This window comes from Mediterraneibacter sp. 210702-DFI.5.30 (genome assembly GCF_020560115.1).
GTDB classification, from domain to species: Bacteria; Bacillota; Clostridia; order Lachnospirales; family Lachnospiraceae; genus Mediterraneibacter; species Mediterraneibacter faecis.
Genome location: NZ_JAJCME010000016.1, coordinates 1 through 55768, shown reverse-complemented (window position 1 = coordinate 55768; position 55768 = coordinate 1). Strand labels below are relative to the sequence as shown.

General features: G+C 41.4%; 47 protein-coding genes and 1 other RNA gene. 14 read left to right on the top strand and 34 right to left on the bottom strand.

All coding sequences use genetic code 11. From position 1 onward, the window contains the following. Nucleotides 1–130: 130 nt before the first annotated feature. The 3 genes from LI126_RS13385 to tadA form a co-directional block, all read right to left on the bottom strand. Nucleotides 131–616 carry a DUF2798 domain-containing protein gene (locus tag LI126_RS13385; protein ID WP_227165562.1) on the bottom strand — a complete coding sequence of 162 codons (486 nt, stop codon included), beginning with the start codon at nucleotides 614–616 and terminating at the stop codon, nucleotides 131–133. Nucleotides 617–721: 105 nt separating this feature from the next. After that, nucleotides 722–983: signal recognition particle sRNA large type (ffs, locus tag LI126_RS13380), an RNA gene on the bottom strand. An 87-nt stretch (nucleotides 984–1070) separates the two neighbouring features. Next, nucleotides 1071–1562, bottom strand: coding sequence for a tRNA adenosine(34) deaminase TadA (tadA, locus tag LI126_RS13375; protein WP_015527980.1), 492 nt, complete (start codon nucleotides 1560–1562; stop codon nucleotides 1071–1073). Between the two features lie 99 nt (nucleotides 1563–1661). Between tadA and LI126_RS13370 the strand changes: the two genes are divergently transcribed. Continuing rightward, complete coding sequence (locus LI126_RS13370) at nucleotides 1662–2543, top strand: hypothetical protein (RefSeq protein WP_227165561.1); 882 nt, start codon at nucleotides 1662–1664, stop codon at nucleotides 2541–2543. A 78-nt stretch (nucleotides 2544–2621) separates the two neighbouring features. Here the strand turns inward: LI126_RS13370 and LI126_RS13365 are convergent, their stop codons facing one another. The 12 genes from LI126_RS13365 to LI126_RS13310 form a co-directional block, all read right to left on the bottom strand. After that, complete coding sequence (locus LI126_RS13365) at nucleotides 2622–3506, bottom strand: hypothetical protein (RefSeq protein ID WP_227165560.1); 885 nt, start codon at nucleotides 3504–3506, stop codon at nucleotides 2622–2624. Nucleotides 3507–3571: 65 nt separating this feature from the next. Further along, on the bottom strand, nucleotides 3572–4402 hold the full coding sequence (locus tag LI126_RS13360) for a M15 family metallopeptidase (protein WP_172790476.1): 831 nt from the start codon (nucleotides 4400–4402) through the stop codon (nucleotides 3572–3574). Between the two features lie 68 nt (nucleotides 4403–4470). Further along, nucleotides 4471–6090 carry a bifunctional diguanylate cyclase/phosphodiesterase gene (locus LI126_RS13355; RefSeq protein ID WP_055148610.1) on the bottom strand — a complete coding sequence of 540 codons (1620 nt, stop codon included), beginning with the start codon at nucleotides 6088–6090 and terminating at the stop codon, nucleotides 4471–4473. Between the two features lie 217 nt (nucleotides 6091–6307). Continuing rightward, the gene (atpC, locus tag LI126_RS13350) at nucleotides 6308–6724 is read right to left on the bottom strand and encodes an ATP synthase F1 subunit epsilon (protein WP_015527986.1); all 417 of its coding nucleotides are present in this window, start codon (nucleotides 6722–6724) and stop codon (nucleotides 6308–6310) included. A 24-nt stretch (nucleotides 6725–6748) separates the two neighbouring features. Then, nucleotides 6749–8143: a F0F1 ATP synthase subunit beta gene (atpD, locus tag LI126_RS13345; RefSeq protein WP_015527987.1), complete on the bottom strand. Its 1395-nt coding sequence runs from the start codon at nucleotides 8141–8143 to the stop codon at nucleotides 6749–6751. Between the two features lie 73 nt (nucleotides 8144–8216). Continuing rightward, a complete protein-coding gene (atpG, locus tag LI126_RS13340; RefSeq protein ID WP_227165559.1) occupies nucleotides 8217–9107 on the bottom strand; it encodes an ATP synthase F1 subunit gamma in 891 nt (296 codons plus the stop codon). A gap of 1 nt (nucleotide 9108) precedes the next feature. Beyond that, nucleotides 9109–10617, bottom strand: a complete 1509-nt coding sequence (gene atpA / locus LI126_RS13335; protein WP_020436121.1) for a F0F1 ATP synthase subunit alpha — start codon at nucleotides 10615–10617, stop codon at nucleotides 9109–9111. A 5-nt stretch (nucleotides 10618–10622) separates the two neighbouring features. Then, complete coding sequence (gene atpH, locus LI126_RS13330) at nucleotides 10623–11159, bottom strand: ATP synthase F1 subunit delta (protein ID WP_055173085.1); 537 nt, start codon at nucleotides 11157–11159, stop codon at nucleotides 10623–10625. Next, nucleotides 11140–11625 (bottom strand): F0F1 ATP synthase subunit B, encoded by a 486-nt coding sequence (gene atpF / locus LI126_RS13325; RefSeq protein WP_055160493.1) that lies wholly within the window; start codon nucleotides 11623–11625, stop codon nucleotides 11140–11142. The genes atpH and atpF overlap by 20 nt, the downstream gene beginning before the upstream one ends. Before the next feature lie 61 nt (nucleotides 11626–11686). After that, a complete protein-coding gene (gene atpE / locus LI126_RS13320) occupies nucleotides 11687–11911 on the bottom strand; it encodes an ATP synthase F0 subunit C (RefSeq protein WP_015527990.1) in 225 nt (74 codons plus the stop codon). Nucleotides 11912–11953: 42 nt separating this feature from the next. After that, the gene (locus LI126_RS13315) at nucleotides 11954–12613 is read right to left on the bottom strand and encodes a F0F1 ATP synthase subunit A (protein WP_055173144.1); all 660 of its coding nucleotides are present in this window, start codon (nucleotides 12611–12613) and stop codon (nucleotides 11954–11956) included. 888 nt (nucleotides 12614–13501) lie between these two features. Continuing rightward, nucleotides 13502–14092 (bottom strand): Maf family protein, encoded by a 591-nt coding sequence (locus LI126_RS13310; RefSeq protein ID WP_227165558.1) that lies wholly within the window; start codon nucleotides 14090–14092, stop codon nucleotides 13502–13504. A gap of 209 nt (nucleotides 14093–14301) precedes the next feature. Here LI126_RS13310 and LI126_RS13305 point away from each other — a divergent pair, with 209 nt between their 5' ends. Together LI126_RS13305 and LI126_RS13300 are read left to right on the top strand one after the other, a co-directional pair. Beyond that, nucleotides 14302–16407, top strand: a complete 2106-nt coding sequence (locus LI126_RS13305) for a M28 family peptidase (RefSeq protein WP_055148584.1) — start codon at nucleotides 14302–14304, stop codon at nucleotides 16405–16407. After that, the gene (locus LI126_RS13300; RefSeq protein WP_227165557.1) at nucleotides 16404–17039 is read left to right on the top strand and encodes a GNAT family N-acetyltransferase; all 636 of its coding nucleotides are present in this window, start codon (nucleotides 16404–16406) and stop codon (nucleotides 17037–17039) included. Before LI126_RS13305 ends, LI126_RS13300 begins: the two co-directional genes overlap by 4 nt. Here LI126_RS13300 and LI126_RS13295 read toward each other — a convergent pair. Then, entirely contained in the window at nucleotides 17026–18162 is a 1137-nt protein-coding gene (locus LI126_RS13295) for a glycerate kinase family protein (RefSeq protein ID WP_227165556.1), read from the bottom strand. The two genes, LI126_RS13300 and LI126_RS13295, sit on opposite strands and share 14 nt — an antisense overlap. A 312-nt stretch (nucleotides 18163–18474) precedes the next feature. Here LI126_RS13295 and LI126_RS13290 point away from each other — a divergent pair, with 312 nt between their 5' ends. Next, a complete protein-coding gene (locus LI126_RS13290; RefSeq protein ID WP_227165555.1) occupies nucleotides 18475–19557 on the top strand; it encodes a CdaR family transcriptional regulator in 1083 nt (360 codons plus the stop codon). A 90-nt stretch (nucleotides 19558–19647) separates the two neighbouring features. Here LI126_RS13290 and LI126_RS13285 read toward each other — a convergent pair whose 3' ends face one another. Continuing rightward, nucleotides 19648–20067, bottom strand: coding sequence for a hypothetical protein (locus LI126_RS13285; RefSeq protein ID WP_227165554.1), 420 nt, complete (start codon nucleotides 20065–20067; stop codon nucleotides 19648–19650). A gap of 299 nt (nucleotides 20068–20366) precedes the next feature. Between LI126_RS13285 and LI126_RS13280 the strand changes: the two genes are divergently transcribed. After that, a complete protein-coding gene (locus LI126_RS13280) occupies nucleotides 20367–21419 on the top strand; it encodes a D-alanine--D-alanine ligase family protein (RefSeq protein ID WP_227165553.1) in 1053 nt (350 codons plus the stop codon). Continuing rightward, nucleotides 21419–22804: a UDP-N-acetylmuramoyl-tripeptide--D-alanyl-D-alanine ligase gene (locus tag LI126_RS13275; protein ID WP_055160529.1), complete on the top strand. Its 1386-nt coding sequence runs from the start codon at nucleotides 21419–21421 to the stop codon at nucleotides 22802–22804. Before LI126_RS13280 ends, LI126_RS13275 begins: the two co-directional genes overlap by 1 nt. 126 nt (nucleotides 22805–22930) lie before the next feature. Here the strand turns inward: LI126_RS13275 and LI126_RS13270 are convergent, their stop codons facing one another. Next, nucleotides 22931–23950, bottom strand: coding sequence for an NUDIX domain-containing protein (locus tag LI126_RS13270; protein WP_081019592.1), 1020 nt, complete (start codon nucleotides 23948–23950; stop codon nucleotides 22931–22933). A gap of 367 nt (nucleotides 23951–24317) precedes the next feature. Between LI126_RS13270 and LI126_RS13265 the strand changes: the two genes are divergently transcribed. From LI126_RS13265 to trhA, 3 genes are all read left to right on the top strand, one after another. Further along, nucleotides 24318–25820, top strand: a complete 1503-nt coding sequence (locus tag LI126_RS13265; RefSeq protein ID WP_055148569.1) for a DUF975 family protein — start codon at nucleotides 24318–24320, stop codon at nucleotides 25818–25820. A gap of 129 nt (nucleotides 25821–25949) precedes the next feature. After that, on the top strand, nucleotides 25950–26879 hold the full coding sequence (arcC, locus tag LI126_RS13260) for a carbamate kinase (RefSeq protein WP_227165552.1): 930 nt from the start codon (nucleotides 25950–25952) through the stop codon (nucleotides 26877–26879). A gap of 251 nt (nucleotides 26880–27130) precedes the next feature. Then, nucleotides 27131–27790, top strand: coding sequence for a PAQR family membrane homeostasis protein TrhA (trhA, locus tag LI126_RS13255; protein WP_015528016.1), 660 nt, complete (start codon nucleotides 27131–27133; stop codon nucleotides 27788–27790). A 146-nt stretch (nucleotides 27791–27936) separates the two neighbouring features. On the opposite strand, the gene LI126_RS13250 is transcribed toward trhA, so the two are convergent. The 5 genes from LI126_RS13250 to LI126_RS13230 all read right to left on the bottom strand — a co-directional run bounded on the left by LI126_RS13250 (nucleotide 27937) and on the right by LI126_RS13230 (nucleotide 35840). Next, on the bottom strand, nucleotides 27937–29712 hold the full coding sequence (locus tag LI126_RS13250; RefSeq protein ID WP_227165551.1) for an ABC transporter ATP-binding protein: 1776 nt from the start codon (nucleotides 29710–29712) through the stop codon (nucleotides 27937–27939). Further along, the gene (locus LI126_RS13245; protein ID WP_227165550.1) at nucleotides 29705–31465 is read right to left on the bottom strand and encodes an ABC transporter ATP-binding protein; all 1761 of its coding nucleotides are present in this window, start codon (nucleotides 31463–31465) and stop codon (nucleotides 29705–29707) included. Before LI126_RS13245 ends, LI126_RS13250 begins: the two co-directional genes overlap by 8 nt. Nucleotides 31466–31544: 79 nt before the next feature. Continuing rightward, nucleotides 31545–32153 (bottom strand): type IV toxin-antitoxin system AbiEi family antitoxin domain-containing protein, encoded by a 609-nt coding sequence (locus tag LI126_RS13240; RefSeq protein ID WP_015528021.1) that lies wholly within the window; start codon nucleotides 32151–32153, stop codon nucleotides 31545–31547. 148 nt (nucleotides 32154–32301) lie between these two features. Continuing rightward, nucleotides 32302–32649: a hydrogenase maturation nickel metallochaperone HypA gene (locus LI126_RS13235; RefSeq protein WP_015528022.1), complete on the bottom strand. Its 348-nt coding sequence runs from the start codon at nucleotides 32647–32649 to the stop codon at nucleotides 32302–32304. A 17-nt stretch (nucleotides 32650–32666) separates the two neighbouring features. Beyond that, on the bottom strand, nucleotides 32667–35840 hold the full coding sequence (locus tag LI126_RS13230; RefSeq protein ID WP_227165549.1) for a diguanylate cyclase domain-containing protein: 3174 nt from the start codon (nucleotides 35838–35840) through the stop codon (nucleotides 32667–32669). A gap of 184 nt (nucleotides 35841–36024) precedes the next feature. On the opposite strand from LI126_RS13230, the gene LI126_RS13225 reads away from it, so the two are divergent. The 3 genes from LI126_RS13225 to LI126_RS13215 all read left to right on the top strand — a co-directional run bounded on the left by LI126_RS13225 (nucleotide 36025) and on the right by LI126_RS13215 (nucleotide 39649). Then, nucleotides 36025–36600 (top strand): TetR/AcrR family transcriptional regulator, encoded by a 576-nt coding sequence (locus LI126_RS13225; RefSeq protein ID WP_227165548.1) that lies wholly within the window; start codon nucleotides 36025–36027, stop codon nucleotides 36598–36600. Between the two features lie 256 nt (nucleotides 36601–36856). Continuing rightward, on the top strand, nucleotides 36857–38854 hold the full coding sequence (locus LI126_RS13220) for an oleate hydratase (RefSeq protein WP_227165547.1): 1998 nt from the start codon (nucleotides 36857–36859) through the stop codon (nucleotides 38852–38854). A 126-nt stretch (nucleotides 38855–38980) separates the two neighbouring features. Then, a complete protein-coding gene (locus LI126_RS13215; RefSeq protein WP_227165546.1) occupies nucleotides 38981–39649 on the top strand; it encodes a restriction endonuclease in 669 nt (222 codons plus the stop codon). 4 nt (nucleotides 39650–39653) lie between these two features. Here the strand turns inward: LI126_RS13215 and LI126_RS13210 are convergent, their stop codons facing one another. The 8 genes from LI126_RS13210 to LI126_RS13175 form a co-directional block, all read right to left on the bottom strand. Next, nucleotides 39654–40220, bottom strand: coding sequence for a glycerol-3-phosphate responsive antiterminator (locus tag LI126_RS13210; RefSeq protein ID WP_227165545.1), 567 nt, complete (start codon nucleotides 40218–40220; stop codon nucleotides 39654–39656). Between the two features lie 117 nt (nucleotides 40221–40337). Beyond that, nucleotides 40338–40706, bottom strand: a complete 369-nt coding sequence (locus LI126_RS13205; RefSeq protein ID WP_020437061.1) for a DUF1667 domain-containing protein — start codon at nucleotides 40704–40706, stop codon at nucleotides 40338–40340. 4 nt (nucleotides 40707–40710) lie between these two features. Beyond that, entirely contained in the window at nucleotides 40711–41976 is a 1266-nt protein-coding gene (locus LI126_RS13200; protein WP_227165544.1) for an NAD(P)/FAD-dependent oxidoreductase, read from the bottom strand. Nucleotide 41977: 1 nt separating this feature from the next. After that, nucleotides 41978–43438, bottom strand: coding sequence for an NAD(P)/FAD-dependent oxidoreductase (locus LI126_RS13195; protein WP_227165543.1), 1461 nt, complete (start codon nucleotides 43436–43438; stop codon nucleotides 41978–41980). A gap of 164 nt (nucleotides 43439–43602) precedes the next feature. Beyond that, nucleotides 43603–44937 carry a DUF1254 domain-containing protein gene (locus tag LI126_RS13190; protein ID WP_227165542.1) on the bottom strand — a complete coding sequence of 445 codons (1335 nt, stop codon included), beginning with the start codon at nucleotides 44935–44937 and terminating at the stop codon, nucleotides 43603–43605. A gap of 31 nt (nucleotides 44938–44968) precedes the next feature. Next, complete coding sequence (locus LI126_RS13185) at nucleotides 44969–45205, bottom strand: alkyl sulfatase dimerization domain-containing protein (protein WP_226862372.1); 237 nt, start codon at nucleotides 45203–45205, stop codon at nucleotides 44969–44971. Nucleotides 45206–45692: 487 nt separating this feature from the next. Next, nucleotides 45693–47498, bottom strand: coding sequence for a S8 family peptidase (locus LI126_RS13180; RefSeq protein WP_227165541.1), 1806 nt, complete (start codon nucleotides 47496–47498; stop codon nucleotides 45693–45695). Between the two features lie 57 nt (nucleotides 47499–47555). Further along, nucleotides 47556–49238, bottom strand: coding sequence for a glycoside hydrolase family 13 protein (locus LI126_RS13175; RefSeq protein WP_227165540.1), 1683 nt, complete (start codon nucleotides 49236–49238; stop codon nucleotides 47556–47558). 183 nt (nucleotides 49239–49421) lie between these two features. On the opposite strand from LI126_RS13175, the gene LI126_RS13170 reads away from it, so the two are divergent. After that, entirely contained in the window at nucleotides 49422–50300 is an 879-nt protein-coding gene (locus LI126_RS13170; protein ID WP_227165539.1) for an AraC family transcriptional regulator, read from the top strand. 69 nt (nucleotides 50301–50369) lie between these two features. Here the strand turns inward: LI126_RS13170 and LI126_RS13165 are convergent, their stop codons facing one another. Further along, a complete protein-coding gene (locus LI126_RS13165; protein ID WP_227165538.1) occupies nucleotides 50370–52319 on the bottom strand; it encodes a bifunctional metallophosphatase/5'-nucleotidase in 1950 nt (649 codons plus the stop codon). A gap of 491 nt (nucleotides 52320–52810) precedes the next feature. On the opposite strand from LI126_RS13165, the gene LI126_RS13160 reads away from it, so the two are divergent. After that, complete coding sequence (locus LI126_RS13160) at nucleotides 52811–53704, top strand: DegV family protein (RefSeq protein ID WP_227165537.1); 894 nt, start codon at nucleotides 52811–52813, stop codon at nucleotides 53702–53704. A 113-nt stretch (nucleotides 53705–53817) separates the two neighbouring features. Here the strand turns inward: LI126_RS13160 and rbr are convergent, their stop codons facing one another. Then, a complete protein-coding gene (gene rbr, locus LI126_RS13155) occupies nucleotides 53818–54426 on the bottom strand; it encodes a rubrerythrin (RefSeq protein ID WP_227165536.1) in 609 nt (202 codons plus the stop codon). A 132-nt stretch (nucleotides 54427–54558) separates the two neighbouring features. After that, on the bottom strand, nucleotides 54559–55575 hold the full coding sequence (locus tag LI126_RS13150) for a glycosyltransferase family 2 protein (protein ID WP_215640567.1): 1017 nt from the start codon (nucleotides 55573–55575) through the stop codon (nucleotides 54559–54561). Nucleotides 55576–55768 lie beyond the last annotated feature (193 nt).

The window sequence follows — 55768 nt, the reverse complement described above, 5'->3', positions numbered from 1 at the left end:
AACATGCATCCTCCGTGTCAATCAGCGGAGTGATTGACACGGGAGTGAACAGTAAAGGGAAAGCTATCATACGATAACAACACAAAGTGTGTCAGATTATCGTATGATAGCTTTCCCTTATTTTGCAGCTTTAATCAAAAGCCACATCTTCTTTCTGCTCCTCACGGAAAATAACCCCAAAGACTTTTCTGACAATCGGTCCTGCGAAGCACAGCTGCCAGAAGAATGCCATTGGGAAATTGAATACTGTTGTCTGGAACCACACAGCAATCATCTGATTTCCTGCATCCTTAAAGAGCAGTGTTGCTGCAAGGCTCATCAGCGGGCACATTCCAATGATGGATAAAACGGATATCGCCAGCACGATCATAAACGGATTATCTTTCTGTGGGTTCACGATCATAAATGCTTTCTTCTTTGCAATCGGTCCTACGAGAAAGAAATCCAGAATGAAAGCAATCGGTCCCATGATGATAAGTTCATGGAATGCTGCCAGAAAGACCTCATTACTCATTCCTCCCATATTCAGGGAGATGTTGTAGCAGATCATTGCATAAACCATGACAAAAACCATCATGATTGTGAAAATTACTTCTTGAAACTTATTTTTTGGCATAAAAAATCCTCCTATCATGATAAGCGTAACAGATTGTGTTGTTCGTTCATCATTCCGGAGGGAATGTATCGTTTCCAATATAAATACCATTCTATTCATTTTTTTACGTGCATTGCGCTTCGAACTTGGCCCACAAGCGTTACCCCGGTAGTTAACTCAGCCCAGGCACCCTCACGGCACCCGAGAGGTTCTGCTTAGTGCTGCTCCGTTCCCGACCTGACACGGTTCACAGAGTCCCGTCGCGTGAGACCCAGACGTCAACGTCACTTTCCGGGGGCAGCCCTGCAGACTGTCGCCCTCTGCGCAATATCACCCCTGCTATAGCGGATTGCAGGTTCAAGGTACCGCTACCACCCCGGCTGCACGGATTATTATTTTACATGATAAATGAATGCTTGTCAAGTATGCTGCTTTTTCTTTTGCACAAGATTCCACATGATTTTATACCTCTGTGTTACAGACTCTGTGCTTCTGCTTTTTTCTTCATCTTCCTGGCTTCCCTGAGTTCTCTGAAAAACTGCTTCATCAACTGGCTGCATTCTTCTTCCAATACGCCTGTTGTAAGATCTGCCTGATGGTTAAATGCCTGGATATCCAGTAGATTCAGAATGGAACCTGTACATCCTGCTTTCGGATTCATACACCCGACAACCACTCTTGGTATACGGGACTGGACAATTGCACCTGCACACATCTGACATGGCTCTAATGTCACATACAATGTACATTCTTCCAGACGCCAGTCACCAAGCTTTTTGCTTGCTTTCTTGATTGCTGCGACCTCAGCATGTGCCAGTGGATTCTTGTCTGTATTCCGTCGGTTATAACCGCGTGCAATAATCTTATCTTCATGAACGATCACGCAGCCAATCGGGGTTTCTCCCAGATTATACGCTTTCTCTGCCTGTTTTAAGGCCGCACGCATATATTTTTCATCCGTTGTCATCCTCATTTTGTTTCCTTTCGGTTATTGTATAAAAATAGCATTAATATTCCTTTTCATTCTGAATAAACTATATAGAAAAATTCTTTTCAGGGGCTTGCTATGAATCCGGGAAGTTATTATTTATATGAGTACGAATCCTGCTGCCGCCGCAGAAATCTTGGTTTTCTACAAATTTCATCACATAATTATTCTTATCTCTTAACACTTCATGTTAAAAATCTTCCGATTGTCCCTGGAGAACAGTTGGAAGTCCATGCATTTATTCTCGAAAATCAAACACTTACAGGTTCTCCCGTTGCACTTCTTCAGTGCTCTGGTCAGAACTTATCCACACAACTGGTCATTTCCGAGGAACGTTTTCCACATAAAAGAACTCTTAAACACATCGATGGGTTCATTATTTTCTCCATCACCCAAAATCGATCACAGCATTGGATTGCCTCCGCTGTACCTCTGCCGGATTTTTATTCTTTTTCTGATTGCTCTTTATCAACAGAAGAGAGTTTATCCTCTGAACCTGAGAATCCATCCCTTTCGGAAGAATCCCTCATAACAGAAGACACTGTATCTGAGACTGTATCCGAAGCAGCATTATCTGACGCTTCTATTGATGCTGCTTCAACTGAAGAGGTACCAACTGAGGTGACACCAACTGAGGAGACTGCAATTCAGGACGCTTCAATTCAAGCCAGAAAAATCACACACGCAGAGATTTCCACACTTCCGCGCAGATTCTGGCCACTTGCCAACAATAGTTTTCTTCTGCATGGCTGTCATAATTATCATCACCTTCTCCTGATCAAAGAAAAGGATCATCTTTGGCTTGGCGTTCCCGGCCTTTACGATCCCAGAGAAGCACATATGGCTAACTTGTTCGGCTTTCCTCAATTTACCAGTTCTTACATCTCTATTCTGGAACTTACCGAAGATGAATGTGAAAACTCTGAATCTTTCGGTCACTGGTGTCGATACTTAATGTGATTCTTAAAAAGAAAGGAAAAAGATAGAGAAAGGAAGCGTTCACAGCGGATGCACTTCTTTTCTCTATCAATTTTAATTTTAATCCAGATAAATTGGCGGTTCGTAATCCTCTCCAAGAAGTACTTTCTTGCGTTCCTGATATCCGAGGAATGCCCATTCTGTCATATCTGTCCATTTATGGTTTGCACGGTCATAAACCTGCACATATCCAATTCTTTTCGGATGCATACGTACGCTGTTGGATTCATATTCTCTTCCCGTATATGGATTAATGTCTCCAACTTCTTCCTGTACAGGCTCTTCGTATGTTGCCTCTTCCTGCACCGGCTCTACCGGCTGTGTCTCATAGGATGAAACTTCTGATTCTTCATATGGTTCTGCTTCTTCCTCTGCCGGCTGATCATAATCTTCCGTATAGGAAACTTCTGGTTCCACAGAGTTTTCTTCTTCCTGATCTGATTCCGGCACTTCCTGAAGCTCTTCCTTATATTCCTCTTCTGTCTGAAGATCTTCTCTGACATCTTCAGTTGGCTCTGCTTCTACTGCATTCTTTTCAAGTTCAGCAAGTTCTTCATGCATATCATAAATCTCACCGATCGTCATGTCACGTTCTTCACCTGTAAGCTGCTGTTCTTCCTTCTCTGTCTCCACCGTTTCCTCTGAAAAGCTCTCTTCCGGCTGTTCCTGTTCATTCCATTTTACTTCCTGCTTCCTGATACGTCCGGCTGCGCTCTCTGTAATCTCTCCTGACATGATACTCAGCTGAAACGGACAGCCGAGAATGGATGCGATCAATCTCATATCCTGTTCCTGAAAATTATCCCTTCCAAGACGCTGTGTTAAATTCTGACGTGACATCTTCTTTCCTGTCTCTTTCTCAATCGTCTCCGCCAGTTCTTTGATCGTCATTCCCTTTCTTCCCAGGACGATTTTCACCTGTTCTCCAAATGTTAAATCTTCCATTTACTTCTCCTCCTTATGTATTATTTATACTTCTCTCTTATCTGTCGATCAGAACAGTTTTTCACTTAATTTGCAGAAACATATTCTTCCAAAGTAAGTCCGTTCTCTGTCATCTCTTTTGCAGCATCTACTCCCACATAACGATAATGCCACGGCTCATATATAATTCCTGTAATATCAGACTTATCCTGCGGAAACCGAAGAACAAAACCATACTCTGAACAATGTTCCATCAACCACTTTTGCTCTTCTGTATCTCCCTGTTTCTCATCAAGCTCCCCGTACTTTGTCGACATAATGTCAACTGCAAGACCAGTTGCATGCTCGCTTGTTCCTGGAATTGCAACTGATTTTTTTGTCTCATCATACGCATTTAACGGTGTATATCCCTGATTGATCCAATCCTGCATCGTCGTATTAAAGACATCTCTCTGCTTCTCATAAGAACGATATCCTGATGTCACATACATGCTGAGTCCTGCCTTCTTCGCATCATCCAGCATCTTATTCAGACTGTCTGCCATCCTGGAATCTATCTGTTTTCCACCACTTATCTCCGTTAGATTCGCCGGCACATAAGAAGTATCCAATGGATGCTTCTCATTCACAAGTGCAAGACACCACCGGTCATCATCACTTGCCAGCAACTCTGCAGTATTTTCTGTTACTTCTTCTCTGTCTAACTCTGCCTGCAGTTCTTCGTTCTCCTTTGTCTGCTCCTGTAATTTTGCATTGCTGATTTCCAGCTTCTTTTCAGCTTTTTTCAATGTAATTGAGGAGATTCCTGAAGTAATTGCCACTCCTGCAATTACTCCTGCCAAAGCACCTGTAAGCATTAGTTTCTTTGCTCTGTCTCTGAACAATACTTTATTCATCTTATTTAATTTCAACTCCATCTGTATTTTTCATCTTATCCTCTGTAATATTTAGAATCTTTTCCGTTTCATCCCCCCGGCAGATCATCCTATTCCTTCAGATATCGCACTTCAAATGTCTCCACTTTGATCGGTTTATTAAATAATGTTCCCTGTGCATAATCGCATCCTAATTCCTGAAGAACATTCAGCTGATCCTGTGTTTCAACACTCTCCGCAAGAACAGAACATCCCAATTGATGACAAATATCAATTACGGCCTTTGCTACCACTCTGCTTCTTCTGTTTCCAACCAGATTTGTAATCAGGCTCTCATCCAGCTTCAATCCATCAAAATCCATAATGGACAGAATCGAAAAGCTGGAATTCTTAGCTCCGAAATGATCCAATACTACGCGGACATTCGCTTTTCTGATCTTACTGCATGATGCCGCCAGCATCTCCTGATTCGTATCTGTATAAGATTCGGATACTTCTACTTCCAAATATTCGCATAATACCTGATATTTCTCAATCAGCGCACTCATCTGATCCGCAATGTTCTCCTGCCTCAATGTTTCACCTGCAAAGTTTACTGAAATCGGCACCATCTGGATTCCTTCTGTCTCCCACTTATGAAGGATCTGACATACCTGTTCAAATATATAGAGATCGAGATAATGTGACAACCTTGTCTCTTCCAGAAGATTAATATATCTTCCCGGATCCATAATTCCAAGATCCTTATGATGATATCTGACAATCGCTTCAGCACCTGCAATTTCTCCAGTCTGCACATCAATCTTCGGTACCAGACATACAATAAAATTCTTCTGTTCAATATCCTCCAGAAGATCCTTTTTGATGATTGGCTCATGATGACCTTTACGCAGATTTTTATAATACTTCTTTTTCTCTTCCCGCATCATATTCTCTGCACTGATCACAAGACCATTCACATCTATGTCTACTTTTCCCCAGGCATACCCTACTGAAACCAGTCCCAGACTTATGTTCTCAAGCTTTGTATATGCACCATGTACCTGTTGTGTGAAATCTTCATATGAAGCGTTCTCTACAAGAACCAGATACTCATCGCCTGTCATTCTGTATACATTACCATTATGGAAATACTCCGAAAGCACTTCACCAACTCTGGTGACAACTTCATCTCCATAATCTCTGCCAAATTCTTTATTAAAATTCTTCAGTCCATTAATGTCTACAGAAAGAGCTCCCAATGTCTTCAATTCTTCCGGTTCCACATGATCCAGATATGCAACAAAACTATTTCTGTTAAGTACTCCTGTCAGATTATCATGATAACTGAGATACTCCTGCTGTTTCTGGAGTTTATGAAGAGTGATTGCCTGCGGTATATACGGAATCACCGTACGAAGCAATCCAACATCACATCCGCCCCGGTGAACTCCAACTGCTGCAAGAATTGCTACTGTATTCTCATCCAGCTGCAAACTCACACTGTAATCGGCCTCTGTTGAATTTGTAATCTCCTGCTTCATCCACTTTGGCTGCTGTTCTTCCGGAAGCATCTTTATCTTATCTCTCTGCCATGGAACATTCTCTGCACACCACTCAAAGATGGTCTCAATATCCCCATACTCTTTCTCAATATAGTACACGTATTCTGAATCATAATAATCACGTACCGCACGAAGTACATCATTTACGATTTCTGAAAGAGAACGTGGCTTTTTTCTATCACTCATATCGTTTTTCCTCTGTCTTTCTATAATTTTAGACACTCAGATAAGATTATTGTATTATACTACGAATTAAAATGCAATACAAAAAAGTTTCGCAGTTCACTTTTAAATGTAAAAAAGAGGGGGATTTCCCATTCTGGAAAATCTGTCCCTCTTCTATAATTAAATGATATATCCTGCAGGTACTTCTGATCCCTGCACATCTACATGCTCTCGAAATCTATAAATTCCACTTTTTATCCTGTGAAACACGAAGTCGGTTCATCGCTCTTGCCAGAGATGCCTGCGTATGATAATACTGCTGGATACTCTGCTGCTGACGTAACCTTTCCTCTGCACGCTCTTTCTGCTCCTGTGCTCGTCGCACATCGATGTCTTCTGGTTTCTCGGCTGTATCAACAATCAGTGTAACTCGGTTGTTTACGATTTCAACAAATCCCACGCCCACTGCAATGTCTTTCCAATCTTCGCCGTCCAGACTCATATGTGCAACTCCGACATTCACAGCGATTACCATATTCTCATGATTTGCAAGAATTCCCTTTTCTCCATCCGGAGCCGGAATGATCAGCTTCTTACAACGACCTTCGTAGAATACACCATCACTTGCTATGATTTTCAGACCAAATGTATCCATATGCACATTCTCCTATTTCAACAATTACTCTTCTTCCATCTCTTTTGCCTTGGCAATTACATCATCAATTGTTCCGACATTGAAGAAAGCGTTTTCCGGATAAGCATCCATCTCTCCATCGATGATCATCTTAAATCCACGGATTGTCTCTTTTAATGGTACATATTTTCCAGGAATTCCTGTAAATGTCTCTGCTACGAAGAATGGCTGGGACAGGAATTTCTGAATCTTTCTTGCACGCATAACAGTTGCTTTATCCTCATCTGAAAGCTCTTCCATACCAAGGATTGCAATGATATCCTGCAGTTCTTTATATTTCTGAAGAATTGCGATCACCTTGTTGGCTACTTCGTAATGTTCTTCTCCTACAACGTCTGCTTCCAGGATACGGGAGCTTGACTCCAGCGGATCTACGGCCGGATAAATACCCTGCTCAACGATCTTTCTGGAAAGTACGGTTGTTGCATCCAGGTGGGCAAATGTTGTTGCCGGAGCCGGGTCTGTCAGGTCATCGGCCGGTACATATACTGCCTGAACCGATGTTACAGAACCGTTCTTTGTAGATGCGATACGCTCCTGAAGTTCACCCATTTCTGTTGCCAGTGTCGGCTGATAACCTACGGCTGAAGGCATACGTCCAAGAAGAGCTGATACCTCAGATCCAGCCTGTGTAAAACGGAAAATATTATCGATAAAGAGAAGCACGTTCTGATGCTGCTCATCACGGAAATATTCTGCCATTGTAAGTCCTGTCTCAGCGACACGCATACGAGCTCCAGGTGGCTCATTCATCTGTCCGAATACCAGGGCTGTTTTCTCCAGTACTCCGGATTCTTTCATCTCTGTCCAGAGGTCGTTACCCTCACGGGAACGCTCTCCAACTCCTGTAAAAATGGAATATCCGCCATGCTCTGTTGCAATGTTACGGATCAATTCCTGAATCAGCACGGTCTTACCTACACCGGCACCACCGAACAGACCAATCTTACCACCTTTTGCATAAGGAGCAAGAAGGTCGATAACTTTAATACCTGTCTCAAGGATCTCTACTACCGGGCTCTGATCCTCAAATGTAGGCGGCTGTCTGTGGATTACCCATTTTTTAGAATCTGTAATCGGCTCTCCGTTATCAATTGTCTCGCCGAGTACATTAAATAATCTTCCAAGTGTCTGCTCGCCGACAGGAACCTGAATACCGGCTCCTGTTGCAGTAACTTCCATATCTTTGCAAAGTCCTTCACTTGCAGCAAGCATCAGGCAGCGCACCTCATTATTTCCAAGGTGCTGTGCAACCTCCATGATGCATTTCTTTCCATTATTATCAACTTCAAGAGCATCTTTGATAAAAGGAAGATCACCGTTTTCAAACACTACGTCAACGACAGGTCCCATAACCTGTACAATTCGTCCTTTATTCATGTTCTCTCTCTCTTTCTATATTTCAGTCATTACAAACTGCAACAACCTGCTGTCTGTAACGCATCTCGACATTTTAACTCTTCTTCTGCTGAGCTCTTGCGCCGGCACAAACCTCTGTGATCTCCTGTGTGATCGCAGCCTGTCTTGCTCTGTTATAGAGGATTGACAGATCTTTGATCAGATCCTGTGCACTGTCTGTTGCTGACTTCATTGCCATCATACGGGCATTATGCTCACTGGCATAAGCCTCAACCAGACATCCGTAGATCATACCGTTGATATAACTTGGTACAATACTGTTCATGACATCCATAGGAGATGGATTTAGTTCGATTTCCTCGCGATACATATTCAAAGGCATCTTCATTTCGCCAAAGTCCCCTCTCTCGAGTGGAAGAAGTTTTAACACTTCTGCCTCTGACTGAACTGCATTTTCCATTCGTGTATATACTACGTAAACTTCATCCAGCTCATGATTGTTAAACTGATCCAGAATAACCGCTGAGATGTCACGGGCACGATGCATGGTCGGCTTCTGAACTGTGTAACGGAAGTTTGTATCAATATCTACATCCTTCTTTGCGAAATAATGACGTCCAAGCTCTCCCACAACAAAAAGCTTATGCTGACCCGGCTTGGAAAGAATCTCTTCCTCAAGCTTCACAATATTGTGATTGTATGCACCGGCCAGTCCCTTGTCCGCCGTGATAACGATCGATCCAATCTTACGTTCCTCTGCCGGAATGTTTTCCCTCTTGTTGAAATAACTATGATGTAATTCTGGTAGATGACGTAAAATACGACTGATCTCACCCTGCAGCGCATAGAAATATGGTTCTGTATCTGCCAGCTTCTTTCTCGCCTGTGTCAGTTTGGAAGAAGAGATCATATACATTGCATTGGTAATCTTCATTGTGTCTTTGACACTGTTGATTCTGCTCTGTATCTCTCTGATATTTGTCATATTAACACCTGCTCTTCTTGAATTCCTTCGCTGTCTCTACGATCTTGTCAATCAGTTCCTCTGTCAGGACTTTCTTCTCTTCGATTTCCTGACCGATTTCCGGATGCTCTGTCTCGAACATCTGAAGCATATCATACTGGAACTGTTTGATTTTTGTCTTCTCAACACCTAAGAGTACTTTATGTGTTGCTGCACACAGTGTAATTACTTTCTCATGCAAGGAAAGTGGATGATACAGTGGCTGTTTCAGAAGTTCCATCAGACCACTTCCATATTCCAGTTCTTCCTTCGTAGCTGCATCAAGATCTGAACTGAACTGTGTGAAGACTTCCATCTCACGATACTGCGCCAGATCGATACGAATACTTCCTGATGCTTTCTTCATTGCTTTTGTCTGAGCTGCACCACCAACACGGGATACGGAAAGTCCAACGTTGACCGCCGGTCTCATTCCTGATGCGAAAAGTCCACTCTCCAGGAAGATCTGTCCATCTGTAATGGAAATAACATTTGTCGGAATATATGCTGATACATCTCCTGCCTGTGTTTCAATGATCGGAAGTGCTGTGATAGAACCTCCGCCCATCTCATCACTCAAACGGCTGGATCTCTCCAGAAGTCTTGAATGCAGGTAGAATACGTCTCCAGGATATGCCTCACGTCCCGGAGAACGTCCAAGCAGAAGAGAAAGTGCACGGTATGCAACCGCATGCTTGGAAAGATCATCATAAATGATCAGTGCATCTTTTCCCTTGTGCATAAAGTACTCTGCCATAGCAGTTCCTGCATATGGTGCAATATACTGAAGCGGAGCACAGTCACTTGCTGTGGAAGATACGATGATCGTATAATCCATTGCTCCGTGTGTCTGTAATGTGTTAACAACTTTGGCTACTGTAGATGCTTTCTGTCCGATTGCAACATAAACACAGATCACATCTTTGCCTTTCTGATTCAGGATCGTATCCAGTGCAATGGATGTCTTTCCTGTCTGACGGTCTCCGATGATCAGCTCACGCTGTCCACGGCCGATTGGGAACATTGCATCAATGGAAAGGATACCTGTCTCAAGCGGAACGCTTACTGACTTACGATCAACAATTCCAGGTGCCTCATTCTCGATTGGGCGATAGTCATCAGATTTGATCTCACCTTTTCCGTCAATCGCCTCACCAAGGGCGTTGACAACTCTTCCTACATAAGCGTCTCCAACCGGAACGCCTGCTTTCTTTCCTGTACGGGCTACCTTTGTGCCTTCACGGATTCCTGTGTCGCTTCCAAGAAGGATACATCCGATTTCATTCTTACGAATATCCTGTACCATTCCCTTAAGGCCGTTTTCAAAAGTAACGATTTCCCCGTACATGGCGTGATCAATCCCGTAGATTGTGGCGATACCATCGCCGACAGTAACAACAGTACCTACTTCACTGTCCTTACTCATTGTATCAAAATTCTCTATTTCTTCTTTCAGGATAGAAATAATTTCATCTGAATTGATTGAACTCACCTTGTTCACCTCCAGGTCAATCTTTGTTCTAATCTGTTCAGGCGTCCTTTCATACTCCAGTCATACTCATCACTGCCAACCCGGAGAATAAATCCTCCGAGCAGTGCTTTGTCCTGACGGACTTCGATTTTAGCACTCTTTGCGCCATATTTCTTACAAAGGAACGCCTCCATTCCTTTTTTCTGTTCCTCCGTCGGAGGCTGAATACATGTCAGAACTGCGTTCAGAACCTGATTCTGTTCATCACAGTATCTGTCATATGCTGTGAAGATATCTTCGATCAGATCCATTCTCTGATATCTGCACGCTACTTTAAGGAAATTTTTTATCTCCTTTGGAAATACTCTATCTACCACATTCATTTTTTTCTGAAGTTCAATGGTAGGATTCGCGAAAATCTCGTGAAGCTGCGGTACTTCCTCAAAAATCTCACGTGTTTTCTGTACAGCTTCTTTTGGGACACCTACTTCATACAGGACACGTGCATATCTGATTGCTGCCATTGGGCAGTAAATCTGACTCTTACTTGTCTGTGTTTTCATCTGTCCCACCTACTTCTCCCAAAAACTGGTCATAAATGTTCTGCTCTTTGTCTCCCACGATCTTCTCAGCGGATGCCATAGCCAGTCCTGCAATCTGAGTCTGAAGATCTTTCATTGTCTTCTCACGCTCAATACGTACATTCTCTTTTGCAGCTTCCAGAAGATCTCCGGCCTTGCTTCCTGCTTCACTTACGATGCGGTCATACTCTGTCTTAGCCTCTGAGCGTGCCTTCTCAACAATCGCTGCTGATTCAAGCTTTGCTCCCTTTAAAGCATCTTCATATTCCTGTTTCATCTTCTGCGCATCACTCTGTGCATCCTGTGCACCCTGAAGACCATCTGCGATCATCTGTCTGCGCTTCTCCATGATATCACTCACCGGTTTGATTAGAAAATGTCTCAACAGGAGGAAGAGAACAATAAGGTTGATAATGGTATAGACAAGGTTCATATTTAACTGAAGCACCTTTTACACCTGCCTTTCCTGTTATCTGCTTCCATCATTTTCATAAGATTCTTTTCGTTTCTTATTTCAGGAAGAAGATGATCAGGATACCAATGATGAAACCGTAGATAGCTGTTGCCTCTGCAAGAGCACATCCAAGGATAAGGTTCTTACTGATCTTGCTTTCAGCCTCTGGCTGTCTTGCGATAGCTTCTACTGCTTTACCTGTTGCATGTCCGATACCGATACCTGCTCCGATACCTGTGAATACTGCGATAGCTGCTCCAATAGCAATAAGTGTTGACATAATTTTAATCTCCTTTTCTTTTCAATAGAATGTGTTAAGTTCTTACTCCATCTCTTCATTCATAAACAGAGATGTCAGGAATACAAATACGTATGCCTGAAGTAGGCCGTCGAAAATATCAAAGTAAAAACTGATTGGAATCGGAATGATCAGTGGAACGATTGCTTTCAAAAGTTCCATGACTACGAATCCTGCCAGCATGTTACCAAAGAGTCGCATACAAAGCGACAACGGCCGGATGACGATTTCCAAAATCATGATCGGTGCTACAATTGGAATCGGCTGTGCAAAATGCTTTGCCCAATGTCCAAATCCATTCTTGCGGATACCTGAAAATTCAATGAGACACATACTCATGATTGCCAGGGCTGCCGTCACGTTCAGATCTTTCGTCGGAGGCTTAAAGCCAAACAATGGTGCAATTGTGTTTGAACAGGCGAGATATAACAGAACCGTAATCAGATACGGTACATAGCCCTTGTTCTCTTTCCCAAGTACTCCGACAAAGAAGTCCTCAGCAGCGCCGATACCGGCTTCGAGAGCCAACTGCACTTTTCCGGGATTCTCAACCTTTAAGTTTCTTACCAGAATAATGGATGCTATCACAAGCACTGCCATGATGATCCAGGTAACTACTACAGATTCATTGATCCCGCCAAGAACCGGAAGTGTGAACACTGTCTCACAATTCAGTTCTTCCATAAGATTGTCTGCCAGATTTCCCGTATTGCTCCCTCCCTTTCTACCTAATGTATATTGCTGTATTTTGTCACTTTTCGTATACAGCATGGCAAATGTTACTGCTTATAATCGCATTAAAACGTCATGTTCTCCGAAAAGTTGACTAAATATTACTCCCATGTTTTCTCTTTGTCAACGTTCCACTTCAACAAGTTAAATTCATAAAAAAAACACTTTTTTTATTTCAATTTGCTCTTTTTTTATTCTACGTTTTGTCTATTTTTTATTACTTTTTTAACCGTTTTTCGCTCTCATTTTTGAATCCGCTCTTTTTTTATGCGCATTTTCCACAATAAAATTGTTTTTATTTCTGTACATTTGTACGATTCAAAAAAAAATTCATAGACACTTTGTCTTAATTTGTATATTAATGATAATTTTTCTCCTGCTTTTCGTATCCTTTTCAGAATAATAACAAAAACAGATGTTACATTTTTGTTACGATTTTGTTTTCTCAAAAGAAAAGCACCCATTTTTAAGCCATAGCATAGGTGTGATAAATAAAATTTTATTTTTCAACATATACTTGTTTTAGCTACGATTATGTGATATAGTGATTGTAGCTAAGGAATGATATCAGTATGATATGTCAACACAAAATAAAACCCCACGAGCTAGCACCTCGTGGGGTTTTTTCTCTTTTATTTTTCAATGGTTGAGCATCCATTTAGGCTAATTGTCGCTGTCGTCACCGTCTAGCCATTTGCAAACATAATAGCCAATTATACTTGCTGCGACGGAAACAAGGAATGATATCAGTATCGACACGCCAACACCCCCTTTCTGTTGCCAGATTAGGAGCGACAACGTATGTATTATATCATATAGTTACGATTGTAACAATATATGTCAATATTTTTTCAAGCACTGATACACATATGACACCGGCAGTCCAACCACATTATAGTAGTCCCCTTCGATTCCATCTATATGCGCCGCAAAGCTTCCCTGGATTCCATAAGCTCCCGCCTTATCCATCGGATCTCCGGTTGCGATATACGCACGGATTTCTTCTTCGCTCATCTCATGCACATGAACCTTTGTCTCTACCGCATTGTTAATGATTTCTTTCTCGCCTGCATTATTATAGGAAAGAATTGCAACACCTGTATAGACTTCATGTGCTCTTCCCTGAAGGCTTAGAAGAATCTCATATGCATGATCTTCATTCTTTGGCTTGCCAAGGATTTCTTCGTCACGTACAACGATTGTATCTGCTCCGATCACAATTGTATTTTTCAATTCTACTCCCTCTGCCTGAAGATCAGATGCAACATTTTCTGCTTTCATCAATGCAAGTTCTTCTACAATCTTCTGTGGTTTTGTACTTGTATAGACTTCCTCTTTATTACTTACCTTTACCTCAAATTCTAAACCGATTTGCGCAAGCAGCTCTCGTCTGCGCGGAGATGCTGATGCAAGAATGATTTTCTGATTCATTATCATTATCCTTTCCTATTATAAAATGGTTGTAACTGTCATTTCTTTCCTATAATAGCATAAAAAGAGTGGACAGCAAAACTAATTTCTGCTGTCCACTCTCTTCATATTTGGAGAGTTCTACTCTTGTCACACTTACCACACAGTGCTAAAATAAGCGCAGAAACTCAAACACATACAACAGGCTCAGACTTTCAGAGGTGATATAAATGGAATCAAAGACAGAAAACAGAATCAACGAATGCATTTCACATCTAGACATTACTTACTCTTATCAGCTGGCAAAGCAGATGGAGACTCACAAAACCAATCCGGTACTCGGTTTCCGAACTGCCGGTTCTGATGCGGAACATAAGACAGGGGATTTTTTATATGAAGAAATGAAACGCATCGGACTTCAGAATGTGACGAAGGATGAATTTTGGCTGGATTCCTGGACCTTTGAACGTGCTGTGCTCCGTTTCCAGGATCAACATGGAGAACTGCATACTTGTCAGATGGGTGCTTATCAGACGAATTTTGAGACAAATGGATTCGAGACTTATGATCTTGTCTATGTCGGCCGTGGAACCGCATCGGACTATGAAGGGCTCAATGTCCGTGGAAAGCTCGTTCTTGCTGATATCAACCAGCGTGATGAATGGTGGATCAACTACCCTGTCTATCAGGCATATTTGAAAGGTGCTATCGGACTGATTGCTGTCCAGACACAGGGTTATGCTGAGATTGATCCGCGGGCACTCAACGCTCAGGATATCGCCGGACCGGAATATGCCCCTGCATTCTCTCTTTCGAGACAGGATGCTTCTTATTTAAAAGAACTTCTCTGTCCCGAAGATCCTGCAGTATCTCATCCGTCCTCTGTCGCAGTTGAACTCAACGCCTCTTCCTGGGTTGAACGTAACCGCCCGGCTTATAACATTACCGGATATCTTCCGGGAACTGCCGCTTCTGAAGGGGACGACCGGATGATTCTGCTTTCCGCACACTACGATTCCTATTTTGACGGATTTCAGGATGACAATTGTGCGGTCTCTATGACATTTGGAATCATAAAGGCTCTGATTGACAGTGGCTATCAACCGCGCTATACAATCGCAGTATGTGCCCTTGCTGCCGAAGAGTGGGGTGTCTGTGATTCTAAATTCGACTGGTCAACCGGAGCCTGGAACCAGGTATTCCGTGTTCACCCGGAATGGCAGGGCCGCGTGATCGCTGATCTCAACTTTGAACTTCCGGCTCACGCCCATAACACACAGGATGCAATCCGCTCTACTTATGAGTCTGCTGATTTTCTGAAACATTTTTGTGAAAATATAACTGTTCCGAAGGAGGCTTACCCTGATGGACTGACAGTACTTGCACCAATCGAGACATGGTCGGATGATTTTTCCATCGCCATCTCCGGTATTCCATCTACCGTAAATGATTTCAGCGCAGGACCGTTTATGGAAACGCATTACCACTCCCAATATGACAATGAAGAATTCTATCAGGAAGCAGTTTACCGTTTCCACCATGAGCTCTATACAAGGCTTTTAGTTACACTGGATCAGCTGACACTTCCGCCACTTGACTTTTCCAGACATTTTCTGGCAATGAAAAGTTCCGTCGCCGACTGTCTTGCAGCACAGTCCAATGCCCCGACAGAAGTATTGGAAGAAATTCCGGCGCTTCTGGAAAGTATTTCAAAGGTATGTGAATCTGCCGATTTATTATATGAAAAGATTCAGGAAATCAACAACCATACTGTTTCCGCTGACTTCCCAATGGTGTCCGGACTTTCTTCTAAACTGCTGCACATTTTCCGGAAGATGCAGGACTACTTCGTCCGCCTCGACTGGCAGGACGCAGTCTGCTTCCCTCATGCTGCTGCCAGTCAGAACCTCTGTCACCTGGAGCAGGCAGTCCATGCACTGGAAAGCCAGAACATCACTGCCGCACTGGAGGCACTCTATGAAGTTGATAATAACTGCTACGCATTTTTATTTGATGAAGAAGTCTATTATCACTTTACGGAATATATTTTACATCAGCCAAAAGACCGTCTGATGTGGGGCGCCGGACGCATTCTTCACCATGAGAATCTCTATGGCCTTGTCCAGCGTCTGAAAGAACTGGATCAGATGGCAATCCCAGGTTCTCTTGATGTTGAGATCAGAAGACTTGAAGCCGCTATCCGCCGCCAGCAGGCCTACTTAAAAGATGATTTACATTATATAAAACAATCTGTTGATAAAATCCAGGCTTTGATAAACGATTGCCTTGAAACATCATCACATTATAATAAAGAAAAGAATGGAGAAAACCAATGAATAGCGATAAGCTCTACAAAGTACAGGAACAGGATCTTGACCGCCTTAAAGAAATACTGACCGTCTGCTTTCAGAACGACCCGCTCTACAACACTCTGATCGAAGATGAAGCAACAAAAGAACGTCTGCTGCCACATCTTCTTGAGTGCGACGTAACTGAATTATTTGAAACCTGTGAAGTCTTTGCTGACAGCCCTGAGTTGAAGGGAGTCCTAATCCTTTCTGACGAATCCGATCACCGTCATGCATTTTATAATTATTTTGTCAGCCTGAAAGAAAGCCTCATCACAGACGGCTGGCTGCTCCACGAGGATCCGACTATGAAGACATTTTTCAACTTTGTCCTCGGAAAAGATTACCTCAACTCCGCTTGGACTGCCCAGCTTCATGAAACCCGAAGACTTCATGTCATCTACCTCGCCGTTGATCCGAAATTTCAACATCACGGTCTCGCAGAAATGATGATGAATGAAGTCATTGCCTGCGCCGATCGCAATGATATGATGATCTCTCTTGAGACACATAATCCGAAAAACGTACCATTTTATGAACATCTTGGATTCAAGATATTCGGAATCGTGGAGAAACCTCATTTTCAGTTAAAACAATATTGTATGATCAAAGAATTGTAAATGTTCTGTACACTTGTTCCGCAGTATCTGCCAGGTTTCTCTTAGCATTTTCATTCTTCATTGCCTCTTCCAGCGTAACCACACCACGCAGGATAGGGAAAAATGCATCAATGCCATGTTCATTACATTTTCTGGCATCTCTTTCGACTGCGCCTGCAAATGCAAGTACCGGCTTGCCGTATTTCTTTGCAAGTGCAGCCACTCCAACCGGAGCTTTTCCCATCGCTGTCTGACCATCCATCCGGCCTTCCCCCGTGATGACAAGGTCTGCATCCTTTATATACTCTTCTAACTGTGTCTCTTCCAGCACGATTTTAATTCCTGATTCCAACACAGCATCTGTAAATGTGAGAAATGCGAATCCAAGGCCTCCTGCTGCTCCTGTTCCTTCCTGCTTTGCATCTGCCTTTGGGAATTTTTCTTTCGCCAATGCTGCATAATATCCTAGCCACTGATCCATCTGACAGATCATCTCCGGTGTTGCACCTTTTTGAGGACCAAATACTGCACTGCATCCCTGTTCTCCGCAAAGAGCATTTGTTACATCACATGCAATCTTAAACTTACACTCTTTTAATTCCGGAAGCACATAAGTATCTGTGATTTCCTCCAAAACCTTCAAACCCTTTGCACCAAATGGAACCTGATTTCCGTCTTTGTCAAGGAAACCGTAACCTAATGCCTGAAGCATCCCGACTCCCCCGTCATTTGTCGCACTTCCGCCGATTCCGACGAGAAAACGTCTGCATCCCTTGTCAATCGCATCACGAATTACTTCTCCCACGCCATATGTTGTTGTATTCAGCGGATTTCTCTCTTCATCAGAAACCAATGTAATTCCTGCTGCCCCCGCCATCTCGATCACAGCTGTTTTTGTGCTTTCAATGATACCATACTCACAGATTACTGGTTCGCCGAGTGGTCCTGTCACCTGTACTTTCTGTAATGTTCCGTTCATTCCGGATACAAGAGCCTCTACTGTACCTTCCCCTCCGTCAGCTAACGGTCTTACAATCACTTCTGCATCCACATCCACTCTTTGGATTCCCTCTGCCGCTGCCTGTCCTGCTTCCATAGAAGTCATACTTCCTTTAAAAGAATCAATTGCTGTTACTATTTTCATAATAAACTCCTTTCCATGTCTGTTCTGTGTTTTATTAATATTAGGATACCAAATTTCTTGTTTCTCAAATATGTTACATGTAACATTATTTTAAATTTATTCTATTATTATTTGTTATATATACCATTTTATAGTAAAATGGTAACTGTTCAGAGCCAAGCAAAATTTCATAAAACAGATGTAAAATGCTTGCATTTTTAAGACTGTTTTTGAAATTTTATTTGGCGGATACGCCACACCGACGAAATGCGTAGCATTTTGGAGGTTGGCTCTGAACAGTTATGTCAAAAGAAAGGATATAATAAAAAATCTATGATAACTAAAATCGACCGCGAACTCGCAGAACAAATCGTAAATACAATCAAAGATGTCTGTGATCATGACATCAACTTTATTGCTCCATCTGGTATCATTCTCGCCAGCACAGACTCATCCCGTGTCGGAACCTTTCACGAGATTGGACAACAGGTCGCTGCTTCCGGTTCTGTACTGGAAGTAACAGAAGACAACAATTTTTCTGGCACAAAACAGGGAATCAATCTTCCGCTTTATCATAATGAACATCTGCTGGCCGTCATCGGAATCACCGGTATACCTGATAAAGTCCGCAGTTATGCTTATCTCGCAGAACGCATCACCAATCTTCTGATCCGGGAGCAGGAACTAAATCAGTACAGCCGCAGACAGGCCGATAAAAAACATTTTGTCATTCAGTCTTTGATCAGAAATGAAACCGACAATCAGGAATACCTCACCTCCTGTCTACATGAATTTAAGATTGATCTCAACACAAAGAAAAGAATTGTTCTTATTCGCACAAATAAGCAAAATCCAATTACAAACCGCTCTATTTTAGAACAGAAAATTCAACAAATGTTTGCACAGGCACATGTCTGTCTTCACACATTTAATTATCCGGGGGATTTTATTGCTTTGATCGAAGAAACTGATTTTGAAAAACAGAATTATATTTTTAAACTATTTGCAAAAGAACATTTCGATATTTTAGATATTGCAGTTGGAAAACCGACATCACTCTTCCAGCTCCATACCTCCTATCAATCTGCTGAAACTGCTTTGCACAGCCTTATACTTTCATCTGAACACTATGTTATTTTTGATAATTTGACACTTGAACTGATTCTTTCTACGATCACACCGGAAAATCAGAAAGAATTTTTAGCCAAGACAATCGCCACGCTCAATGAACAAGAACTGCACCTGCTGGAAGTTTATTTTTCTGAAGAAATGTCCCTTGCCGCCACAAGCGAACGACTCTTTCTCCATAAAAATACATTGCAGTATAAATTGAATGCGATTCAAAAGAAATGTTCACTGAATCCGAGGAAATTTCAGGATGCGGTGCTGCTTTATCTGGCTGGGAAGATTAAATAACCGTACAACTTGATTTTAGCAGGGGTAAAAATATACCCCTGCGCAATCTTGCGCTTTCATCTCGGTAATTGAATTGTCGAGGATTCCCGCTTATTGTCCTAAAATAATGGTTTTTGTTTTCGGATAGGGGAAATAGCATATATCAGGGACATTTTGAGTAGTTAAAGGAGAGTCTATTTTTAGAGGATTCTCTCCATTGGAGTATTCTGCATTATATTCTTTTAGTGACAAAAAATTATTATCTGTTGGTTGTGCAGAGTATGTTTTGTTATAACTTGGAATTGATAGGTAATCTTGAAAATTTGTTTTTAGAGGATTTTCTCCATTGGAGTATTCTGTATTATATTCTTTTAGTGACAAAAAATTATTATCCGTTGGGTGTGCAGAGTATGTTTCGTTATAACTTGGAATTGATAGGTAATCTTGAGAGTCTGTTTCGTGTACATATATTGTCATGGCAGATGATAAAAGTAATAAAAATGCGGAAAATAAACATATAACCTTTTTCATATAATTTCCCCTTTCAATAAAAAATTTGATTTGATTTTTTATGATTTCCAGTGGAATTACCTCTCTTTTAACAATAAAATATTGATTTGCACAATTAAAAACTGTTTATATATATAATAATAGTAGTATTTTCTGTGAATTGTCAATGGGATTTAATACATTGAATCTATCAAAAATAATATCGCAAGGGGAGAAAGAATCCCTCCATTAAATCTTTATTCCTCCTGTTTTACTTTCTGCCAACATGTGCTATAATCGTAAAAGTATAGTTGGATTAAATTTTTAAGGAGTATAAAATTATGAAAATCATTGTATTAGCAGGAGGCTTAAGCACAGAACGTGACGTATCACTTTCTTCTGCTGCCGGAATCTGTCGTACATTAGTTGAAAAAGGGCATGATGCATTCCTTCTGGATGTATTCATGGGATTAGAGAATGCGCCGGAGAATCTGGAGGATGTCTTTACTCTTCCGGATCACGGGCTTGAGATTGTGAAGAATATCAGCACGGAGGAACCGGATCTTGAAGCTGTTAAGGCTTCCCGTCCGGATCAGTCAGACTGCTTCTTCGGCCCGAATGTAATTGAACTTTGCCGTCTGGCTGACATTACTTTCCTCGGTCTTCACGGTGGAGAAGGAGAGAACGGAAAGCTTCAGGCATCTTTCGATCTGCTTGGTATTAAATATACAGGACCTGACTCTCTTGGATGTGCGGTTGCAATGCACAAAGGTGTTGCAAAGCAGATTTTCCTTGAGTCTGGCGTAGACACTCCGGGAGGTGGAACGATTTATAAGAACTCTGAAGATCAGTCTTACCAGTCACTTGGTCTGACACTTCCTGTTGTTGTTAAACCTTGCTCCGGTGGTTCCAGTATCGGAGTATATATTGTAAATACAGATGAAGAATATGCAGAGGCTCTGAAGAAATCTTTCCATTACGAAGATGAACTTGTTGTTGAGCCATACATCAAAGGACGTGAGTTTGCATGCGGTATCATTGACGGAACAGCACTTCCGCCAATCGAGATCATCCCGAAGACAGGATTCTTTGATTATGCGAATAAATATCAGGATGGAGCCACTTCTGAGGTATGCCCGGCTGATATTCCGGAAGAAGTTGCAGAACGCATGAAGGAACTCACTGTAAAAGCATTTAATGCTCTGAAGCTCAATGTTTACAGCCGTGCAGACTTCCTGCTTGACGCAGAGGGTAATCTGTTCTGCCTGGAGATGAATACCCTTCCTGGAATGACTTCCGCAAGCCTTCTTCCGAAGGAAGCCAAGGTTTATGGAATCGAATACGGCGATCTTTGCGAACTGATCATTAAGAAGTCCATGGAGGCAAGATATTAATGAAACATATGACACTATCTGAAATCGCAGATGCCTGCTGCGGAATTTATTGCGGTGATCCTGCATTCTTAGACTGTGAGGTCTCAAGTGTTGCGATCGACAGCCGTAAAGTAGTAAAAGATACTCTTTTCGTTGCGATCAAAGGTGCCCGTGTTGACGGACACAGTTTTATCCCGCAGGTCATGGAAGCAGGTGCACTCTGTTCCCTCTCTGAGCAGGATCTTGGTGACGTTGATTATCCTTATATCCGCGTTTCATCCTGCACAGAAGCATTAAAGGACTTAGCTGAACATTACCGCCGTTCCCTTGATATCAAAGTTGTAGGTATCACTGGAAGTGTTGGAAAGACAAGCACAAAAGAAATGATCGCATCTGTACTTTCCGAGAAATATAATGTACTGAAAACAGAAGGAAACTTCAACAATGAGATTGGACTTCCTCTGACCGTATTCAATATCCGTGAGGAACATGAGGTTGCAGTTCTTGAGATGGGAATCAGCCACTTTGGAGATATGAAACCACTGGCTAAGATTGCCCGCCCGGATGTGTGCGTGATCACTAATATCGGATATGCACATCTTGAGAATCTTGGAACAAGAGACGGAATCCTAAAGGAAAAGAGTTCCATGACAGACTACATGAATCCGAAAGGTTCTGTTATCTTCAACGGGGATGATGATAAGCTAAAAAGCTACACTTCCCGTGATGGAAGAACTCCGGTTTATTTCGGTCTTACAGCTTCCTGTCCGTTCCATGTGGAAAATATTGAGCGTAAAGGATTAAAAGGAACATACGCAGAATTTGTTACACCGACATCACGTTTCCATGCACATATTTCAATTCCGGGAGATCATATGATCTATAACGCTTTAGCCGGAGTTGCTGTCGGATATGCGCTTGGCATGGATAATGATGAGATTGCTCGCGGAATTGAAAAGCTCGTTCCGATTGCAGGACGTAACAACCTGATTGAAGCAAAACATTACACGATCATTGATGACTGCTACAATGCCAATCCGGCATCTATGAAGTCCTCTCTTGACGTACTTGCATATGCAGACACAAGAAAGGTCGCTATCCTTGGCGATATGGGCGAACTTGGTGCCGATGAGCTTGCGATGCACCGCGAAGTCGGAGCATATGCAGCATTTAAAAACACTGATGTTTTGGTCTGCATCGGAGCACTTTCTAAAGATATGGCAGAAGCTGCAAAGGAAACTGTTCTTGCAACAGAGAAGAACATGAAAGTTTTCCATTTTGACACAAAAGAAGACTTTTACCAGAACATGGGACAGATTCTCAATGAAAATGATACGATTCTGGTCAAAGCTTCCCACTTTATGGAATTCCCTGAGATTGTGAAGAAACTGTCAGAAGAAGCATAAGCTGAAACCACACTGAAAATATAAGTCAGTCTTAAAAAAGAGTTGAAACTTCTGCTTGGATCATTCTAGCTGATTCAGGCAAATGGTTTCAACTCTTTTTCAGATTCTATTATCTTATTCTACTTTTCACTCTATCCCGAGTGCTTTTCCTACCATCTGGAACTCTCCTTCATAAATGCAGTTCGGCAGGGTACCATCCACAATACCCTTCCTGCATTCTTCGAAATCCATCCAGATTACTTCTTCCACTTCAGATTCCTGTAATTTCAAGTTTTTAATGTCCACTGGTTCTCTATAAAGATATACGGTACTGCGTTCATTGTCACGGAATGGTTTTCCATGAAATTCAGCTTCAAACTGTCCTCTGTGTGTTCCGATAAACTGAAGCTGATCTTCTCTTGCATGAATTCCAAGTTCTTCTTTCATCTCACGCAGTGCACTTTCCATCAGTTCATCCCCGGCACTGACATGCCCTGCGGAAGAAATGTCATACGCTCCCGGGTTCGAATCTTTACATTCACTTCGTTTCTGAAGGAGTACATCATAACCACTCTCCTGATTCGGACGTACAATCCAGATGTGTACCGTTGAATGCAATGTTCCATCTCTATGTGCAACACCGCGTTCTTTCACCTGTCCGGTTTTATTTCCATCTTCATCAATCACATCAAAAAGTTCCATCGACTTTCCGTTGAGTGCCACATACTCAAGCACATCAGATTTATTATACACAAGCTTTAAAGAAAAAAATTCCTCTTCTTCGTCCATCAGACGGAAGAAAATCTTGTCTCCCTCCCATAGATTCAGGTCTTTTATCTTTTCTTTCTCCACCCATTCAAGAATCCCCTCGTCACATTCGATCGGATCACCTGTAAATCCGTCTGCTGTATACAGTGACATATATTCCACTACATCTTCTCCATATACAAATGTCACGATTCCTCTGTATTTCCAGGAAGTCAATGTATAACCGGTCTCCTCCTTCACTTCACGCAGAAGGCATTCCTCCGGACTCTCTGCATATTCAAAATGTCCGCCAACGCCGATCCATTTATCTTTATTCACATCATTTTTCTTCACTACTCTGTGAAGCATCAAATATTTTCCATCTTTTTCAATATAACATAATGTGCTTTGTCTGTTCATCGTACCCCTCTTTTCTTTTCACTATCTCTATGTCTAATGCAGGTACACAATCACTTAACCTGCAGATTTTATCCGCTTGAACCCAACAACTATGAGAAACACGCTCTGCGAGTTTCTCAAGTTATCGCGGCAGTCGCCAAGGTCTCGTGCAAGCACGGACTTTGGCTCGTTGCTCGCGTAAATTATAGTATGTTACTGTTCACACGGTGTGCGACCAGTAACTACAGTATAACATATTTCTTTATGAGCTGAACCTTAACTTGTAAACTGTACGCAACTAAATTATAATGATGTTATCTATGGAAACGATGCGTTGCTGATTGCACGCATGTGAACCGCAGCAGCAATTCAATGGGGGATATTATTTATGTGGTCAAGAAAAGAGCTCAAGAAAAAGGCGCGTATTTTAATAAAATCAAACTATTGGCAAAGTATATCTGTCTGCTTTCTGATTGCAATGCTCACAGCTTCGTATCCAATTTCCCGCTCTTTATTTTTAAATTATTTTCCTGATAAGATTCAGACAAAGACAGCGCTTATTTTACCTGTTTTTATTTCTGCTGAAAGCTTCAGCAGTGCATTTCTCGATTTTATTCCTGATAATTTCATAGCCGCTGCCTTTTTACATACGGTTCAAAATTACCTGAAGCGTCCGGACTTTATCGTCACTTCGTTTCTTACACTTGGGGTCATTCTTTCTCTTTTATATAAGTTTTTTATCAGCAATCTTTTGATTGTCGGTGAGAAACGTTTTTTTGTTGAATCTTATAACTATGAAGATACGAATATTTCTAAAATATTCTTTTTATATAAGTTGCGTTACCTGGCAAATCCTTCCTGGGTGATGTTCTGCTACACGCTTTTTCAGAAACTTTGGGATTTAACAATTATCGGTGGAATTATTAAGCATTATGAATATAGCATGATTCCATATATCCTCGCAGAGAATCCAAAAATCAGTCAAAAGAATGCCTTTTTTCTCTCTAAACAGCTTACAAGGGGAAATAAATGGAAGCTCTTTTTGTTAGATTGTTCTTTCCTCGGCTGGGAGCTTTTATCTCTCTTTACACTTGGAATTCTGGACATCCTTTATGTCCGCCCGTACAAAATGAACTGTAAAGCATCCTTATATCTGTTTTTACGAAGAAACTATGTGCTTTCAAGAGCTCCTAAATATGAGCAGCTCAATGATTCTTATCTTGAGCATGTTCCTTCTGAAGATGAACTTCTGATCAGTAAAGCACTTTATGACGATTCTGAAGGTCCTTACACAAAGATCTCTTATTTTGCACCGCATCAGTATCCGGTATTTCTTTTTTCCGTGCAACCACCTATTGCCGCAGTAAAATCACCGGTCAATCCGGCGCAGAATTATGACTTTCTGTCCTGTGTATTTTTATTCCATGCCTTTTCTATTTTCGGATGGCTTTTGGAAATCATTTCTGAACTGCTCAGTTGCGGCACACTGGAAAATGTAACCCTTCGTACGCTTCCATGGCTCCCGTTGTACGGAATCTGTGGTCTGCTTATACTGTTGCTGTTAAAGAAATATATCAAAAAACCGGCTACTATGTTTATTATCAACTTTATTGTGTATACAGTTCTTGATTATCTCATCCAGCTGTTTCTTGATCTTGGTTTTGGAATTGAGCTTCCGAAATATCATTCTTATCTTGCTTTCATGAATGGGGAAGCATATCTTGGTGATGGGGCAGTATTTGCACTTCTTGGCTGTGCATTTTTCTATTACTTTGCTCCGCGCTGGAACAGTCTCTTCATGAAATTAAAGAAATGGATGAGAATTTCAATTTGTATTCTTTTGACAGCAATTTTTGTATTTGACCTTCTATCAGGCATAATCCAATATTGATTTTACTGCTAAATAATAGTAAAATCTTAATTATCAGTAAGGTTGGTTTTACTGTTGTGATTTTTTCTAATACAGTATGAACCTGTTCCCCCTGACAAACTATTACAGCTTAGAAGAAAGGGAAATATTATGAAAAAAAGAGTCGTTGTTGCACTGGGACACCGTGCACTTGGAACTACACTTCCAGAACAGAAAGTAGCCGTTAAAAGCACTGCCAAATGTATCGCTGATCTGATCGAAGCAGGCTATCAGGTTGCTATCACACACAGTAATGCTCCGCAGGTTGGTATGATCCACACTGCATTGAATGAATTTGCAAAGAACCATCCGGAATATACAGCATCCCCAATGTCTGTATGTACTGCCATGAGCCAGGGATATATCGGATATGACCTTCAGAACGGAATCCGTGAAGAGCTTCTCAACCGCGGTATCTACCGTACAGTCAGCACAGTCCTCACTCAGGTGATCGTAGATCCTTATGATGATGCTTTCTACACACCAACAAAGGTTCTCGGCCGTTATATGAACGCTGAGGAAGCGAATGAAGAACGTAAGAAAGGCAACTTCGTAGTGGAAGAACCAGGTAAAGGTTTCCGCCGTGCTGTCTCTGCTCCGAATCCGGTCAAGATTGTTGAACTCGACGCAGTGAAAGCTCTTCTTGATGCAGATCAGATTGTTATCGCAGCAGGTGGCGGCGGTATTCCGGTACTTGAGCAGGATAATCATTTACGTGGCGCAAGTGCTGTTATCGAGAAAGACCTCGCAGCCGGAAAGCTTGCAGAAGGAATTAATGCTGATCTTCTCATCATTCTTACAAATGTTGAGAAAGTATGTATCAACCTTGGCAAACCGAATGAGGAACCTCTGGATACAATTACTGTTAATCAGGCAAAAACTTACATGGAAGAGGGACATTTTGGAATTTACAACATGCTTCCAAAATTCCGTGCAGCAGTTGAATTCGTAGAAGGACACGAAGGCCGCAAAGCTTACATTACTTCCTTTGATAAAGTCTCTGATGCTCTGAATGGTAAGACCGGAACAGTAATCGAATAGATTGACAGATTGAACTTATTAGAAACATAACCTGGAACAGGCTGTGATTTCACATTTTAATTTTGTGAAATCACGGCCTGTTTTTTACTTTCCATCACAGATTTCTTTCATCCTGTTTTTTGTGGAATAAGATACTTTTAATTTCAAAATATCTCTTGCTTTTTCATAAATATGTGCTATAGTATATATATCTCTTGAATGTAGTATTAAAAACTACATGTTATTATATAGATGTATCGGAGGTAGATTTTATGGAAAAAAGACTTTATATCAAAGAACCTGGAAGCGCAATTACACATTTTATTGGAATGATCATGGCAATTATCGCTGCAATACCACTTCTATACAGAGCAGCTCGTGAACCGAGCAAACTTTATATTGTATCGCTTACAATTTACGCAGCCAGCCTTATCTTGCTTTATGCGGCAAGTACAACATATCATACATTTGATATTTCAGAAAAAGTAAACACTGTTCTGAAAAAGATCGATCACATGATGATCTCCGTTCTGATTGCCGGAAGCTACACACCTGTCTGCCTGTTAGTAATCGGCGGACGCAAAGGTATCACACTGCTATGTATTGTATGGGCATTCGCGATTGTCGGCATCCTTATCAAAGCCTTCTGGGTATTCTGTCCGAAATGGGTATCTTCCGTTTTATACATTGGCATGGGATGGACTTGCGTGCTTGCATTTTCTACAATCCTTGATAATCTGTCAGCTGCTGCTTTCGGATGGCTTTTAGCCGGTGGTATCATCTATACAGTTGGCGGTGTCATCTACGCACTGAAGCTCCCGATTTTCAACAGCAAGCATAAGAATTTCGGAAGCCATGAAATCTTTCATCTGTTCGTAATGGGCGGAAGCATCTGTCACTTTATAGTAATGTATACATTCCTTCTACCATAAATATAATTTATTGAAACGAAAAGAAGAAGGCTATCAACTACGATTTATACTGTTATCGTAGTTGATAGCCTTCCTTTTTCATTTCGTTACTATTTACATTTCATGCGACCTGCAACGTATCTCACTATCTCGCATCATACCTTATCCTACATTGAAAACTGGCTCTCATACAGATGATGATAGAAACCTTCCTTCTTCATCAGTACTTCATGATTCCCCTGTTCAATGATTTTTCCATCTTTCATTACGAGAATCACATCAGCCTCACGGATGGTTGACAGACGGTGTGCAACAATGAAAGTTGTTCTTCCTTCCATCAGTTTTGCAAATGCCTGCTGAATCTTGATCTCCGTTCTTGTATCGATGGATGATGTTGCTTCATCCAGAATCAACATCGGTGGTCTGCATAACATAACTCTTGCAATACAAAGCAGCTGCTTCTGTCCCTGTGAAAGCCCGCCACCATCTTCTGTGATCCATGTATCATATCCTTTTGGCAGACGACGGATATAATTATGGATATGAGAAGCTTTCGCTGCCTCGACAATCTCTTCTTCCGTTGCATCCGGTCTTCCCATAGCAATATTTTCACGGATTGTACCCGTTTTTAACCAGGTCTCCTGAAGCACCATTCCGTACCCTGCACGCAGACTTTTTCTTGTCATTTCGCGAATATCTATATCTTCTACTTTAATACTTCCTGCATTCACATCATAGAAACGCATCAGCAGATTGATCAAGGTTGTCTTTCCACATCCGGTCGGTCCGACAATCGCAATACGCTGTCCTGGCTTTACTTCCAGATTAAAATCTTCAATCAGATGCTGACCTGGCAGATAAGAGAATGAAACATCCTCTACTTTCACATTTCCATCAATATCCGTCAGATGAACTGCATGTTCCGGTTCCGGTATCTGCGGTTCTTCATCAATCAATGTAAATACTCTCTGCGCACATGCAATCGCATTCTGAAATTCTGTCACAACTCCGGAAATCTCATTAAATGGCTTTGTGTACTGATTTGCATAGCTCAAGAAACTGGACAATTGTCCTACGCTCATTGCACTGCGTACAACTGCAAATGCTCCGGTAATTCCAACTCCTGTGTAAACCAGACTGTTGACAAATCTTGTCGCCGGGTTCGTGATGGATGAGAAAAATGTTGCCCGCAAGGATGCCTCCTGCAATCTTTTATTCACTTCGTCGAAACGCTCTGTTACATCTTCTCCGCGCCCAAATGCCTGAACCACTTTCTGGTTTCCGATCATTTCATCAATCAATCCTGTCTGCTCTCCACGTATTTCAGATTGCAGGCGGAACATACGAAATGTTCTCTTTGCAATAAAATTTGCTACAAAGAATGATACCGGTGTGATAAGAACCACAACAAATGTAATCGATACATTTACGGATAACATAAAACAAAATGTTCCGATAATCGTTGCAATACCGGTAAAAAGCTGTGTAAATCCCATCAGTAGTCCATCTGAAAACTGGTCAACATCCGCAATTACACGGCTTACAACTTCACCATACGGATGTCCATCAATATATTTCAACGGTAGCTGCTCTATTTTATCAAATGCTTCATTTCTGATATCCTGAACCATCTGATAGGTCATCTTGTTATTACACACATTCATCAGCCACTGTGCCAATGCCGTGATCAGTGTGCACACACCAATCTGAATCATCACCTGAATTACTCCCGGAAAATTCACTTTGCCTTTTCCGATCACATAATCAACTGCATGTCCTGTCAGCTTTGGAATATATAATGTAAGCGCAACGGACACAGTCGCAAGCAGAATTGAAAATACGAGAAAAATTCTGTATCTTCCAAGTCGGCAGATTACTTCTTTCAATGTTGCCGCCTGACTTTTCTGTTTTTTCTCACTATTTGTCTTTCTTTTATCAGCCATTGATTACCGCCTCCTTTGGAAATTGTGAATAATAGATTTCCTGATAGATTGGACAATCCTTCAACAGTTCTTCATGTGTTCCGATTCCTGCCATTGCTCCATCATCCAACACAATGATCTGGTCTGCATGCTGAATAGATGCTGCTCTCTGAGATACGATAAATACGGTCGGCTGGTTTTTCATCTCTTTGATCGACTTGCGAAGTGCCGCATCTGTAGCAAAATCCAACGCTGATGCACTGTCATCAAGAATCAGGATCTCCGGTTTCCGAACCAGTGCACGCGCAATCGTCATTCTCTGTTTCTGACCTCCGGAAAGGTTTCTTCCCCCCTGTTCAATCTGAAATTCTAATCCACCTTGTTTCGTATCAACAAATTCTCTTGCCTGAGAAATGTCCAATGCTTCATACATTTCCTGCTCTGTTGCATCTTCCTTTCCCCAGCGGAGATTGTCCGCAATACTCCCTTTGAAAAGCACTGCTTTCTGAAGAACAACACCGATATGTTCTCTTAGGTTCTCTGTCTGATATTCTTTGATATCACGTCCATTGATCTTCACTGTACCGTCTGTTGCATCATAAAATCTCGGAATCAGATTCACAAGAGACGATTTTCCTGAACCTGTTCCCCCGATGATTCCTATCGTCTGTCCTTTCTTGGCACAGAAATTTATATCAGATAAGGATGTATCTGAAGTTCCTTTATAGGTCAAAGATACGTGAGAGAATTCTACGACCGGAATTTTATTTTTCAAATCCCAATCTGTTTCGGAAAAATTGCTCTTCCATCTTACATCTCCCTCATTCATATCTGGTTTCACAGCAAGCACACTCTCCACACGGTTCATACATGCTGCTGCCTTCGTCACGGAAATGATCAAGTTCGCTAACTTCACAAGTTCAACAAGAATCTGTGACATATAATTAATAAGTGCCACAACCTGTCCCTGGGTCAGATCTCCGATATCAACACGGACTGCACCGACATAGATCAATGCTATGATTGCTCCGTTTACAATAATATATGTCAGCGGATTCATCATTCCGGAAATGCGTCCCACATATTTCTGTGCATCTGTAAGAATTTGATTCGCATTTTCAAACCGCTTCGTCTCATCCTCTTCTTTATTGAATGCACGAATAACTCTTGCTCCTGTCAGATTTTCCCTCGTTGCAAGAAGTACCTGATCAAGATCTGCCTGCACTTTCTTATACATCGGCATCGTCACAAGCATGATTCCAAACACAATAAGTGAAAGAAGCGGAATCGTCACAACAAATACAAGTGCTGCTTTCACATCTACTGTAAATGCCATGATCATTGCACCAAATACAATGAACGGCGAACGCAGGAACAATCGTAAAACAAGATTCACACCTGACTGGATCTGATTGATATCACTTGTCATTCGTGTGATCAATGTAGATGTTCCTAATTGGTCCATTTCCGTAAATGTAAATTTCTGGATATGTTCAAATAATCCATGTCTTATTCCCGTTCCGACTCCTGTTGCTGCCTTTGCTGCAAAATACTGTGCTGTAATGGAACAGACAAGTCCGATGATTCCTAGCGCGATCAGTACAAAACACATTTTCACAATATATGGCTTATCCTGATTTGCAATTCCCACGTCAATAATTGCCGCCATTACCAACGGAACAAACAGCTCAAAAGATGCTTCCAGCATCTTAAACAACGGAGCAAGTATGGATTCTTTTTTATAATCTTTCAGATATGCAAGTAATGTCTTCATAATGTGCTCTTTCCTTTCTCTTATTTTAATTAAAGAGAGCCTGTCAAAATGACAGACTCTCTTATATCATTATTATAGACTATCTATCCAATCCGATTCTCTCTACCTGTCTTCCGATACGCATTGCTTTTGCATATGCCATGAGACGTTCTTCATTCTTCTTATCGTACTTTCTGTAGTTCTCAATAACAAGTTCAAAGATATCTTTATCAATGTCTTCACGGAAACGGATGCAGTCGCACACGCTTCTGTCAATTCCATATACATTGTAAGAACCGTACTTTGTATCAAACACATGCTTTTCATCCTCAAAAGCCTGCTCTGAGAAGTAATGTCTGCTGACTTCAAAATTCATCTTCATCTTGTGACGGTCACTTCTTCTTGTTGCAATTGAAAGAATCTCCGGCTCTTTATCGATCAGACCCATGTAATAGCATGCACTGTCTGCGCAGATTACCGCTTTTCTATTTACTCGTGCCACTTCCACTGCCTTATAATCTTCCGGTTTGGAAAACTCCGGACTAATGATCCAATAATGTCCATGTGCTACCTTCTCAAGCTTTCCTTCTGCTGTCAACAGACCGATCTGACGATTTGTAAGTCCTTCCTTCATCAAATCTTCCGTATCAATGTATCCTTTGTATTTGTCTGCAATGTATTTCACTTTATCATAGATAATCTGACGCATAATTCTTTTCCTCGCTTAACTCGTGTATTACTAGAAACTGTAAGAAATGTTTACGGGCTGCTGCGATCAGCAACACCTGTGATTCTTTTAAGTCTCTCGTATTGTATCATCTATCAAAGCGGTTGACAATAGGTAAGACGCTGATTTTTCAGTCCGATACTTCTATCTCTTTTATTAAAAATTCATTCCCACGAAGCAGATAGGTATTTTCACTTCCACAGTACGGACAGATTTTCCCGTGTTCTACCGTTGGATATTCTTTCTGGCATTCTTCACAAAATGTTACTGCTTCTATCTGCTCGATTTTCAGTTCGGCTTCTTCCATAAGCGGTTCTTTCTTCTTCGCCCAATTCCAGCAATCCGTCAGATAATCATGTAGTATTCCTGACACTTCCCCAATCTCCAGTGTCACGGCAGAAACCTTCTCCACATGATTTTCCTCCGCAACCTTCTTTACATCTTTTACAACATAAAAGACAACACCTAATTCGTGCATTTTCCTTCCCTCTCAATTTATATTTTTGCAACTATATCCTGAAGTAATCTGATCAGTTCTTTTGCGTTCACAGGTTTAAAGATACACTCATTCATTCCGGCTGACTTACACTGATGTATACTTTCGGTAGACGCCTGTGCTGTCATTGCCAAAATCGGAATCTCGGCTGCATCTTCCCTTTGGTCTGCCATAGAGCGGATCTTTCGTGATGCCTCTTTTCCATCCAACTCCGGCATCATGATATCCATAAGAACAGCATCATATTCTCTTAGCCCCGACTGTTTAAATAGTTCTGCAGCTTCCCGTCCATTCCATGCCTTTGTTACCTGTGCACCAGCTTCTTCCAGATAAAACTCTGCAATCTCCATATTGATCTCATTATCTTCGGCAAGAAGAATATGATATCCTCTGAGCGGTTTATCCTCTTTCAGATCCTGTTTTGTTCTCTGCACACATTCTTCATTCTGGCTTTCCTTTTCCGGCTGAACTACTGGAAAACTCAAATAAAAACGGAACTCCGTTCCAACGCCGGGCGTACTGCTCACCCGAATTGTTCCACCCATCTTTTCGACCAGTCCTTTTACAATTGACATTCCCAGCCCCGTTCCTTTATACTGCGTTCTTGCATCATTTATTTCCTGTGTAAAAGGCTTAAACAATTCTTCTTTTATATATTCCCTGCTCATCCCGACACCTGTATCCGTAATACGAAATTCGAATGCCGCACACATTCCATCAAAAGAAAGTTCTTTTACATAAGTGTCTATCCTTCCTCCACGCTTATTATATTTGATTGCATTACTGAACAGATTCAGCATAATTCTTCTGATCTGCAGCGTATCTCCGCTCAGCATCGTATGATTCACCTTTTCCCGATGGCTCTCATAGCTGATTTCCATTGCCTCTACCTGTGCACTGACCACAACTTCTACCTGATCCATCAACGTATTCAGATCAAACGTATCATTCTGCAACTCTAAATATCCTGACTCTATTTTACTCATATCAAGTACATCATTGACCAGTTCACTCAGATGTTGGACAGACAGATCGATTTTATCAACACACTCTTCTATCTTTTCCTGATCCTTATAGTTCTTACGGATCATCTGGATCATTCCGAGAATACCATTGATCGGTGTACGGATATCATGACTCATCCGATTCATGAATTCTGTCTTCGCACGGCTCTCGAGATCCGCTTTTTCGTATGCAACCTGCAGACGTTCTCTTTCTCTGTCTTCCTGCTCATGGAACTCTGAAATATCCTTGAACAAAATAATTGCACCGATCACCGTACTTGTCTGCTTAGTCTTACTTTCATAAACCATCTCCTGTGACATCAGGACTGTCTCCTGCCACCAGCATCTGCTTCCATCACTTTGCTCTACCTGATATTCCACAGTCACCTGCTTTTCGCCTGCTTTAAAACGTTCGATCAGCTGTGCCGGATTTTCTGTGATACGATAATTTTCTCTCGTCTCTTTTGTCACGAACCGTTGATAAGTCTTACAATACGTATCATAAGGACATGGAAGTTTTATGTCTGGAATCTGCCTGTTTTCCCTGTCTTGCCAAAATATCTTTTCTAATAAATTCTGTGTCAGATTAACACTTTGGATTATTTCTGCTGTATCCATCAATGCTTCTATATAGTTTCCGTTTTCCAAAATGGACTGCGTCAGCTGTTCATAGAACTGTGTCAGTTGCTTTTTCTCATTTACGATCAATCTGTCCCTGTCCTGATAAACATCAAACCCAACAAGAAAATGATGCAGATTTTCATTTTCAGCAAAGTCAGGCAGTAAAAGTGTGATCCGGCCACGCAAAACTCTGTCACCATCTTTGTGACAATAAGAATATTCCTCTACCTGATGTTCCTCTGTCAGTGTTTCCCGGATTTCCGACAGCTGAAGTTTCTCCCAAAGTTCCCTGCGTTTCTCTTCCTCCGCCAGCTCCTGTATAATCTGCTCTACTGCACCAGAATAACTACCATCATCTGCAAGGAAAAATTCTGAACTTGCACGAAGAACAACATACTGATCCACAATCGCATCACAGTACAGACAATCTGTAAAATGAAATCCTTTTTCTTTTACAGATTGTAACAGCCGACTCCTAAGTCTCCGCTTGTCAGCTGCTTCTTTCATCTTCGCCCGATTCTTGTCTACATACATGTTCTTATCCGCATATCGGAACAGGTCTTTCATATTACTTCCCGGAAAATCTGTAGACAATGCATATCCCACTGCATAGCTAAGTGGCATATCCGGATGATTCTTTGAATAACGCTCCGTCTGTTCCCGTATCATCTGCAGACAGTCTTTCACCTGCTCATGATCCACCTGCTTTAACACTGCAATAAACTCGTCTCCACCGTCTCTTCCGACAAAATATTTCTCCGGAAGTGCTGCCCGCAGTTGTTCTGCAAATGATCTGATATATTGATCGCCTCTTTCATGTCCCTGCCGGTCATTAATGATTCTCAGATTATTTAAATCAAACACCATTACCGCTGTTGATTCACTGCCCGTAAGCGGCTCTTCAGATGCCAGAATCTCCTCGCACTTATTCTTATTCGGAAGTCCTGTTGCCTCATCCAGATAAACCTTCTGACGAAGCACACGGTTTTGTGCCGCGTACCGCAATGCCTTGAAAAGCTCATATCCCAACAGACACACAATTCCAATAATATCCACGACAACGATTTTCTCCAAACGATTTAAGGAAGATGCCAGCTTCTGCGAATAACTTTCCGCAAGCCCTGTTGTCTCATCACAGATTGTAAAAAATGTTTCACTTTTATTTATAATCTGTGTATTCTCATATCCTTCTTCTCGAGCCTTATAGATTTCTTCCTTTAGTTGTTCAAAAAATTGTTCCTGCACTTTCATCTTATCCTGAAATGCTTTATCATCCAGACGGACAAGGTTCAGTTCATCGCTGCCATAACGTAACCCATCAATATACGCATCCACTTCCCTGATCATTTCATCCTGTGGTTTCTGTGCATTTTCCAGTTTGATGATCTGCTGCGTCTTTCCACGCACAAGTCCGGCATAATTCACTACACGAGCCGTTCCTTGCATATCGCTGACCAATATCATAATTCCAAAGAATAATGCGATCAGGATACAGGTAAGAAGCATCATGAAAATACGTAGAATCCGTGTGATTTTCTTTTCTTTCATATCTTTATAACCTTACTTTTACTTTATTTAAAGATTATAACAGAATCTCCTTTGTTTTCCCATAATTAAAATACATCACCAGAGGATTTTTAAAAATGGTGTAATACTTGCTATCTGTTTTGGAAAATGTGATACTATAAATTATAGTCACACTTAATTTTCGTAACAAACGGAGGGACCCTCTATGATAAACCAGACAAAACAAATATTGGAAGAATCTCTGAAAAAATTAATGCTTCAAAAGCCGCTCGATAAGATAACCATCCGCGATTTAACCGAAGACTGCGGCATCAGCCGTATGGCTTTCTACTATCACTTTAAAGATATTTATGATCTGGTTGAATGGTCCTGCCTGGAAGATGCAACCCGCGCTCTTGCCGGCAAAAAAACTTACGACACCTGGTCTGAAGGACTGGTACAGATTTTTGATGCTGTGTATGAAAATAAGCCATTTATATTAAATGCTTACCGCTGCATCAGCCGGGATCAGATTGAAAGTTTCCTTTTTCATCTGACTTCCGATTTACTGATGAATGTTGTAGAGGAAAAAGCAGAAGGCACCAGTATTTCTGAAGAAGACCGGCGTTTTATTGCCGATTTTTATAAATACAGCTTTGTCGGTCTTATGCTCGACTGGATCAAACAGGGAATGAAAGATGATTATGTCGATCTGGCACATAAGATCAGTATTACCATCCACGGAAGCCTTATGCATTCAATTGAAAATTTCGCAGCACTTCCCAAAAAAGAAAATTCATAATCTCCATATATAATATTTCCTATAATTATCACTGGAATAAATGTTGAGGACAAAATCCCCCAACTATAACACTTTACAAAAAAGGGCAAATGATAAGTTTTTTATCACTTGCCTCTTTTTGTAAATTGAAAATCTTCAAAAATGTCCATACTATAGCTATAACAACTATACTTCATATCTCGTTATTTAGAGTAATTATGATGAGATGATCTCAAAACGAGACATGAATCCGTTTTTTCAGAAAGGTGGTTTTATTATGTCAAATAAGAAATCTAAACTTGGTGTAATCTCTGCAGTAGCAGCAGGCACAGGAACTGCAATTTATCTCGCACAGAAGGCAAAAAAAGAATCTGGTAATTCAGAATCCGGTAATTCTATTTTTAAGAAGAGTACTGTTGCTGATTCTTCCGTTCCAGATAACTATCGTAACACTGAGCGCGGAAAATATGACCGCAACAGCAAAGGCATCTATTATTCCAACGGAAACTACGAAGCATTTGCACATCCGGAGAAACCGGAAGGTGTAGATCAGAAAAATGCTTACATCGTAGGAAGCGGACTTGCCTCTCTGGCAGCGGCATGTTTCCTTGTCCGTGATGCACAGATGCCTGGATGCCAGATCCACATTTTAGAAGCAATGGATATTGCCGGTGGTGCATGTGATGGAATCTATGATACTTCCCGAGGTTACGTAATGCGCGGTGGACGTGAGATGGAAAATCATTTCGAATGTCTGTGGGATCTCTTCCGCAGCATTCCATCCATCGAGACACCTGGTGTTTCTGTACTTGATGAATATTACTGGCTCAATAAGCATGACCCGAACTATTCCCTTTGCCGTGCAACTGTAAATCGTGGCAAAGACGCACATACAGACGGAAAATTCAACCTCAGTCAGAAGGGCTGTATGGAAATCATGAAACTCTTCATGACAAAAGACGAAGATCTCTACGATAAAACCATCGAAGATGTTTTTGACGAAGAAGTATTTGATTCTACTTTTTGGCTCTATTGGAGAACAATGTTTGCATTTGAAAACTGGCACAGTGCTTTGGAAATGAAATTATATTTCCAGAGATTTATCCACCATATTGCCGGACTGCCTGATTTCAGTGCATTGAAATTCACCAAATATAATCAGTATGAATCCCTCATTCTTCCGATGCAGAGATACCTCGAAGATGCCGGTGTGGACTTCCAGTTCAATACAGAAGTCACAAATGTTGTATTCAAATTCGAAGGAGACAAAAAGATTGCATCTGCAATTGAATGTAAAGTAAACGGACAGGAAAGAGGTATCGTCCTGACAGAAAATGACCTCGTATTTGTCACAAACGGAAGCTGTACAGAGGGAACCATTTACGGAGATCAGAACCATGCACCAAACGGGGATGCCGAAGTCCGTACAAGCGGTGTATGGAACCTTTGGAAAAACATTGCCCGTCAGGATCCATCCTTCGGACATCCGGAAAAATTCTGTTCCGACATTGCCAAGACAAACTGGGAATCTGCAACAGTTACAACTCTGGATGACAAGATCATTCCTTATATCACAGACATTTGCAAACGTGACCCTCGCACCGGAAATGTTGTAACCGGCGGTATCGTCAGCTGCCAGGATTCCAGCTGGCTGTTAAGCTGGACGATCAATCGTCAGGGACAGTTCAAAGACCAGGATAAAGATAAGGTATGTGTCTGGGTTTATGGATTATTTACTGATGTACCTGGTGACTATATCAAGAAGCCTATGAAAGACTGTACCGGAAAAGAAATCACAGCAGAATGGCTCTATCACCTTGGTGTTCCGGAAGATCAGATCATGGATCTGGCAGAAAACAGTGCAATCTGTGTACCGACAATGATGCCTTACATCACAGCATTCTTCATGCCACGTGCAAAAGGTGACCGCCCGGATGTTATCCCGGATGGATGTGTCAACTTCGCTTTCCTCGGACAGTTTGCTGAAACTCCAAGAGATACTGTTTTCACAACAGAGTATTCTGTACGTACTGCTATGGAAGCTGTTTATGGACTTCTCAAAGTAGACCGTGGTGTGCCTGAAGTATGGGGAAGTGTTTATGATATCCGCGAGCTTCTCGACAGCTCTGTAAAACTTATGGACGGAAAATCTCCACTCGAGATCCAGCTGCCTGGACCGCTGAACGCACTGAAGAAACCTCTTCTGAAACTCGTAAAAGGAAATGTGATTGAAAAGGTACTGCGTGATCACAATGTACTGAAGGACGGAACGTAAAAAAGAACACTTGTTCTTTTCCCTGAAATATGCTATTCTATTTCTACCTGATTACGTAAGAAGAATGCTCCCGGCATTCTTCTTACGTAAATGATTTCAGACAGCATATAGGAGAAGCAGCAACACATGGATGGATATCAGTTCGAAGAACAGTGTGCGATCATACTAAAAAGAAAACATTTTTCAAAAATAGAAGTTACTAAAAGTTCTGGGGATCAAGGCGTTGACATCATTGCCTATAAACACAGAAAAAAATACGGGATACAGTGTAAGTATTACACGTATCCCGTTGGTAACAAAGCAGTCCAGGAAGCTTATGCCGGTGCAAATTTTTATGACTGTGACAAGGTCATCGTAATGACAAACACAACATTCACCCGCTCCGCGATTGAACTTGCTGAAAAACTGGATGTAGAATTGTGGCCGGATTGCCCGGTCACACCTTTTTACAGTTTATTGTTCAAGATCATGGGATTATTGAACCTGCTTCTTTTCCTTTACGCGATCCTAACACTTTTTTCTGCAAAGTATGATTTTATTCATTTGCCGGTTTCACTTGATACGATATCGCTGGTGGCACTCCTGACAGCCTCTGCTTTAGGAATCTTCGGCTGGAAGTATCTCCTTTGTAATCTGATTACCTCCGGAGCTTTCCTCTTCCTTGCATTCCATGTTGTGCTTTCACCTGTATCTCTGGCAACAGATTATACATACACACAACTGCTCTCCTTAATTCCTGCAGTTGTATACATGCTTCATGCCGGGTGGCTGAAATTAAAGAAGATGAAAAAATAAAAGCTTATTCAAACCAAATTCCCGGATTCGTAGACGATACACTGGTTACTCCTGCCTTAAGAAGTGCCATTACATCTTCCTTCTCCCGGATCATTCCTCCGGCGATCACAGGTACCGGAAGATCTTTACAGATCTTTCCGATCACCTTCGGCATCATTCCCGGAAGAACCTCTACCACATCCGGCTTTGCTGCCATTACCTGTGTTTTCACATTTTCATAAGCCATAGAATCAATCAAAAATACGCGCAATACCGTGAGCATTCCAAGTTCCTTCGCTCGATGAATGATCGTCGGTTTTGTGGAAATTACACCATCCGCTTCTGTATATTTTTTGATAAAATCTGCAGCAATGTTCTTCGATGCCAGCCCATGGATCAAGTCTAGATGTACTACCGCCAGTTTTCCTGCTGCTTTTACTTTAGAAACAATCTCCGGAATTGTACAGATGTCTCCATATAAAATAAATACAACCTGGCTTTCACTTTTCAGACAGGCATCTACTCCTTCATCATCTTTTACCGCTGCAATCACAGGGGATACCTCCAACGCATCCAGAAATTTATAATTCATTTCAATTCTCCTTTGTTCCGCCAAGATCAAATGAATGCCAGACACAGAAACTGTGAACAACAGTACTTGTATCTGGCATCTGTTTCATAAATTATACTATATCTCCTTCACAATCGTCTAGTGTACTGCATCCACATTTCCGGCAGCTACGATATTTACACCTGTACCTGCCACATTTTCCAACACAATATCTCCAATGTGAACCGGAGCTTTGATCGTTACGCCGCGAAGTGCTGCGATACAGTCAAAAATCTTATCTTTTGGAATGTCATGCTCTGTCTTCACATTGATCATTGGTACTTTTCCGTCTGCGACACGAACTGTAGTCGTTACAATACGCGTTGGATCAGTTACTTCCTTTCTTGCATACGCCTCTCCACGTGGACACGTATTTCCTGTAACGGATACAACTTTTCCATCTTCCATTTTTACAACGATCGGACATCCCATCGGGCATCCGATACAGATTAATTCTCTCTCACTCATTTTCTTATGCCTCCTCGATCCGAATCGTAATCTTCTTTGTCTCCGGGTATTCTTCCAGTTTCTTTTTCTTCAGGATTACCTGCTCCATCTCACCCGGTGCCATCACCTGACGTTTCTTCTTGCTGATCAGCTGATCGTCAAAATACACTGCAATCGACTTATTCTTAAATACATCTCCGACACGGAAACGAACGGTCAGATTTTCTTCCATTTCGGAAGGTCTTACAAAGGATGGTACAGTATAACGCACTCCGCCTTCCGGAGAAATCGGAAGTATTTCTGCCTGCACGTCCTTTTCTCCTGCCTTTATATAAGTGGCTGCGTTCTTTCCTGCTGTCGCTGCCTCCTGAGATACAAAATCCACAAGATCATGCACATGCAATACATTTCCACATGCGAAGATGCCGTCCACACTTGTTTCCAGTGAATCATTTACGACCGGACCTGAAGTAACCTGTGAAAGTTCTACTCCTGCGCTTTTTGAAAGCTCATTTTCCGGAAGGAGTCCGCAGGAAAGAAGCAAAGTATCACAAGTATATCTTTCCTCTGTTCCTGGAATCGGCTTGCGGTCCGGTCCGACTTCTGCAATCGTAACAGCTTCCACGCGATGCTTTCCTTCTATATCGATCACTGTATGACTCAGCTTCAGCGGAATCTCAAAGTCATCCAGACACTGTACGATATTTCTCTTCAATCCACCGGAATAAGGCATCAGCTCTGCAACTACCTTAACCTTCGCCCCTTCAAGTGTCATACGTCTCGCCATGATCAGACCGATATCTCCGGATCCAAGAATCACAACTTCTTTTCCCGGCATAAGCCCTTCCATATTTACAAGATGCTGTGCCGTTCCGGCAGAATAAATTCCAGCCGGACGATACCCCGGAATATTCAGTGCTCCTCTAGAACGCTCTCTGCATCCCATCGCCAGGATAATTGCATTTGCCTGAAGAAGCAGAATTCCATCCTCGCGATTTGTAGCTGTTACTACCTTTTCCTGTGAAATGTCCATGACCATTGTATTTAATTTATATTCAATACCACGTTCTTCTACCTGCTCAATAAAACGTGCTGCGTACTCAGGTCCTGTCAGTTCTTCTTTAAATGTATGCAGACCGAATCCATTATGAATACACTGCTGCAAAATGCCTCCGAGACTTTTATCTCTTTCTAAAATCAATATATTATCTATTCCGCTATCTTTCGCTGCGACTGCTGCCGCAAGTCCTGCAGGACCACCGCCGATTATGATTAAATCATATGTTTTCATTTTACTCATCCTCCAGTTCTTTATTTTCACCTACGATAAATTCCGATCCAACGCCATTTTTGCCAATCTTATCAACCGGCATCGGAACTTCTCTTTCCAGAATCTCCATAACCTTCGGGGAACAGAATCCTGACTGGCAACGCCCCATGCCTGCTCTTGTCCTGCGCTTCACGCCATCCAGAGAACGTGCGCCGAGTGGACGGTGAATTGCATCCAGGATTTCTCCTTCTGTGATCATCTCACAGCGGCAGATAATATTTCCATAAGCCGGGTTTTCTTTGATCAGCTGATTTCTCTCTTCCAGAGAAAGCGTATCCGGATCTAAAATCCCATGTCTCACCGGATTAAAATCAGACTTTTCTTCTGCATTCAAAAGGTCTCTTACAAGTTCTGCAACCGTAACACCGATTGCCGGTGCTGAAGAAAGTCCCGGAGATTCAATGCCTGCTGCATTGATCAGTCCTTTTACATCCGCTGATTCACCAATTACAAAGTCATCTCCATCCTCGTGTGCACGAAGACCTGCAAAAGAAGTAATCACCTGACGAAGCGGAACATTCTTAACGCTATGAGAGGAAACTCTTGCGATCTGATCCAGACCATCCATTGTCGTGTTTACAGCACCTTTATCTTCTACATTTACTGCTGTAGGACCTACAAGCAGATTGCCGTGAACTGTCGGTGTGACCAGTACTCCCTTTCCCATTTTCGACGGAAGCTGGAAGATTGTACTCTTCACATAATCTCCAACTGTCTTATCCAAAAGCATGTATTCCCCTTTACGGGCTGTGATATGAAGCTTTCTGTCTGAAAGCTGATTATTGATCTCATCAGCATAAACTCCTGCTGCATTAATAATAAGTTTTGTCTCGATTGTCTCATCAACACCGGTATCTGCGTGATGAACCTGAACGCTAAATCCTTCTCCTGTCTTTTCCAGTTTTTCAACTTTTGTATTCAGGAAAAAACGAACACCGTTCTCGTATGCATTTTCCGCATATCCCATTGTCATATGGAATGGACAAACGATTCCTCCGGTTGGAGCCCACAGTACACATGTCACATCATCTGCCAGGTTCGGCTCTTTCTCAATCAGAGTCTCTCTGTCTAAAATCTGAAGTCCAGGAACTCCATTTTTCTTACCTCTCTCCATTAAAACCTGAAGTCCTTCCGGATCCTGCTCTTTCGTACATACAACCAAAGAGCCGTTTCTCTTAAATGGAATGTCAAGCTCTTCTGCGATTCTGTCCATCATCGCATTTCCCATCACATTTAACTTTGCCTTCATCGTTCCCGGAACTGCATCAAATCCCGCATGGATGATCGCACTGTTTGCCTTGGATGTCTCATTACAGACATCCTCTTCCTTTTCAATCACACACGTATTCAACTTATATCTGGAAACCTCTCTGGCAATCGCGCTGCCTGTCACTCCTGCACCAATAATAACAACATCAAACATATCCATTCCTCTCCTTTATCACACAAAAAAAGCAAGGCAAATAAAACGACTGCCTGTCGTTTCATCTACCTTGCTCAAATCTCTGGTATCTAATATTCGTCTTTTCTTTATTCTAGCACACTTTTCAGAAGAATCAATCCTCTTTCTGTACAATGTGAAAATATTTAGTTCACATGTGATGGATAAATCTCTGTAATGGTCGGTGCCATCCACGTTTCCAGGGCGTCCATATCAGGCGTATAGATACGCATAAACAGATGGAAACCTCCAGCGCCCACAGGAAGCCAGTTTATGGTGTTCTGTGGGGCATCTTCAGACAGAATAACATCAACGGAACCATCATCATTTGCCTGTAAACCGGAACGGTCATTTATGCAGTAACGATTAATAGGATTATCGATCAGAAAATCACCGTCCCCATATGCAGTCACAGACCAGAATCCCCCTTCAAGAACCTGCGGATAGCTTTCGAAATGAAGAATATATGATTTTTCTCCTGTGAGAGTATTTTCATCCGCATCCTGCTCTATCTTTGGATACAGCGCAACTTCAACTGTATTAGCACCAAGCCCTGCAAGAGCTACCAGTGCACGATAAGCGTATTCTGTATTGAAATCTCCGATCGGTTCACCAAAATAATCCCACTGACCAAGCTTTTTTGAGAATTTCTGTCCCTCTTTGATAAGCTTTAGCTGAATTTCTGTCAGCATTGTCTTCCAGTTTTCTGCAACATCACCGGTAAGAACAGAAATGTCAAATTCCATACCAGGACCTATATTCACAGCTGCTATTTTTTCAAGCATTTCCTTATCTGCAGCTGTCGGAGAATTCTTTACCATCAACTCATTGGCCTTATTAAAAAATGTGATCGGATCCATGGAAAGGACCTTATCAACAGGAATATAATCATTCTCTTCGCTGTAGCTTCCCCTCGGAGGTTCATAAGTGTCTCCGGATATATAATCGGAAAGCGGCATAAGTTTCATTTTTCCTTGGATGGCATACACATTTGGAAGATCCTCTTCTCCTGATAAAACGATTCTGGTAATGGACCATGCCATAGATGTAGGAACATCTATACGGGTAACTCCCTCAGGCAGTTTCCCTTCCCACGTAGAAAGAGTAATTGCATATGCACCAGCCTTATCAAGAACCGCAGCAGTATTTGTCCATCCATCCAGTACCTGAACCTTACAAAAACGATCTGTTTTTGGAAGTTCATAGACCATCGGCTCCTCGCTCAGATCATACCAGACCTGTGAATAGATCGTATCCACATTAGGAGTCACCACAGTCCTGAATTGTGCATCTGCCAGTGCAACACTGTGTATAAACTGATTTACAGGTGCTTTTTTGGTAACAACTTCCTCTGTGTTCGTTGCCGAGGTCTCAGTTGCATCCATGAGCACCAGCGGAAATGCATAAACATAAGCATCTTCCACTGTCTCCCATATATTTTCATCTGTCTCACTGTCAACAGATGCTGCAAATCTTTTCATATTCATATCCTCCTGCTTCCGCTCCAAAACTTTATGGTTCAATAATATTAAAATATTTATACTCTGACGTAACAGTAACCGCATCCATCAATCGTGTCAGGCAGGTCTCATCACCCTCCTGTTCGATCAAAGCAGCAACATTCTCTGCGTTTTTCTGAACAGCATCTGTATCACCGAAATATTCTACCAGCTTTTGGGCATAATCCGACGGTGTAAGTTCAGCAAGATGGACAGGATTAGCGTCATACCAGCCCATATTTGGTCGCATTCTCAAACTCCGCAGTATCTTCAAAATCCAGCAATGCATAAACTTCCTAATTTGCATCAATCGTATACTGGGTAGCCGGTTTGCTTTCCGCTGTTAATTCCGATACTGAAATTGCGGTTGAACTGGCCACAGCCAGTCATGGTAAATGCCAATGCAGCGACAATCAAAGTAATTACTTTTTTCTTTTCATGATGTCATGCCCCCTTTGTTCTGTTCTTTTTCAAACCTGAATTAGCTTTTGTTTTTATTTTAACACAAGCACACTTAAGCAACAATATCTTTATGAATTTAAAATGAGTAAATACGCGCAAATTTTAGATATTTTTCAATATATTAATTTAAGTTCAAAATAACCATCTATTATCAAGAGCTTAAAGTTAATTTTGAAAAGTTTTATTGTATTTTGAAGAAATTTGTGAATATTACAAAAGGTATTCTTCTTCGAAAATCACAGATTGTAAATATTTCAGATGAATACATTTAACTTTCACATACCAGGGATGCTTTGAACAATACACAACCTCCCATACCCCAACTTTCCATTCGGCCACCTCTCATACCCGGGAATCTGTCTCGCCCCTCTCCGCAAATATGCTTTCACTTTCTCTCCATACAGATACGGATCATTTCCTTTCACAATCCCCCACTCCATCAAAAGTGCCGCGCTTCCTGTAACGAATGGCGTTGCAAATGAAGTTCCTGTGAACTCTGCATATCCTCCACCTGCTACCGGAGCCATTATCCTCACACCCGGAGCGGCCAGATCAGGTTTGTTTGCATTTTCCCCCTCATATATCTGTGTCGGTCCTCGTCCGGAGAAGTCTGCATAAGAAAAGGTCAATGCATTATACGCTGCCACAGTAATAACAAGAGATGCAGTAGAAGGTATCGTAAGTGTTGTGGAACTGTCTGGCTTTAAAAATGCAGTACCGATATTAAGTGCATTCTGTACCGGAAGCCACATTTGCCACAACTTATCCACAACCTGTCCTGGCATCATCTGTATTTTCCACACTCCGGCTGTGACAAATTCATTTCGTGGTAGAAAACTAATATAAATTTCCTGACGAATACTATATGGTTTTGGCTCTCCATAGTAAACCAGGAGTTCTGTTTCACCAATCTGTATTCTTTGTGTTCCTTCTTTTTCTTCCAGTCTGCCGGAATGATTTCCGGATGGATCGACAATTGTAATTGTGACTTCATCGACATAGGATTTCCAAATTTGCAGACTGAATGACTTCTCCCTCTGCTGTACTGCAAGTTGAACTTCTGTCATCATTCCTTTTCTATATTCACCTGCCGCATGTCCCGCAGTCGTTCCTTCATTTCCACTTCCTACACAAATCACATTCTTCCAACGTTCAGATACTGTATTCAAATATCTTTCCAAAAGACTTGTTCCATCATGGGAACCATATGTATTCCCAAAACTGATATTGATTGTCACCGGCTTTTTTAACTCTTCCGCTTTTCGTACGATATAATCCACACCTCGCATCAGCTGGGTAGTTCTTGGGAATCCTGTTTCCCCTGCTCCCCCCATCTTTACAATCAGCAGTCCTGCTTCGGGTGCAGCTCCCCGATATTTTCCATTCTTACTACCCCTTCCATTTCCAGCCGCAATCCCGGCTACTGCTGTTCCATGTCCACTGGTATCACGACTTGGTACTATGCGATACCTTTCTTCCCTGACTTCCATGCGTAGTGCTTCATTTATCTGTTCTGAAGTGAACTCTGTTCCGATATGATATCCTTGCGGCGGTTTACCGTTTTGTAACGTCTGATCCCATAAAGCAAGAATTCTTGTCATTCCATCTGCATTTCTAAAATCGGGATTTTCATAATCAATCCCACTGTCTACAATTCCGATCAATACGTCCTTTCCCAGCAGTGGAAATGACTGTTTTTTCTGCTGATTATCCTCTACCCCTTCTTGCCCAATCGAAGAAAAAGAAGACGCAGCCTGTACTTCATCAATACAGGACACACGCCTTCCATTCTCTACTTGAAAATATAAACTTTTCGGTTTTTCTATAAATTCTACTTCTGGAAATGCTGCCAGTTCTTTTATCTGACTTTCTTTTATTTGGATAATGGCATATCCACCTGTCAGTTCCGTCACATAAACAGCTCGTGTTCTTACTCGCTCTAACGTCCCGGAATACTTCACGATCAATTCCCATTCTTTTTCTTCCAGATCATATCCGATATCCAGACTCTCGCTTTTCTGACGTTCTTCTTCTGTGATACTTAATGCAAGATTCAATTGATTTTCTATTTTCTGACTCACGAAGGCTGCACCTTACTTCATCTCTTATTTCTATGTTTTATGAAGTAATTTAGCAGATTATTCCATTTTCATCTCTAAGACAACCACCTCACAGCTTTTCAGATTCAGCCTGTTCTTTGTATAATCTACTGTCTCGTTCTTCTGGTTCGACATTAATACTCTTTTCACATTCCCCTTCAATTCAATGCTTGCTGCGTCTGTTCCGAAATTAGCCACGACAAGAATACTTGTCGCTGCGTTTGTTCTATAAAATGCCAGGATATCATCCATTTCTTCATATTCCGGAATGAATTCTCCATAAGTAAATACATTTTTAAATTCATCTGATTTGCGCAGTGCTACTAACTTTCGATAATAATTCAGAACAGAATCCGGATTGTTTTCCTGATCTTCGACATTGATCTCTTTGTAATCAGGATTTATCTTTAACCATGCCGTTCCTTTTGTAAACCCGGCATTCTCCCCGCTTGTCCATTGCATTGGTGTTCTCGCATTGTCACGGCTCATCCGATTACAAGCTTCCATTGCTTCCCGGTCAGATAATCCAGCTCCACGGGCAATCTGATACTGGTCTTTTGTACTGATATCATCGAATTCGTCAATGCTGTTCCACTTCGCATTTTTCATGCCTATTTCCTGTCCCTGATAAATGAAAGGAATTCCTCTGAGAAGAAGATTAACCGTACCAAGCATCTTCGTTCCCGCCGGTGTCTGGGCATAAGCCGGAAGAAATCTTGACACACCTCTCGGTTCGTCATGATTCTCTATAATATTTGCTTTAAATCCATACTTCTGTGTTTCCACCTGAGACTGGAAGATTGCTTTTCTCCATTTAGGAAATTCCATCTTCGGAGCATCATACCATCCATGTTCTCCATCACTGAGACAATGTGCACTAAAGTCAAATATTGTTGAGAAATGTCCGTTTTCTCCAATAAATTCCGGTAATTCATCCGCTTTCATATTGAAGACCTCTCCCACTGTAAATGCATCGTATTTTTGGAATGTATTTTTCTTTAAGTCTTCCAGAAGTTCTCCGACACCATCTACACTTTCAACCATTTTCCAGCAGCCGGCCATGCCATCTGCCCCATCCGGTTCAAAATCAGGAAATTTCAGATCTTTCTTGATATTAATGATCGCATCGATTCGAAAACCGGAAAGTCCCTTTTCCAGCCACCAGTTGATCATATCATAGAGTTTCTGTCTTAATTTCGGATTCTCCCAGTTCAGATCCGGCTGTTCCTTTGCGAACATATGAAAATAGTATTTATCAGTTCCCGGCACCGGTTCCCAGCAGCTTCCGCCAAAATAAGAACGATAATTACTCGGCGGATTTCCATTCTTTCCTTCTCGGAAATAGAAGTAATCCGCATATTCTCCTTCCGGATCCGCTAATGCTTTCTGAAACCATTCATGTTTGTCAGAACAATGATTAATTACCAGATCCATGATAATATGCATGTCTCGCTTTTTCGCTTCCGCCAGCAATTCATCAAATTCTTCCATCGTTCCAAATTCTTCTGCGATTGCATAATAATCTGCAATGTCATACCCCTGATCCACAAATGGTGATTTATAGATCGGTGATAACCATATAATATCAATTCCAAGCTTTTTTAAATAATCCAGTTTCGATATGATACCTCTCAAATCTCCGATTCCATCTCCATTTGTATCAAGAAAACTCTTCGGATATATCTGATATGCTACCTTGTCATGCCACCACTTTTTTTCCATATTATCAACCTCTTTCACATCATTTTATCTTTCACATAATATGGCGTCACGATCCCATAAGCTTTCGTATTGCCAGATCCCATCGCCTGTATTATACTGCTATTATATGATTATATTCGCATGAATTCTTGCATTATTTTTTCATTGTATAACACAATACTGCTATTTTAGGAGGGGACCCGTATGAACGTTCCACATTCACTCATATTAGAGCAAAAAGAAAATACAAAACATGGAGAAGTATTCTTTCCGATCCAAAAATATATTACAAAACTTAACTTAAATTCCCCGGTCATTATGACTCACTGGCACGAAGAAGCGGAACTCACTTTGATAACAAAAGGTTCCTGTATTTATCAAATTGATTTAGTTGACTATGAAGTAAATGAAGGTGATCTGTTATTCATTCCACCACTGCTTTTACATTCAATCCGCCTGAATAGAACTGATGATTTCTGCTCAGAAACCTATGTGTTTCATGTTAACTTTTTAGGGGGAAATGCAACAGATATATGCTCCACCCGTTATCTTACACCTATGATAAATCATGAATTGACCTTGCCTTATCATATTTCATCCACACACCCTGCACATCATTCTCTTCATGAATGCTTTATAAAAATGGCTTCACTCTATACGGAACAAACATTTGGATATGAAATTGCCCTGAAATCAGTCCTATTGCAGGCACTGTTTCTCCTACTTCAATATAGCACCACGGAGTCTGCAACTATTTCTGCTTCTTCAGATAAGCTGAAAAATGTACTCGATTATATCGATCTCCACTATGCCGAGCCTCTCACAATTTCTGAACTCGCAGAGCTTTGCTATTTCAGTGAATATCATTTTATGCGTTTTTTCAAAAAGCATATGAACATGACCTGCATCCAATATATTAATAATGTCCGGCTCGAAAAAGCAGTAGAATTATTTGAACATGGAGAATCATCCATCCTGGAAGTCTCACTCTCCGTTGGCTTTCATAATCTTTCTTATTTTCACAGAGCCTTTAAAGCCAAATATCACATGACACCATTATCTTTTATCAAAAGACTGAATTAATGTTTTGCTTTAAGAAAAGCAGCGGCCGAAACTTCCATTTTCAGCCGCTGCTTCTATAAATTCAATCTTCTATTTTTTCTTTCTTCGTCTCTTCTTGATTAACTTTCGAATCAATACTACCAACAGAATAATGATCAGAATAAGAACCAGAACGATACCAATGATCATCACTGAAAACTTATTCGGATTCTTCACGAGATCGATCACATTTCTGCTTTCATCTACAACTTTACGTCCATGTGTCGTCTCATAATACTCCGGCACATTTGAAATGCCGTTGCCATCTGTATCATCAAAAGACTTCATATATCTTGCGATCGCATCCCACGCTTTCAGCTCCTTATCGCCTTCCATGATTGCCTGATCTTCCAGATTCTCGATCGGATTACCATCCTTATCCTTCGGCTCGATCTTCAACAGACCATAAGACATTTCCATTACAGAGCCAAGCATCTGTCCGGTATAAAGATCCGTCACAACTCGGTATAACTGGTCATCCTGGATCTCGATTCGTTCTCCATCTTCTCTTGTCAGATAACAGTCTGTTACTTTATTCAAGATCATTCGATGCGGATTGAATGTGAAATTCAGCCCGCTGCAATATAATCTTGCAGTTGTCATAAAATCGGAAACCGAAGCGTCTACTTCTGCTGCCAGTTTCAATTCTTTACCAGTCAGATAAACATCAATCAGCGGATATCCTGCCAGTCCGTCTTTTCCTATTCCAAGTGAAAATGAATTATATACATCTTCTACAGTGATATTTCCTTTCGTATATGTGTCGCGCACACAGCCGCTTGGAACAACAGCTACATCCACCGGCGTTCCATTATAGTCTTCTGAATGCTCTACAGAATAGATATACGAATCAGACATAATATCTCCAAGATTCAGTTCTTCATGCTTCGTCTCCATTTCTCCGAGACTGTTGAATTCGACATCATTCTCGGCAAGAACTTCATCTCTTGTATATCCGAAATTCGTCAGGTAATTAGTATCTACTGTATCCATCAGCGCATCGATCCGCTCTTGTGTCGCCTGATCCGGCTCAATATCTTCAGATACCGGAATCAACTCGTAGGAAGTCATCTCCCAACGACCATCCTGTTTCTGTGTCATGGAAAGTGATCCAAGATTTCTTGCGTATTCTCCACAGGATACAATGTAGGTATTTCCGTGCTGAATAGGCTCTTTTAACTCGGTATGTGTATGTCCGCTGATGATCAGATCAAGATCCGGTACTTCCTTTGCAAGGATCTCATCTTCTGATTTTTTCTCGTCCTCCCAGGTTCCGCTGTGAGACACACAGGCAATCATATCTACCGTTTCATTCTTTTTGATCTCTTCTACCGTTTTCTTAACTGACTCAACCGGATCTTTAAATAATAATTCACAGGTTGGTGCACATTTCAGGGCATCTACTCCAAACACGCCCACTACGGCGATTTTTACATCACCTTTCTCAACAACCACATAATCCTTTACGCCATAGTTTTCAAATGCTGACTGGATCTGTTTTTGCCCTTCACTTAATCCGTTCATTTCCATGCTGTCCCAATCAACATTGCACACAACAAGACTCGGTAACGTCTCGCCGGAATCCTTCGCCGCTGTCAGCATGTCTGCCAGTCCCTTGGAACGATAATCAAATTCATGATTTCCAAAAGTTGACACATCACATCCGAGATATCCCAGCATCCTAAGTTCCGCTGCTTCGGTATCATAAACTGTCTGGATCAGCGTTCCCATTGAAAAATCACCGCCGTCCAGTATCAGTGTATCCGGATTCTCTTTCTTCTTCTCGTCAATCAGAGTCTTTAGCTTCGCAAATCCGCCGATTTCTTTCTGTTCTCCATCTACAATTGTTGAAAAGCTGTTTAAATGAGAGTGTGTGTCATGCGTAAACAATACATCTAACTGTTTGCTTTTTTCTGCCGCTTCTGCCGGAATATTCATTACAAATGGAAGAAGCATTGTAATGATCAGAAAGAGCGCCAGAATCTTTTTTCCTCTTTTCATAAAGTTCTTTTCTCCTCTCAAAACTCGTGGTCACTGGGCTGAAAGCCTCGAAACTACGGTATTTATTTCAGCGACTACATATAGTCGCTGTAGTTACTTATATTCTGTCAGTTCCTCATAATCAAGATCTTCAAATTAATTGCAATAATCTGCTCTTCGTCCACGCCATGCTGTTTTAGATAATCCTGATAAATCTCCAATAGTATTGATTTTCCACATCGTCTCACCTATGATAATGTAAAAAGCAATAATATTCAATAGTTTTTGCATCGCAATGTAAAAACTATATGAATTTTATTGTTTTTTGCATTCTATTAACTTTTATAGATTCTATTATTAGTTCTAAAATTTTATAATTTTATTACTAGACTAAGGCAAATCGATTTTATTTTCTCTTAATTGCATTCCTTTGCATTCAGTGTTAGAATTTATATTATTGCTCTAAGATTTTTTACTGCAAAAATAAACAGGGATAAAAGGATAAAGATACTATGTTTCAGATTTTTGTTGACTCGGCAGCCAATCTGCCGGCTGTAACTGCAAAACAATACGATATTCACGTGATTTCTTTCGTCAATCTTGTTGACGGCAAAGAGATTACCTGTTTTGACCCGGAGCTTTCACCAGAGGAAGAACGTCAGAAAGGAACCGAATACTATCAGGCCATGAGCAGGGGCTGCGAAATCAAAACCGGACTGATCAGCACTGCTGCCTTTGAGGAAGCATTTCGAAGCGCACTCGAAGCAGACCAGGATGTATTATATTTCTCACTGAGTAAAAATATCAGTGGTACTTACAATTCCGCAAGATTAGCTTCGGAAGAGCTGTTAGATGAATTCGGAGATAAACACAAGATTCGTCTGGTCGACTCTCTCAATGCCTCACTTGCCCAGGGAATCCTTGCCGTCTATGCAAGCGAGATGCGTGCCAAAGGAATGTCTGTGGATGAGGTCGCTGATACTCTGGAATATTATGTTGGAAAAATGAACGGAGTCTTCACTGTCGGGGATTTAAAATATCTTTCCCGCACCGGAAGAATCAAAGGAAGCGTTGCCACCATCGGAAATGTTCTTAAGATCAAACCAATCTTACGTGGAAACAAAGATGGCTATATCGTTTTTTACAAGAACTGTCGCGGACGAAAATCCGCACTGAACGAACTGGTCAATCTGGTCTGTGACAACATTGTAGAGCCAGAAAAGCAGATTCTCGGGATTGCACACGCAGATGCATATGAAGATTCGCTTTACATCATGGACAAGATCCAACAGAAAATCAAAGTGCGTGATTTTATAAATACTTCTTATGATTTCTGTACCGGAAGCCATGTCGGACCGGATACGATTGCACTTTTCTTTATTGGGAAGGACAGGGAACTTTCATAATATATAGATAATAAAAGAGGAACAAGCCCATTGGCAATACACGTGCCACCTGCTGTTCCTCTTCATTTATAAATCTGCCCGTTTTTTCAAAAACTTCTGAAATGCCTCATTGCCTAAAATCCAATGTGCAAATCAAGAAAAACAGGAAGAAAATATCCCTGTGGGTGCTTGCATACCGGACACAATGCAGGTGCTTCTTTTCCTTCGTGGATGTGACCGCAATTTGTACAGATCCATTTTTTGGTTCCATCCGTATTTTCGCACATATAAAACGTGTTATTCTCCAGGCTGTCTGCAATCTTACGGAATCTTTGGCTATGTGCTGCTTCTATCTCTGCAATCTGCTGAAATGTTGCTGCTACCTCAAAGAATCCTTCCTGTTTCGCTACATCTGCAAATGCCGGATACACAGCTTCCGCCTCTTCCTGCTCATTATGTTCTGACGCACGCAACAGCTGAACCAGAGTCTTCGTCTCATCTACCGGATAACTCCCATCAATAAAGATATTCGTTCCTGATGCTTCTTTTAGCAATTCATAGTATCTTCCCGCATGTGCCCGCTCCTGATCTGCTGTGTATAGGAAAATGTCTGCAACTGCAGGTTTCCCTTCTTTTCGTGCCTGCTCCGCCGCAAATGTATAACGGTTTCGCGCCTGTCCCTCTCCTGCGAACGCACGCATCAGATTTTGTTTTGTCTTGCTTTCTGAAAATAAAACAGCCATGTCATATACTTCCTTTCTTCAAATCTTCTACTCTTTTCTAAAAGCTAAATTCATCCAAATCAGTATATGTCATGACTGGTTTATTAATTCACCTGTCCCAAATATTCATAGAATTTTTGTAACTGTTCTTATTTAGTTAAATCCGATAAGTCTTCTCGCAACCGTATACGCAAGTGAAGACACTCTTCTTCCTGATCTTCCCGGAAGATTCATCGTCTGTCCAAGAATTCCATAACGGATCTTCATATAAGTCCTATAGTCTTTTTTCTTCAGATAAGCCCACAGTTCTTTCTTCTTCTCGAAATTCTCTTTCTTCTTAGAGCGAATGCATAAAATAGAAGAAACGGTCATCATGATTGCCAGATAATTCACCATATATTTTCTCAGCTTCTTGCTTCCGATCAGACGAAGCTCATACATGGAGATCATTTTCTTCGTTACGAAAAGCTGCTGGTCGATTCTGCTGATCATCACCTTCTCATTGACTGACTGATCCTCACGTCCGATGAAATATCTGTAAAGATCTACATTCATGTAATAAAGTGTACGTACATGTGGCAACGGATAATATACATAAATATTATCTACATAAAATGTATGCTTCGGTAATTCCAGCTGACAAAGCTTAAGCATCTCTGTACGGTAAATTACAGAATGCATCAAGATATACTGATCCAGACGGAAATGTCCGATATCCTCCCATTTAAAAATCTGATTCTCCGGAAGAACGTTATCGTAACGAATGACTTTCTTATGCGTCATGCCAACCTTCTCATATACATAGTTCGCAATGACCATATCTACTTCAGACTCATCTTTTACAAATCCTTTGATCGTATCAAGGACCTTCAGCAATGCTTCCTCGTCTACCCAGTCATCACTGTCTACAACCTTAAAATACTTTCCTGTCGCATGCTCCAGTCCACAGTTCACTGCATCTCCGTGTCCACCGTTCGGTTTCGCAACTGCTTTTACGATCGTCGGATATTTTTCCTGATATCGCTCTGCGATTTCCTGAGTTCCGTCTTTTGAACCGTCATTCACTACAATGATCTCAACATCCTCGCCCCCAACAAGAATAGAATTGATTGCCTTTTCCATATATGCCTCTGAGTTATAACATGGAATTGCAAATGAAATATATTTCATGGTTTTTCCTCCATTTTAAAATGCCGCCTACGGCGTCGCTTCCTTTTCTTTTACGTTTGACTATCTCATGAACCCGCGCTAACCGCGCTCTACCGCCTGTTACACAGGCTGTTCATTCGATAATGGCGTAAGAAAAGTAAATGCCGCCTACGGCGTCGCTTCCTTTTCTTTTACGTTTGACTATCTCATGAAC

What these genes read in the sequence shown, in the direction of transcription:
- LI126_RS13385 (WP_227165562.1), bottom strand. Translation starts at nt 616, where the DNA reads ATGCCAAAAAATAAGTTTCAAGAAGTAATTTTCACAATCATGATGGTT.
- tadA (WP_015527980.1), bottom strand. Translation starts at nt 1,562, where the DNA reads ATGACAACGGATGAAAAATATATGCGTGCGGCCTTAAAACAGGCAGAG.
- LI126_RS13370 (WP_227165561.1), top strand. Translation starts at nt 1,662, where the DNA reads ATGAATCCGGGAAGTTATTATTTATATGAGTACGAATCCTGCTGCCGC.
- LI126_RS13365 (WP_227165560.1), bottom strand. Translation starts at nt 3,506, where the DNA reads ATGGAAGATTTAACATTTGGAGAACAGGTGAAAATCGTCCTGGGAAGA.
- LI126_RS13360 (WP_172790476.1), bottom strand. Translation starts at nt 4,402, where the DNA reads ATGGAGTTGAAATTAAATAAGATGAATAAAGTATTGTTCAGAGACAGA.
- LI126_RS13355 (WP_055148610.1), bottom strand. Translation starts at nt 6,090, where the DNA reads ATGAGTGATAGAAAAAAGCCACGTTCTCTTTCAGAAATCGTAAATGAT.
- atpC (WP_015527986.1), bottom strand. Translation starts at nt 6,724, where the DNA reads ATGGATACATTTGGTCTGAAAATCATAGCAAGTGATGGTGTATTCTAC.
- atpD (WP_015527987.1), bottom strand. Translation starts at nt 8,143, where the DNA reads ATGAATAAAGGACGAATTGTACAGGTTATGGGACCTGTCGTTGACGTA.
- atpG (WP_227165559.1), bottom strand. Translation starts at nt 9,107, where the DNA reads ATGACAAATATCAGAGAGATACAGAGCAGAATCAACAGTGTCAAAGAC.
- atpH (WP_055173085.1), bottom strand. Translation starts at nt 11,159, where the DNA reads ATGAAAACACAGACAAGTAAGAGTCAGATTTACTGCCCAATGGCAGCA.
- atpE (WP_015527990.1), bottom strand. Translation starts at nt 11,911, where the DNA reads ATGTCAACACTTATTGCTATTGGAGCAGCTATCGCAGTATTCACAGGT.
- LI126_RS13315 (WP_055173144.1), bottom strand. Translation starts at nt 12,613, where the DNA reads ATGGAAGAACTGAATTGTGAGACAGTGTTCACACTTCCGGTTCTTGGC.
- LI126_RS13310 (WP_227165558.1), bottom strand. Translation starts at nt 14,092, where the DNA reads ATGAATCAGAAAATCATTCTTGCATCAGCATCTCCGCGCAGACGAGAG.
- LI126_RS13305 (WP_055148584.1), top strand. Translation starts at nt 14,302, where the DNA reads ATGGAATCAAAGACAGAAAACAGAATCAACGAATGCATTTCACATCTA.
- LI126_RS13300 (WP_227165557.1), top strand. Translation starts at nt 16,404, where the DNA reads ATGAATAGCGATAAGCTCTACAAAGTACAGGAACAGGATCTTGACCGC.
- LI126_RS13295 (WP_227165556.1), bottom strand. Translation starts at nt 18,162, where the DNA reads ATGAAAATAGTAACAGCAATTGATTCTTTTAAAGGAAGTATGACTTCT.
- LI126_RS13290 (WP_227165555.1), top strand. Translation starts at nt 18,475, where the DNA reads ATGATAACTAAAATCGACCGCGAACTCGCAGAACAAATCGTAAATACA.
- LI126_RS13285 (WP_227165554.1), bottom strand. Translation starts at nt 20,067, where the DNA reads ATGAAAAAGGTTATATGTTTATTTTCCGCATTTTTATTACTTTTATCA.
- LI126_RS13280 (WP_227165553.1), top strand. Translation starts at nt 20,367, where the DNA reads ATGAAAATCATTGTATTAGCAGGAGGCTTAAGCACAGAACGTGACGTA.
- LI126_RS13275 (WP_055160529.1), top strand. Translation starts at nt 21,419, where the DNA reads ATGAAACATATGACACTATCTGAAATCGCAGATGCCTGCTGCGGAATT.
- LI126_RS13270 (WP_081019592.1), bottom strand. Translation starts at nt 23,950, where the DNA reads ATGAACAGACAAAGCACATTATGTTATATTGAAAAAGATGGAAAATAT.
- LI126_RS13265 (WP_055148569.1), top strand. Translation starts at nt 24,318, where the DNA reads ATGTGGTCAAGAAAAGAGCTCAAGAAAAAGGCGCGTATTTTAATAAAA.
- arcC (WP_227165552.1), top strand. Translation starts at nt 25,950, where the DNA reads ATGAAAAAAAGAGTCGTTGTTGCACTGGGACACCGTGCACTTGGAACT.
- trhA (WP_015528016.1), top strand. Translation starts at nt 27,131, where the DNA reads ATGGAAAAAAGACTTTATATCAAAGAACCTGGAAGCGCAATTACACAT.
- LI126_RS13250 (WP_227165551.1), bottom strand. Translation starts at nt 29,712, where the DNA reads ATGGCTGATAAAAGAAAGACAAATAGTGAGAAAAAACAGAAAAGTCAG.
- LI126_RS13245 (WP_227165550.1), bottom strand. Translation starts at nt 31,465, where the DNA reads ATGAAGACATTACTTGCATATCTGAAAGATTATAAAAAAGAATCCATA.
- LI126_RS13240 (WP_015528021.1), bottom strand. Translation starts at nt 32,153, where the DNA reads ATGCGTCAGATTATCTATGATAAAGTGAAATACATTGCAGACAAATAC.
- LI126_RS13235 (WP_015528022.1), bottom strand. Translation starts at nt 32,649, where the DNA reads ATGCACGAATTAGGTGTTGTCTTTTATGTTGTAAAAGATGTAAAGAAG.
- LI126_RS13230 (WP_227165549.1), bottom strand. Translation starts at nt 35,840, where the DNA reads ATGAAAGAAAAGAAAATCACACGGATTCTACGTATTTTCATGATGCTT.
- LI126_RS13225 (WP_227165548.1), top strand. Translation starts at nt 36,025, where the DNA reads ATGATAAACCAGACAAAACAAATATTGGAAGAATCTCTGAAAAAATTA.
- LI126_RS13220 (WP_227165547.1), top strand. Translation starts at nt 36,857, where the DNA reads ATGTCAAATAAGAAATCTAAACTTGGTGTAATCTCTGCAGTAGCAGCA.
- LI126_RS13215 (WP_227165546.1), top strand. Translation starts at nt 38,981, where the DNA reads ATGGATGGATATCAGTTCGAAGAACAGTGTGCGATCATACTAAAAAGA.
- LI126_RS13210 (WP_227165545.1), bottom strand. Translation starts at nt 40,220, where the DNA reads ATGAATTATAAATTTCTGGATGCGTTGGAGGTATCCCCTGTGATTGCA.
- LI126_RS13205 (WP_020437061.1), bottom strand. Translation starts at nt 40,706, where the DNA reads ATGAGTGAGAGAGAATTAATCTGTATCGGATGCCCGATGGGATGTCCG.
- LI126_RS13200 (WP_227165544.1), bottom strand. Translation starts at nt 41,976, where the DNA reads ATGAAAACATATGATTTAATCATAATCGGCGGTGGTCCTGCAGGACTT.
- LI126_RS13195 (WP_227165543.1), bottom strand. Translation starts at nt 43,438, where the DNA reads ATGTTTGATGTTGTTATTATTGGTGCAGGAGTGACAGGCAGCGCGATT.
- LI126_RS13190 (WP_227165542.1), bottom strand. Translation starts at nt 44,937, where the DNA reads ATGAAAAGATTTGCAGCATCTGTTGACAGTGAGACAGATGAAAATATA.
- LI126_RS13185 (WP_226862372.1), bottom strand. Translation starts at nt 45,205, where the DNA reads ATGCGACCAAATATGGGCTGGTATGACGCTAATCCTGTCCATCTTGCT.
- LI126_RS13175 (WP_227165540.1), bottom strand. Translation starts at nt 49,238, where the DNA reads ATGGAAAAAAAGTGGTGGCATGACAAGGTAGCATATCAGATATATCCG.
- LI126_RS13170 (WP_227165539.1), top strand. Translation starts at nt 49,422, where the DNA reads ATGAACGTTCCACATTCACTCATATTAGAGCAAAAAGAAAATACAAAA.
- LI126_RS13165 (WP_227165538.1), bottom strand. Translation starts at nt 52,319, where the DNA reads ATGAAAAGAGGAAAAAAGATTCTGGCGCTCTTTCTGATCATTACAATG.
- LI126_RS13160 (WP_227165537.1), top strand. Translation starts at nt 52,811, where the DNA reads ATGTTTCAGATTTTTGTTGACTCGGCAGCCAATCTGCCGGCTGTAACT.
- rbr (WP_227165536.1), bottom strand. Translation starts at nt 54,426, where the DNA reads ATGGCTGTTTTATTTTCAGAAAGCAAGACAAAACAAAATCTGATGCGT.
- LI126_RS13150 (WP_215640567.1), bottom strand. Translation starts at nt 55,575, where the DNA reads ATGAAATATATTTCATTTGCAATTCCATGTTATAACTCAGAGGCATAT.